Consider the following 57,671-nt stretch of genomic DNA (forward strand, 5'->3'; position numbering starts at 1 on the left):
TACTTCCTACTTCGGAATGAAGCCTCCAATTGTGGACTGAATTTAAAGACCCACCTTTGAATAGTTGCATGGTCTACTTTCACTCCTCTTATGGCCATCAACTCTTCAATTTCCCTATAGCTAAGCCCAAATCTGAACTTGAAATAAATAGCTTGCATAATTACTGACTTGGGAAATGTGTGACCTTTGAACATTGTTTTTGTCTTAAAAATACAAAAATTCTATTTTTACTAATTTAGATGCGACAGAACCATTTTTTTTAGCTATAACGTAAAACCTTAAAATCTCAATTGCTCAAAATTGATTATTATTTTATGAAATGGTGTAAAACTAATAAATTCTAATTTATAATAAATATTCTCTATAAATTACACATAATTATTTAGTTGAACTTATTTCAATCAAACCAACCCTGAATAATATTATAATTCAATTTCCTTTTATTATGATATACAAACTCATTTTTAAGAACATCATAAGTATAGGACATACTCAAACTCTCAATATTTTCTACTATGTCTTTAATTGCTTCGCATACATACTCTATTTCCCTATTAGTCATGGTAGGATGAAACGACATTCTAATCCATCCTGGTCTATCCACGAAGCATCCCTCTACTATTTTTTGTTCAATGGATTTAGATGTGCTTTTATCAACATTCAATAGATAATGTCCATAGGTTCCAGCACAAGAACACCCTCCTCGTGTTTGAATTCCGTAAAGGTCATTCAATAATTTTACTATCAAATTATAATGTGAATCATTAATATGAAATGAAAATATACTTAAACGATCTTTGTGCTCTTTGGCAAGAATGTTCAGGCCTTTAATTTCTGAAAGCATTTTAAAAACATAGTTGTTAATTTCATGTTCTCTAGCAAGTATATTATCAATACCCATTTTCTCTTTTAATTGAATGGCTAATGCTATTTTAATTGTTTGAAGAAAACCAGGTGTACCACCTTCTTCTCTTATTTCTATATCCTCATAATATTTACGATCTCCCCAAGGATTTGTATATATCACTGTCCCTCCTCCTGGTTGGTCAGGTATTTGGTTTTTGTATAAATGTTTATTAAAAATAAGGACACCTGATGTCCCAGGTCCTCCCAAAAATTTATGAGGCGAAAATACAATGGCATCAAGAAATTCCATTTCATTTTTATGCATATTAATTTCTACATAAGGTGCACTACAAGCATAATCCACAATACATATTGCTCCATTGAGGTGTGCTACCACTGCAATTTTTTGTATTGGGATTATTACTCCTGTAACATTAGAACAAGCTGTTATAGCCACCAAACATTGACGATTTCGGTTTAATTTTAATAATCTATCCAAAGCTTCTATACTTATCAGCCCTTCTTCATTATGGGGGATAATCACAACTTCACAAATGGTTTCCATCCAAGAAGTATGGTTAGAATGATGCTCCATATGAGACACAAAAACAATTGGTCTTCTCTCTTGCGGAATTACAGTGTGTCTTTTTAAATTTTCATTTACCTTGACACCTAAAATACGCTGAAATTTATTGATAGCACCAGTCATACCAGAACCTACGGTAATCAAAACATCATCTTTTGAAGCATTAACGTGTTTTTTTATAATGTTTCTTGCTTCGTGATAAGCCATAGTCATAGTTGAACCTGTTATAGATGTTTCCGTATGTGTATTGGCTACAAAAGGCCCTATCTCATTTATTATTTTCTCTTCAATAGGTCTGAATAATCTGCCACTAGCAGTCCAATCAGCATATATGATTTCCTTTTCTCCATATGGTGATTTAAAATTCTGGTTAATGCCTATGATGTGTTTTCGAAATTGTTCAAAGTAGTTTTCAAGATCATTTCCTTTAGGCCAGACACAATCCTTCCTTTTTTTTAATTGTTCCATATCCTATTAATTTAATTCCACTTGAAAGACTATTTCCTTCAGGTTATTACCAATTATACCGTTACATTCCATATATGTCACCTTACCCTTCACTAATTCTGACTTTGTTAATATTTCAACCTCCTGCACAAAGTCGACCGCTATTGTATAAAAATGTGTAATTGTGGAATACGTTTCTTCATAGGTTTCTTTTACGTTACCTATTTCTCTTGGCCTTCCTATAAAACTTACAAATGGGTTGCCTTCAAATCTAATTATTGTTGGGAAAGGATCATCTTCTGATGAAGCTTGTGCATATAATCTCCAAGGTGATTCTATAAACGCCATCATATGGATATAGTAATTGTTGGTGTTTGCTTTTTTTACAATGAACTTCCAATTGACAGGGTCTGGCAGTAGTCTTGGAGATTTAAATAGATTTTTAATTACTTTAAAATTTTTTAGCATTTAAATTATAGTTTTGATTTTAATATTACATGTTTCTTTTCTGGTTTTAATCTTACTTAAACTTTCAATAAAAATGCATGATATACCATTTATTAATCAGAATACCATGCCTAAATCAAACTAAATTTTTCATGATGATTAATCCAAAAATATATTTTGAATGTAAAGCTTCGTAGTTCGTTATTTTTTAATTATAAATGTTTTGACTATTGTCTATTTTAATAGTCTTAAAGGGAATGATTGTTTTTAACTATTAACTAAGAATAAACAACCAATCAAAATTTATTTTTTAAATTAATAGACAAAAAACTACTATTCATTCCCTCCTTGACATTGCATTATTTTTATATATTTTATGCTTATATATTTCTGCTTACACCAAGTATTACCAAATGCCATAAAAAATTTAATTACATAATTATTTCTATTTATTCAACTATTAATTGAGTTTCAAATAAAATACATCAAACCTAATTTTAAAGCCTTAAAATATTAATAATCCTTGAATTGTATTTTCTTACCAAAGAATTATTAATTCTTTTTAAATTTTAAAATACCGTCGTTTAGCCAATCATAATAAACATCAGAATCTGGTGTATATACAACAGGCTCAGAAAGATTCTCTCCATTGTGATCCATTAACACATAAAAAGGTTGAGAGTTCGCCTTGTACCTTATGGTTTGTAGCTCACTCCATTTTTGACCTATGTATTTTAATTGCTTACCAGGATTTAATTTAGACTCAACTATATCTCCCTCTTCCAACATACGTTTATCATCAACGTACAGTGAAATCAAAACTACTTTATTTTTTAAGATGTCTAATATATCTGATTTTGGCCATACATTTTGTTCCATTTTTCTACAGTTTACACAAGCCCATCCTGTAAAATCCAACATCACTGGCTTGCCCACTTTTTTAGCATAGGCCAATCCTTTATCGTAATCGTTAAATGCTAAAATATCATGTGGTGCCAGTAAATGTGCTCCTTTTGGTAAATCTTCCTTAATTGCTTTTAATTCACTTCCCCCAAGTTTTGAAAACCCAACACCATAAGGTGACTCACTATAGTCTTGAAGTGGTGGAAAAGCACTAATTAAATTTAATGGAGCGCCCCATAAACCAGGAATAATATAAATTGTGAATGACAATACAATAAGACCAAGCCCCAAGCGACCAACCGATATACTTGACAGTGGAGAATCATGAGGCAATTGAATTTTTCCAAACAGATACAGTGCCAATACGCCAAATATGGCAATCCAAATAGCAAGGAAAATTTCACGTTCTAAAAAATGGGCCTGTAATACTAAATCTGCCTGTGATAAGAATTTAAAAGCTAAAGCTAGTTCTAAAAATCCTAGTACAACTTTTACGGTATTCAACCAGCCTCCGGATTTTGGAAGTGAATTTAACCATCCAGGAAAGGCTGCAAATAAGGCAAAAGGTAAGGCAATTGCAAAAGAAAAACCTAGCATGCCTATAATTGGGGCTAATCCTCCTTTTGATGCCGCTTCAACTAATAAAGTTCCTACAATAGGTCCTGTACATGAAAATGATACTATCGCTAAAGCCAACGCCATAAAGAAAATTCCAATGAGTCCGCCTCTATCAGCTTGAGAATCCACTTTATTAGCCCATGAGTTTGGTAGCATGATTTCGAAAGCTCCTAAAAAGGAAATTGCAAAAATGATTAATAATAAAAAGAAAATGATATTAAACCAGACATTGGTAGCCAGTGCATTTAATGCATCAGCTCCAAAAATCCCAGTTACAACAGTTCCTAAAAGCACATAAATTACAATAATACAAACTCCATAAATAATAGCATTTTTAATACCTTGAGTCTTGGTCTTACTCTGCTTGGTGAAAAAGCTTATAGTCATTGGAATCATAGGAAACACACATGGTGTTAACAAGGCTGCAAATCCTGATAAAAAAGCAATAAAAATGATGCCCCAAAGTCCTTTTTTTGGTTCTTTAGATTTAGAAGATGATGCTAAAGTTGCTTCTTTTTTGTTTTGCTTTTCAGCACTAATTGTAACTGCTTTTGATCCCTCTGATAAATTAAACACTAAATCGACTTCTTTTGGTGGCATACACCTTGAATTATCGCAGACCATGAACTCTACGAGTCCATTTATTGTTGTTACGCCTTCATTAATTTCTACTTTTTGTTTGAATGTAGCTGTTTTTTCAAAGAACTTTATTTTCATTTCAAAAACAGGATCATCTATGGTACGGCCATCTTCTTCTAATGTATTTCCGGAAACTTTAAAATATCCCTCGCTGTCATCATAAATGAATGTTGTAGCAATTGGCCCATGTTTTGGAACTGACTGAGAGTACAAATGCCAGCCAGATTCTATGGTCGCTTTCGAAATTAATTCATATTCAGTGTTTGATATTTTTTCTACAGAAGTAGTCCATTTTACAGGCTCAAGTATCTGTGAATACGCAGAAAATGATAAGGCTATTACTGTTAATAAAAGAAAAATCTTTTTCATGTTTTTAGTAGCTTTTAAAAAAGGGCCATTATTTTACCAACAGCCCTTTTATCATCTTTTTGTTTATTGACCAATTAAAAAATAAAATACGAAACTCGCAGTTTAATAAAGATGTTTTTTAATTTGATGGTACACCATTTTCATCAAGTGACCCAGATTTAATAATTACCAACTTATTTAAGTTTATGTATTTCTTGATGACTGAATTCACTTCTTTTAAAGTAACAGCTTCAATATCTTTAGGATATTGGTCTATATAGCTAGGTTCCAAATCCATCTCTATAAAATCTAAAAGTGTCTTAGCTAAACCTGTTGTGCTAGCAAGACCAACCTTAAAACTTCCTGTTAAATTTGTTTTTCTAGTCATCAATTCTTCAATTGTCACCCCCTCGTTCACCCATTTATTAAGTTCAGCCATCGTGGCATTCAATCCTTTTTCAAAAAGACTAGGGTTAAACGTCGCAACGATTTCCCAATAACCTCCTGCATTTTTATGACCTGAATGTTTTGAATTAATACCATAAGTTAAACCATCCCTATCTCTCACGGTTTGCATCAATCTTGCAGAAAAGTCACCACCTAAAATATTGACACCTATATAAAATGGTAAAAAATCCTTGTCCTTTATTTTTATACCTGTGTATTGTCCTATATTCATGACTGCACTTGGCTTTTTAGGGATAGTAATTACTTTTGTTATTGCATTTGCTTTAATTGGTGTTTCGTACTTAGCTAATGTTGTTATACCCCCATACCAACCTCTAAATTCTTTGTTTAACGTACTATACAAATTCTTTGTATTAACATCTCCAACAGCTACTAAATGCATACCTTTTGGCCCAAAATAGGTTTTATGGAAGCCTTTTAAATCTTCTAAAGTCATAGCTTCTATATCCTTAATAGAAGACTCTATGTCTTTTCGATAATTAGGATGCCCTTGGGGATATATGGATTGTGAAAGGGCAATTGAAGCTTGTGTATTTGGATCTTCAAGTCCTCGTTTAAGACCGTTAATATTTTGAGTTTTTAATAATTCAAATTCTTTTGCGTCAAAAAGAGGATACCGTAATTCTTCAGCCAATAGCGAAATAACAATATTCAAATCCTTTGTTAAGCATTTAAAATTGATATTTATATTTTGAGTGTCAGCATTAATATCAATTGTAACACCTAGTTTTTCCAGTTTTTGAGAAAATTGGAACTTATCATTTTTAGAAGTGCCCTTACTTAATATTTGTGTTGTTAAGTCAGGTACAGATTTATTACCTTTTTTATTTAAATAATCTCCTATTGGAAAACTTGCACTAATCGTTACAAAATCTTTAGCCCCGGTTTTTGCTGTTACCACATCTATACCGGCTACTTGTTTTCTATCAAATTGTTTGCTTCTATCTGATAAACCATTAGTTCCGTATACAGAAGAGATCTTGTAACTGGTCCTAGGAGATACATTATCAAAGGTTCTTAATTCAAAACTATTACCATCTCTAACTGGGGTTCTGAAAAAGTATTTACCATCTTTAGCCTTAAAGTTTAGTGCCTCATTTTTGCTTGCTACAATAACGCCATTAACTTGTGGAATAAAATAACCCGTAGTGCTTTGTTCTTCAATTAAATACTTGTTAGCTACACGCTTAACATCGTCAGCCGTTACCTTACCTAATCTTTCTACACTGTTAAAATAGTTCGTCCAATCTCCCCCAGCAATCGCCTCATTGATTTGACCAGCAATATTTCCAGAACCGTCTCTGGACAAAATCGTTTGGGTATTTAATTTAGCTACTATGCGATCTACGTCATCTTGCAACACTCCATTTGCTTTTATTTTTTCCACCATGTTCAACATTTCCATGTTGATGTCTTCATGATTTTTATCAGGCGTAAAACCAAGTGTAATCATAAATAAGCCTACTTCTTTAAAGTTTGAGGGACCTGAAAACCCAAATAATGCTATTCCTGAATCAACAAAGGTTCTATTTATAATTGATGACGTTCCACTCCCTAAAATATTACCTAACACGGTTAAAGCTGACAAATCTTCATGCAACATGCCTGGTATTTTATAACCAATAGAAACAAAACTTTGTTGCCCAGGTTTTTTTATAACAATTCTTCTTGGACCTACTTGCTCAGGCTCTTCCGTATATGGTTGTGGTATATCATGAGGAGCCTTCCCAATTTTTCCAAAGTACTTATCAACTAAACCAAACAAACTGTCTTTTTGGAAATCACCAATAATGGTTAAGGTTGCATTATTTGGCCAATAATAGGTGTTATAGAACTTACGTAATGTTTCTATTGACATGTTCTCAATATCAGAACGCCAACCTATTGTGGAATGATGGTATGGATGCGCTAAATAAGCTGTTGCCCAGATTTCTTTAAATAAAAGATTGATTGGATTATTCTCGCCACGTTCAAATTCATTTCGTACCACAGTCATTTCAGCCTCCTTATCTTTTTTTAACAACAAAGAATTCCGCATTCTATCTGACTCTATATGTAAGGCAGTTTCAATCTTATCACTTGGAATTGTTTCATAATAATTGGTTCTGTCATTCCATGTTGTTGCATTCATTTCAGCACCCATGTCCTGTAATACTTTAAATATAGCATTACCATTTTGTTTGTTAAATGAAGGTGTGCCTTTAAAGTTTAAGTGTTCCAATAAATGAGTAGCACCAGTATTACCCGGCGTTTCGTTTTTTGAACCTACATGATAGACGACTTGTATTGTTACTACTGGCGCTGAATTATCTTGCAATAATAATAAATTCAATCCGTTAGGTTCATATAAATATTCTTCTATCCCTTTTAATTCTTGAATCTTCTTAAATTTAATTAGGCCTTCTTGTGCAAAAAGTCTTTTCATAGGAATTAATGCTAAAAGAAAGAAAATAGCTATTCCGATTTTTGTTTGTATTTTCATAATACCTTTATGTTTAAATTGTTTTATGTATAATAGACATTCTATTGAAATCTATACTTAATAATGCTTTTAAAATTATTAAGACACAGACACCTATTCAAGTAAAAGAAAGTGTTTTCTGTTTACTAAATATTTAAGCCATTAAACAAATCAATTAATTTATTATCTGATGGTTTAGGTGCATTTGAAGACACAATATTTCCTTGTGGATCTATCAATATGAATTGTGGTATTCCGCTAATCTTATAAGCCTTTATAAAGTCAGAATTATATGCTCTATCAGCGAATAACTGAGTTCCTGACATCTGTTTCTCGTCGACCATTTTTTTCCAATTATTATAATCTTTTTTATTATCAATAGAAATACTAACAAACTCAATATTTTTTCCACGATATTTTTTTTCTATCTCTTGCAAAAAAGGAATTTCACGTATACAAGGTTTGCACCAGGTTGCCCAAACATCTATATATACATAGGTCCCCCTTAGGCTTTCAAGGGACATAGTTCCGCCAGAATAATTTTCATAATTCTCAAATAGTGGTGAAGGTTTTCCTGGCTCTAGTCTTAACACATAATTGTAAAGTTCAGTAATTTTATTTTTGGTTTCTGTGTTTGAAGTTATCTTTATAAAATTATCATAAACAACTTTTTTATCCTTTACCTCAGGAAGTGTCCCTCTAACATAATCAAATATCACCAAATCTCTCAAAGTCACATTTTCTAATTGTAGAACCGATTTATTATACGCGGAAAGAAAATTATTTGATGAATCTTCCTCGTATATCTGATATGCTTTAGGGTCAATAATTAATACGTTTATCAAATAACTATAAGCACTTGAGTATTGGTAATCCTCAGGTCTATCAACAGGAATTTCTTTCAAATCTTTCATGAAATTTTCAGAAGCTACGTAGTCTTCTTTTCCTGCAAATTTGCTATGGTAAAAAGTTTTGTACATATATTTTTTTTCTAAATAATTATATACTAAATGCCTTTTTTCTTTTACCTTAATTTCATGAGGAACATATGATACTAATTCAAATTTATCTTCAAGCAATTTTTTATCAGATAAAATTAAGTTTACAAATTCATTTTCTTCCTTTTCACAATACTCTTTAATTCCATGTCTGAATTTATAATCTACCCTACTTCTTTCAGCATAATAATTGTTCAATTCGGAATAATCACCTGAAAATGCTAAAGATTCTATAAAATTCGTTTCATCAGCCGTGATATTTATTAAAGATCCTTTTTCAATGTATAGTCCAGATCCTACTTTTCCATAACGGATGATATAATAACCATCTGCAATATCCAAGGTGTCAGCTAATGAGCCATCATCTCTTATTCTGACAGCCCTTTTAAATCCTGAGGAAGATTGAATGGTCAATTCACCTCCTTTTGTGTTAGTAAATTTTCCAGTTATAATAGCATATTCAAATTTTTGTTCTTTTTCCATACAGGACAAAACTGTTAAAACCACCATAAAAATTGCGTATTTAATTATTTTCATTTAGTAAAATATTTATATTGTTAGTTACTTAAGCTTAGCTCTATGTTGGAGATTTCTATTTTTATCATCCCAAGAACAATATTTTAATTGTTCATACTCAACATAATTTTTAATTATAAAAAACCTTTACTTTCAACAGAAAAGTAATATTTATCAATTCAAAATGATTTTAATTATTAATTATTTCTTGATAATTACATTGATATACTTCTACGATAGCAAAAGGTTTAAATTTGTTTTGTTTTTTATTTGATTATTGATTCAAAAATCATTTATTTCTTAGTCATCCTTACGTTTTTAATAATTGGCACAATACATTATACGAATTCATAATTTTCACATGATTCATTAATAGACAATAATTATAAAACGTTATTCTTATTAAAGAAACTTTTTTATGTCTTCAATAAAGTATGTCTTTTTATGATCTTTAACAATTATAAGTTTCTATTTTAAGGTCAAAAATGTTCATAGTTATCCAACCAAGAGTACTTTTTCATCTTTTTGGAATTTAAATTCTTGCTTACTAATAAGACGACCCTTCTGAAGAAATTAAAAGGGTCATCCTATCATTGATCATTCGTAAGAAGGGTTTTGAACCGTAACACCACCGCTGGCCTCAACCGATTTTATTGGAATTGGTAAAATGAATTTTTCTGGATTGGTCGCCGATGGTTTTACATCCGATACTTGGAATCCTGTTCCAAATCCATCAATGAAGTCATATCGAACCAAATCGAACCAAGATTCGCCCGTTTCAAGATATAATTCAATTTGTTTTTCAATGCGAACAGCCTTTAAAAATTGGTCTAACGAAATACTGGCAGGATAAGTCTCAAACCCATCTGTCCCAGTAGTGGTAGCTCCAGCACGGGTTCTAACAGCATTTAGAGCATTTAAGGCAACCGTGGTTACAGCATTATTTGCTCTAGCATCAGCTTCTGCTAAAATTAAATAAACTTCAGCCATGCGAAGCTGAATCCACATTTCATGAGTTTCAGTAGATAAATTGGTGCTATATTTTCTAGGAACATAAATAGACGACGGGGTAAAAAGAGTTTCAAACCTATTTCCGTCAAAATTAATTGATTGTCCATTTACATCCATAGAACCATTGACAGCGGTTAGAACGTTGTAAGGATCCCACCCAAAAAAACCGCCTTCTATGTTAGGCCCTATATAAAGGCTACTCTTAGCATCTGGAGTACCCATAATACCAAATAATATTTCGGGATGGATAAATAATGCTTGTGAGTTTTTAGGAAAGAATATACCGTCGTGTGTTGGATTTAAAGCAAAATTGCTTCCGCCAGTATTAATTAAATCTGTTGCTATACTAGCGGCTTCACTATAATCACCCATGTAAAGTAGTATTTTAGCTTTTAATCCTTTACCAAACGACTTATTCACATAGCCTTTAACCCCTCCTCTTAAATCTGGTGCCATGGCAATTCCATCATTTATGTCCTGAAGAATTGCTGCATAGGTTTCGGCCACTGTCTTTCTTGGTAAAGCCTTATCACTTATAGCAGGTTCAAATCTAACATCTATACCAAATGTCGAACTCATATCATAAAACTGGCCAAATGATTGTAACAATTTAAAATGAGTATTTGCCCTAAGCAGTTTTGCCTCACCAATTATTTCGTCTTTACGTTCTGGAGTTGAAAACTCACTAGCATCTAGTTTTGCAATTTCTTGGAGCAACCAATTACAATTATTGATTGAACTATACATCGAGGAATAATCATTCAAGGTAAATCTATCTACATTAGAGGGAGGATTGTTAAGAGACCATCCTTCAATTTCAGGAAATCGGTTATAATAACCACCTACGATTATATCACCAGACATTAACCCTCTTGATATCGTAGAAAATGCTATTTGACTATATTTTGCGTATGCTCCGTTTAAGGCATTTTCAGCACTTGTTTCATCTACAATAGCATTTTCAGCTTCTAAAGAATAAAGGGGCTTAAAATCATCTATGTCTTCAGTTAATTGGCAAGAGAACACTGTGCTTAACATAATAACACAAAGGCCAAATAATTTTCTTTTAAAATTTTTCATATTCTTAATGTCTTTAATTATTACTAAAATGTTATATTTAATCCTAATGTAAAAGTTCTAGTGTTTGGGTATGAACTACCATCATCACCTGATTGTCTTGCCGTATGACCAGACGTTGAAAAAATATCTCTTGCCGCATCTTCAGGATCCAAACCAACATAATCGGTTATTGTAATAAGATTATTTCCACTAAATGAAATATGCGCACTTGAAATGCCCAAATGTTTTATCAAATTTGTTGGTAAATTATAACCTATAGAGGCATATCGCAACTTGATATATGATGCATCCATTACCGATCTGCTATTTGCGAAGAAATTTGATCTTGAACCAAATCTGGCATACTTGGCGCCTGTGTTTTCTGGGGTCCAAGATTCTTTTATAGCTAGTTTGTCAACATTGACATCCCATGAATTAAAAGGCCAACCAAAAGAGATAACTTCATAATCCTTTTTAATACCACTGGCAAAGGTCCAGTTCATTCCAAAATCCCAGTTTTTGTATGTAATTCTGTTGTTCCATCCACCAAAATAATTAGGATTAATATCGCCCAATACTTTACGGTCATCGGTAGTTATTCTACCATCTCCATCAAGATCTTTAAAGATATAATCGCCCGGTAACTTTAAGTTAGAATCATATACTCCGGTAGGTGAAGCGGCATTCAAATCATCTATTTCTGCTTGGGTTTGAGCAATACTAACGACAACAGGGCCTTCGATGCTACCAATTGGATGTCCTTCAAAAATTCCAATATTTGAACCTCCGTTGGTCGAGCCACCGTTTAGTCTATCAACATTGTTTTTTATGTACGAAATGTTTATTGATGAGTTCCAATTAAAATCTTTTGTCCTTAAAACATCTCCTCCTAAAACAATTTCCCAGCCCTTATTTGTTACATCAGCCACATTGCTATCCCAAAATCCACTTCCAGTTTCAGCAGGAACAGGGACTTTTAAAATTATATCTGAAGTGTTTTTCTCAAAATAAACGACTTCCCCATTTAAGCGGCTATTAAATAGCCCAAATTCTAAGCCAATATCGAACTGATTAGTTCCTTCCCATCTAATATTAGCATTTGGAATTTTATCAACAGTTATGCCAGCTTCTCCTGCATAAAATGTTCCGGTATTATAATAAGCTAAATAAGAAAATGAATCTAAATTATCTGATCCGGTTTTGCCTAAACTGGTTCTAATTTTAAGTAAATCTATAATATTTTGGTTTTTAAAAAATTCTTCATTGTGTACATTCCAAGCTAATGCTCCAGAAGGGAAAAAACCTGATCGATTTCCTGGACCAAATTTAGTGGAGGTATCCCTACGAGCTGTGAATGTAACTAGATATTTATCATTATATATGTAGTTAACTCTGGAAAACATTGAATTTAATCCACTCTGTTCATGTGCGCTCGAAGGAAATTCTACAAATTGCGCTGAACCAGTATTAATCAAATTTGTGTCGTCAGGAAAACCTCTGTAAGTTACACCATTATATTCTACTTTAGATTGGTCCCAAGAAACACCTACTACAGCATCAATTCTGTGATTATAAATCTTTTTATTAAAATTTATTGTGTTAACAAAGGATGCTGACCAAGTATTGTTATTTTGGATATATAAGGTTGCTCCAGGTCTTCCATAAGCATTAGCATTATAACCATTGTTGTATGACGGAACAAAAGACTCTGTGTCATCATCATTTGAACTCAAGTTAATTTGTGATTTAAACTTAAAGTCATTTACAATTTTTAATTCACCATACAATGACCCGAACATGTTTTTTCCAATAGTCTTTTTTCTGTTTCGTCCAAGTCCTCCCAATGGATTAAAATCATTGGAATAGAATCCAGTTATAAACGTAAATTCACCAGTTTCATCATAAATCGGAAAATCTGGACGGAAGCCTGCATCATTTAAATTTAAAATTCCTGAAGTTTTATTTACCGAATAATTATAGTTTACAGATCCTCCAATTTTTATATTTTCTTTTACTTGGGCATCAATGCTCGCAGCAAAATTGTAACGTGTAAACTTATTTTTAATCAATACGCCTTCTTGTTCATTTATTGAAGTAGAAAGCGCATAAGTCACTTTATCTCCTCCTCCATTGATGCTTAAGCGGTATTGATTCCAAATAGCGCTGTCGTTGATAATTGAATCTTCCCAATCTGTATTGGCATTTCCAAAATAATTAGCCGGGTCATTTACAATGTTATATTGACTACTTAATATATCAGGAATTAAGAAATCAGGCAATGTTGTGGTATCCAAATCATACTGAGCCAGGGTTGTCATAAAACCTTTCCATTCTGATGCGGATGCCCAATCTCTTGTATTAGAAGGCGTTTGTAAAGTTGTATTTACGGAAAAGGACATTCTTGGCGCTTGCCCTGTTTTGCCTCTTTTAGTGGTGATAAGAACGACCCCATTTGCCGCTCTAGATCCATAGATCGCTGCAGCAGAAGCATCTTTAAGTACATCAACGCGCTCAATGTTATTAGGATCAATACTTAATAATGGGTTTTGTCGTGTTCCTGAAAAAGTTATAGGAAATTCGCCTCCAACAGTAGTTACCCTAGGGTTTACAACAATAGGAACCCCATCTACTACATACAAGGGTTGATTGTCCCCAAGAATTTGACTTAAACCGCGAATAATAACAGTACCTCCTGAACCAGGCTCGCCAGTACCGGGAGAAACAAACACTCCAGAAATTTGTCCGGCCAATGAGTTTTCAATGGACTGTGTTTTTATTTTTTGGATATCTTCAGCTTTTACCGATCCTACAGAGCCTGTTAAATCTTTTTTTACTGTTGTACCATATCCTACTACGAGAACCTCTTCAAGACTACTTGTATTTTCGTTTAAAGTAATACTGTATACTTTTTGATTTTCATTAATTTTTTGTGAAAAAGTTTTATATCCCAAGCCAGATATTACCAAATAATTATCAACCTCAACTTTTAAAGAAAATTTACCATCAAAATCGGTTGCAGTGCCTCTAATAAGAAAGTCTGGATTGATATTGCTATCATTAAAATCGGGTTCTCTGTTAGTAGTATAAACAGTAATTCCATACAAAGGTAAACCGTCTTTATCCTTTACTGTTCCAGAAATAGAAATTTCTTGTTGTTGTTTTTCGGATTCAGTTTTTTCTCTAATAATTAGAGTATTATTATTTGTTAAATCAAAATTGAAATCCCCAGTAGATAATGATTTGTTTAAAAGGTCATTCGTGTAAATAACACCTCTCGATAGCTTCACCTTTGGGAGGTTTTTAAACAATCCTTGTTCATAAATAAAATTGTATTCTGTTTGCTTCATGATAAGTTCAAAAACTTCATCAACAGTCATTATTGTATCATAGTCGACAATAATTTTTGAATTTTGAGATAAAACATTATTTGGTCCTAAACCAAATGCAGAAATACATAATAAGAAGATAAAAGTTCTCACAATGAATAGTAATAGTTTTTTTCTAAAAAAGAAAAGAACATTAATCAATTTAATTTTCATAAATTTGCTTGTTATTAGTTAGTTAAACATTTAATTAATTATTAATTCACAAAAGGGGATTAAGCTATAGACATTCGACCGTTATTATGCTTGTTCCCTTTATCTTATTTAATGATTACTGTTTTATCATTAATTTCATACGAGCTTATTTGGCTTGATTTGATCATAGATGATAAAATTTCATCAATACTTAGTTCTTTTCTTATAACACCCACAAAAGCGATATTTTGAAGGTTTGGGTTTTCAATTACAAACTCAACATCATACCATCGTGATAAAACCTTACACATTTGTCTTAAAGACATCCCCTTAAAGTTGAAAACACCATTTTTCCATGATATTGCCGAGTATACCTCTACCTTTTTTATAATTATATTCGAATTGGTTTTTCCTATTATAGATTGTTGGTTAGGCTTTAAAATTTCACTCTTTTCCTTATTGCTTATTTCGATTTTACCTTCGACTAAAGTTGTATAAATATTATCTTCATCTTTGTAGGCTTTAATGTTAAATTCAGTTCCTAAAACCTCAACTTCTTGACCACCAGTATGCACTTTAAATTTTGTTCCATGATGTTTTGAACTTGGAGACACATTAAAATATGCTTCGCCATAAATTAATTCTATTTGTCTGGTTTTTTCTTCTGAAAAAGTCACGGGGTATTTTAATTGAGACTCTGAGTTTAGCCATATTTCTGTGCTATCAGATAATATCAAATGAAATTGACCTCCTCTAGGAATCGTTAAATAGTTGTACGCAATTTCCTTTGTATGTCCTTTTCCTGCTTCATAAACAATTTCTTCTCCATTACTATTGGCATTCTTCATTTGATAAGTATTTCCTTTTTCCAAAGCTATGATAGAACCATCTTCTAAGGTTAATGTAGCTTTGTCTGTTCCCGGTTCAATAGTATTGTTTACAATTGTTGGACTAGAATCTTTAATGTTGTATAAAACATCTCTTAAGAAATAAGCAGCAGCTAATACACCTATCAGTGCAGCAGCTATTGCGTATTTCAAGAAATAGGAGCTCAATTTAATCGGTTTTAATTGCACTTTTTGACTATTATTTAAAATTTTATTACTTATTCGATTTGCTGAAGCTTCTTCCATGTCCGGATACTTATCTAGTAGAAAGACCACTTCTTCGATTGTTGGAACACCAGAAAAGTCTTTTGAGTTTTGAAAATAGGAAACAATTTGTTTAATCTCTTCTTCAGAGCAATCTCGGTTTATAAATTTAATAAATAAATCTTTCATTTTAGTTCGTCTTACTTTTATCCAGGTATCTATATATAATACTCTTGAAACTAAAAATAGTACCATTCATATTTAATCTTTTTTTTGCCTAATAGATAAAATACATTAAAGATGATCTCTATAAAAATGATTTTGTTCAGTTATAACAATGGATTGTATTGTTTTCGCGATTTAAAAAAACTGAATTTGAAAATAAACAAGGCTATTTATGATTTTATAACCAATTTTTATAAAAAAGAAATAGTAAAAGAGGCATATCCTTGTTATTTAACAAGAAATCACGAAGTGTTTCTAGAGCCATACTAATTTGATTTCTTACTGTATTTGTAGAAATCCTTAATTCTTTTGCTATTTCTTCATAGCTTTTTCCTTCATTACGGGACATTTCGAAAATTAAGCGTCTTCTAGGAGGCAATAAGTCCAAAGCTTCCTTTTTAATGTCTTCAACATCAGCCTCTATCAAATGTAAATCTGCAGCATTTGCATACTTTTGACTATTATAAAAAATTTCTTCTCTAATTTTTTCGTTTTTGGCTACTCTTTTAAGGAAAGAAATAATATTGTTTCTAGTAATGGTAAACAAAAATGATTTGAAAGATAGGTCAGGATTTAAGGTCTCTCTTTTGAGCCAAACCTTTAAAAAAACGTCCTGAACTATTTCTTCCGAATAAGGCTTTGAACACAACATACTATAGCTGTATTTATATAAAATATTATGATAATTATCAAAGAGCTTCTGAAATGCTTTTTCATTACCAGTTATTAACTCCTGAACCAGTAACTTTTCATTATATGTTTCTATTTGCGACATGAACAATATTAACCATGTAAAACATTTTCATAAATCAATTCAAAATAAATTTACCCTATAAACGATTCTAACTCCGATTAAAAAAACTGTTCAATATTAACAAATTTTATTAACTCATAATCATTTGCAGATTTCAGGGTATTTCAATTGATTAATTAAAGATAAAAATATTTTGTTTATAACATTTTTTTTTGTCTAATTTATGAAGGTTATTTGATAAAAATATCATTAATCTCTAAATTATCAGAATTACCATTTTAATCAATGGCCTTAGCTTAAATTTACGTAATGGAAATCTTATAATAATTTGTTAATTTTGACTAGTTTCAGTAGTTGATTTAATTTTCAAAGTAAGTTATAGATAGCTCAACACCTGTTAAAATCAATAAAACTAACACTAATTTATAAGATTTTGTTTAAATGGATTTAGCTATTTACACAATTAAGTTCATTATTATTTCCATAAAACAAATTGGAATACAACGGACGTTAAACAAGTAAAAAAGTCATTTATAAGATTTGTTGGTTTTGCTATTTAATTAATTCTTTTACCGCTGTTGCTGTTATTTTTATTTTACCACCATACGGTATAGCTTCTACTTGATACATTGTTCTCGTAGGTCGTTTGTTTTCAGGAAATAATTCTTCAAATAGCTTAATTATTTCAGATAAGCCTTTTAAATTATCACAAGCAATATCAATAAAAACAATATCTTCCCTTTCAAATTCAGCATTTTCTATAGCAGAAAAAAAATCAGAGAATGCTAAATTTCCTTCTTCCAGTATTATACCAGACATATATTTTTCTTCAATATTTACAGATAATTGTTTAACCTTTAGAAAACTGAAATCTAATTTTCAATTCATTATATTTCCCAAAATTATATTAAGGTTCTGCCCGTAAGGACCTCATCTAATATAGGCTATGGTTTTTGAATCTAGAAAATTTTGATCTTGGAGTGACAACAATACGTATTCTCACACAAGATGATTCCACTATATTGGACTAAATAACGATATTTTTTATTAGCATAATCCAAAATAAAATCCTACTGTGTTTTTAAAGAGCTGGTTATATAGTAGATAAACATTTAGACCTCCTTAAATTAACTATACGAATTACAAAAAACCATTTTTGAGAGAATTTAGTCTTCTAAAAAGCAGGTTAACATGTATCAGATTGTTCGTATAATAAGATCATTTATATAGTGATGCAGTGCAATTTTAAAAAATTGATTACGACTACCACAGTTCAAATTTTTCACACAAATTATAAACATGATTTATAAGGGAACAACCAATGAATATTTACTAATTGAAACCATTGATTATACAAATAATAATATATTAAAGGAAAATATTGAGAGTGGCTTAACACTCATATGGTGTTTTGATGACCGTACAATTTTAAAGATTGACAATAAAGAAATCCATTTTAACAAAAAACGAAATTGTCTGCTTGACAGAATTCCATACTATTGAAATCGTTTCAGAAGGTATCCTTCAGTTCATCCGCTTTAATCGTTCTTTTTATTGTATTCTTAAACATGATAACCAAATTAGTTGTAAAAGTATTCTTTTTTTTGGAGCCTCACAACTTCCAGTTATTAGTCTTACCGAAAAAAAAACTGTAATATTTAAAAATCTTATAAATGTGTTTAAAAATGAAATGGTTTCCAAAGATAAATTGCAATTGGAAATGCTTCAGATTTTATTAAAACGATTTCTTATTCTATGCACCAGAATTTATAAAAATCAAAACAATTACGATATGCTTGACGATGTAAATGTAAATATTGTTAGAGAATTTAACTTTTTGGTGGAAAAATATTTTAACACAAAACATTTAGTGTCAGATTATGCAGAAATCTTAAATAAATCTCCAAAAACGATTTATAATCTATTTTCAAAATTGGATACAAAAACACCATTACACTATATTCAAGAAAGAATTATGTTGGAGGCTAGAAGACTATTAAGATATACAGATAATTCTATCAAAGAAATTGCTTATGAAATTGGCTTCGAAGATATTCAATCCTTTAGCAGGCTTTTTAAAAAAAAGGAAGGTGTTTTTCCTTCAGAATTCAAAAAAAACATCACCAGTAGGACATATTGTCAACTCATCGGGAGTAATTGATTAAAACTTTACTTTCCTTTAATCGCATCTTTGCACCATCATCACTCCATTATGAACTACCTCAATAAAAAAGATAGAACGTTATATGATTAATACTATTAAACAAAATATTAAAAACAGAAATCATGATTAAATTTAATGTACCAACAAAAAGCGAAGTATCAGAAAGCAACCAATATTATCTCAAAGCAATTATTTTTTGTTATGTGGCTACCTTCTATAATAAAAATTAAAATAAAAAAAATGGGACAAATCAAAACATAGAGAATTGTCCCATCAAAATAAATTAGTTAACCTTTGATTCTCAAATCCATTTCAATTTCTAAAGGGTGTTAGATATTCATAAAACCAAGGATATTGCCAAATTATATATTGCTTACCACTGTCTTATTTTAACTTCCAAATCTATAGGTTCATTAATCAAGGTCCAGAATTTCTATATTTAGATTCCAAATGAAATCCCTAAAGTAAAAATACCTCCGTCATAAATATTTTTGCGCTTTACCAATAGGTCCGTATAATCGGCATATCCAGTAAGCACACTAAGATGCCTGCCCAATTTATAAATGGCATTAAGTCCTAAGGATGTAAAAGTGGTTCCTTCTCCATACAAAAAGGATCCATTTTGATTTTCATTACCTGAATCCAATTTTTCTTGTATCCTAAGTTTTCCTATCAAATAGAGCCTTTTAAAGAAGAGATGACCAACCTCAGCGCCTGCATGAAATTGATTACTGAACGAATTGGTCCTAAAATTGATACCTGTATAGATACTCCCATAGGTTTTTCCATCTGGAAAAGACTTTGATGCAATTAAATTTGCCCACACATTAAACTCGCCATCCGAAGTGGGCAGGTTAATCTCATCAAACGTTCCCAGTTCATTGGCTTTTTTAGCTCTGGCTAAGTTAATCCCATTATTAGTGGGTATTTCAAAAATGGCCTGAAATGCAATAGGAGCTTTTTTAAAAAGCTTGTATTTCAATCCTAAATTAACACTACCAACACCGCCTACAGTTTCAGTTGAGCTAAAACTATTCAACATTATTACAGGCAAGTCCAGACTTGCTGTAATTCGATCGGTTACCCCATATTCGCCATAGAAAAGAAGAGCGCTACTGTTAAACCGGGAGCCTGTGTTAGAGAGATTACCTTCGGTTGTATAATAATCCTTTGAAGAATAATAGGATAATGAACTAAGCAAATAATAGCTTTTTGCTTTTCTTGTCCACCCACTTTGAGCACTTACTTGAAAAACCATTAAAATAAAAATGATACAGGTTAAAATATATTGTCTCATAATTTTGAATTTTGTTTTTGTTAAAAAAAATCCCTCAGGAAGAAAGTAGAGAAAAAATATAAGTTTTACTTATCCTCTACTTCTTCTGAAGGTGTTTAATAAACTCTTTAAAAAGTTTACTGTAATTCCGCGTTTCCAAAAGGAATATTAGCCGTGTCGCACCACAAAATAACATGGGTGAATTTAGCTGCAGGCGCTCCGTTTAATTTAATGTATCTTTCGCCATTGCTCGTTACGCTGCCTATCAATTTTAAATCTGGGTTACCATTACCAGGATCTGCTGTATACACTTCAGAAGTTGATAAATAAATTGCAACAGTACCAGTGGCTGTTTCTGTCTTAAAATTACTTGCAAAATGCAAAAAATACGTATTATTAGTATCCGTGCCCAATTCTACTGTACCCTCTGTAGGAGTTCCACTTTCTGCAGTCAAAGTTCCCTGTTTTGCTACAGTAAAAGCTCCAATAGGTAAAGACGAATCAACTTCAACAGTAATTGTTTCTGAATCATTGTTTGAACAACTACTGAATAAAACAACAGTGAATACTAAAATCATACTTGCTAAGGAAAAAAAATTTCTTTTCATAAATAAATGTTTTTTTAAATTATTTTTATATAAACCTAATTGGATTACATCTTTATGTATCAAATCAAGTTTCTTTAGCAAACATAGTCCCAACTTATCACAAAAAACTCACAGAACCTTAACAAAACAATTGCGTTTTATTCATACTTATTATTATATATTAAGGTAATTTCATTCTAAACTATAAATTGACAATCATGATTCACCGATAAAACTCCGACGCGGGTCGGGTCGTGATTTTTGTAAAAAAACTATTAATTTAAACTGCTAGCTGATTTTGTTTAATGACCAATCATATGGGTAAAATTCCACTTCACTGTTAGATGCAATCTTTTCTATTCGGTAACTATTCACGAACCAACCAAAGATTTTCCTTCTTTAGTAAAATCGTTCATGCACCATTCAAAAATTTGGGAAAGAAGCACTTTATTTCCGTTTATTCGTACAAAATCAGGATTGTTCAAAGATAACTTTGTCTGTTGTTGTAATTGAACCTCCAAAGTACTAGGTAAATACGCCCTATCAATAATGGGTGGACATCCCAAGCCTGCACAAACTAATACAAAATGAAACCTAGACTCCTTAGGGAAATTACCTCGAAGTAATTTATTTTCTATTTCATCTAGTGTACGCTCCTCACCTCCAATAATAAAAATTTTCTTATCAAACAAACCTTGTACATCCAAAGGGGATTTTACCGGATAATTTTCCACAATGCCTTTTATTACGCATAAATTATAAGCATTAATCCAAAATGATTGATATATTTTAGGATTTTCTTTTGGTACTCGCAAGTCTTGGGCTAAATCCAATGACTCATTTAAATCTTCAGGATTTTATTTAATATCTTCATAACCTACCCGTCCATTTTTAATATATGCCATAAAAAAAGTGTTAGCATTGTTGAAAAATCTTGAAATATTCTGTCCAATTCCTTGATTTACTGTTATTATCAAAATAATAGCAATGAGCATTTTTGCTGTTTTCATGTTTTTACGTTTTTTTTTAATTAAAGCCCAAGCATATGTTGTCATTTATCATGTCTATCTTATAGGAAACCATATTTTATAGGTTATACCATTTGATTTGATACTTGGTTTGCAAATTAATATAGAAAATGTTTCGTAAAAGTCATAAAATGATAACATTTTCAATCTGTTGATTGTTATAATTAAAAAAAAGAGAAGATAAATTGCAAGGATTTAGTACAAAAGCGGCCTTTGAGGAGTATCTGTTTACTATTAATAACAATTGTGAACATTCCATGATATTTTAACCTTTAATTTGATGTGTTATAAGTAGGTATTGATTGTTACAAATCGTTTTGAATCTATTGGCCTTTTTGAAATCCACATTAAAAGTTTGCAAGTCGTGGAAGGAGTTTTTAAAAGACTATTTTAATTTTAATTCTTAGTTAACATGACCACCAAATCTTTTTTGTGTGCAAATAATGCTACTTATTATCATATGAATAAACTGAAAATAAAATATTGAAAGCAATAACTATTGGATTTTTGTTTCTTTTCATTCTGAGCAAAGATAATTTTCAGAAAGAATACTATCGAGACTATTACCCTAATGGCAATTTAAAATCTAAGGGGTGGAAAAATGGAGCCAACAAAGAAGGTTTTTGGGAATTTTATTTCTCCAATAATAACCTAATGAAAAAGGGACGTTTTCAAAATAATCTAAAAGTTGGTTATTGGTATTTTTATACATCAGACGGTTATTTAAAAATGGAGGGGCATTATTCAAAAGGAGAAAAAGCAATGTGGTGGTTATTCTACGATGAAAATGGGGTAATAAACCACAAATGCCAACTCAAAAAAGGAGTGAAACACGGCTATTGTCTAAAGTATACAAACAAAAAATTGATTTCTGCTGAAAAATATCTTAATGGAAAAAAAATAAAAGAATGGTTTGAATTTGATAGATTTAAAAGGGAAAATAACTTGTCCGATTTAAGATAAAACATAATAGGATATTAAGAAAATTGAATTTTTATCATTTAACAAAGTTTATGTCCTATAAAGATATTCCCATAAACTTATTTTTAATTAAATAATTTGTAATATCTAAAATCCATTAGTTCCATTAACTTGGAACTATATTTTATCAGATTGAAAAGATAAAGATTACAGATTTAACCCACGACATGAATAGGGAGACTAAAACTAAATGAAGTGCCTTCATTAGGTTTACTCAAAACCTTTATACTACAGTCATGTATTTCCATAATTTTTTTAACAATAGCAAGACCTAAACCAACCCCTTTCTTTTTTTGACCCGTATTAGTTTGTTTATAACGCTCAAAAATTAAAATCTGATCTTCTTGTGTGATTCCTGGTCCTGAATCTTGGATAATAACCTCCACACGATTATTTATAGTTTTAATTTTTACGGTGATTTTACCACCGTAAGGAGTAAACTTTAATGCATTATCCATAAGGTTTTGAATTGCGCGTTCTACCAAAGAAATATCAGCAAATACCAAAGGTGTGTTATCTGCCATGGACAATCCTAAATCAATACTCTTATTTTTGGCTAATATAGAATAGTTCCTATATATATCATTAACTAACTCACTAATAAGGAAAGGTTCCTTTTGCGGTTTAATTTGATTTGACTCCAATTTAGAGTACTCAAAAAGTTGGAAAATAAGCTTAGAAAGCCGATCACAACTTTTGGAGATAGTGTTTAGATACATTTCACGTTCCTGAACAGAAAGTTCGGATTCCTTTATATGAAGTGTTTCAATATACCCTTGGATAATAGAAAGAGGTGTTCTTAAATCATGTGATATATTGGCAATGAGTTCTTGCCTCAGCTGTTCTACAGATTTAATTTTTTCAATATTGGATAAAATAGTGTCCGCCATACTGTTGTAAGTATTAGCTACATTTGCTAAATCATTTTTATCGGCATTTTTTATTCGGTAATTCAAATCTCCTTCTTGAAAACGCTTGGCTGCATAAATAATTTTCCTAAGATTACGTGTCAAATGCCAAATGGCTAGAACTCCCAAAAGTGTTGTAAAGATAAGAGTAAGAAAGGATCCTCCAAGACCCAAACGAATAAAATAACTATTAAACAAATCATTTCGAGTAGCTAAAAAGTCTTTTCCAGCCAAAACAATATAAATGTACCCTTCGTGCCCATCTTTGACAAAATGTGAGGCAGAAAAGATTGTATTTTTATTTAAATCTTTAGGATCATTTCCCAACACATAACTATTACCTTTGTTTTTGATGAATTTTTGAATGGGTTCTAAGTTTACCTTACGTTGTTGTGTATTCGGTGCTTCATGATCCAAGACTACAGAATATTGTACAAAGCCGTTATTGTCTAATAGATACACTTCTATAGCTCCATTCACAGCCATCATGTTATGCATAATATCTCCAAAAAGTGCTTTGTTTACAGCCCCTGTAGAATCAAAAGGATGAGTATCTTTAAATTTTTCATCGATTAGATCCTGGGCCAGATTGGCGTTCAAGCGTTGTGTTGTCTCATAAAAATATTGATTGGAAAAATAAATGGATGTAACTGTGTATCCAATGCCTGCAATTAACAAAATAATGAGAAAAGTAAGAATGAGCTTAATGACAAACCTCGTTGTAAGTACTTCGTTTTTCATAATTTGTTATTATTGTTTAACTCTTTACGAGATCCTCGTTGAATTTATATCCAATTCCCCAAGTTGTCAAAATAAACTTTGGATTGCCCATATCAGGTTCAATTTTAGAGCGCAAGCGATTAATATGAGAGTTCACTGTATGTTCGAAACCTTGAAAATCATATCCCCAAATCATGTTCAACAATTTTGTTCTATCATAGCTTTTGCCCGGATTGGAAGACAAAAGAACTAAAAGTTCAAATTCCTTCGGAGACAGTTCCACCTTGTTCCCATCTAAAAATACTTTGCGCAATTCTATGTCAATAGAGAGAATATCAAATTCAATGAGTTTTGTTTTGTTCTTTGGTGAAGACTCCAAAACATCCATTTTTTGTCTTCTAAAAATAGCCTTTACACGTGCAATAAATTCGAGGATACTAAAAGGTTTGGTAAGATAATCGTCCGCCCCTACTTCCAATCCCAAAACCTTGTCAATTTCTTCAGAGCGGGCGGTAAGCATCATAATGGGAGACATAATGTTGTTCGCTCTAATTTTTTGACAGATTTCAATGCCATCCATTCCTGGCAGCATAACATCCAAAATAATAAGGTCAGGAGCCTCTTCAATGGCTTTTTTTAATCCTGTAACTCCCTGAGTAGATGTTATGACCTGGCAACCCAAATCCTTTAGATGTATTTCCAAAAGACAAATGATCTCAAGATCATCTTCAACAATCAACACTTTTTTCATGGTTTTGCGAATTTATTTTTAAATTATCACGAAAAGATCCCCTTTTCTACAAAATCTATAATGACAACTTATTAAAGAAGTCTATCATTCTCCTAAATCTTTACAGAATCAGTAAAACTTTAACATAATTATTAATACACATAACCGCAATTTTCATTCAACCTGCTAATACTAATATGCCTTGGCATCCATTTAAATGTTAAACTGAATCCATAAAAAAACTTTTAATACCTTATCTGCAACAAAAAGCGAGCTGTCACTAAACTTTGAACACCATATTTTTTTTGCAAAAAACTTGATTTTAATTTAATAATGTTAGGATTGTAAAACAGTTCCGTCTACTGGTAATATGAATTCGGAAAAAATAAATTCCTCAACAACCGCAATCCTTCTTTTTACACAAAGTGAAGAAGCAACAAGTGTTCTAAAACCTATTAATTCAAGTAAAAAAAAAAACAGATTGCTTTGGAAAAAGTTAAATGATCGAGTCTTAAAAACCATTCAAAAGACCAAGCTGCCATATTTTGTTTTAAAAGAAAATAATCAAGTTGGAGCCACTTTTGGAAAAAAAATAACCAGTTGTATTCAAGAAGTATTTGATAAAGGTTTTCAAAAAGTCATTGTTGTTGGAAATGATTGCCTTGCTTTAAACACTAATCATTTGAACAATGCAATTGAACAGTTACAACATAACCATTGTGTTTTGGGTGCTGATTTTAATGGAGGTGCTTATTTGATAGGGTTAACCCAGTCTACATTTAGGTCCAAAGAATTTCAACAAGCAGCCTGGCAAACGGTTACATTATTTAGTAGTTTACAAAAGCTTTTTAATGGGCAACCCATTGGTTATTTACCTCCTTTAGATGATTTTAATTCTATTTTTGATTTTAAACGAGTTGTTTACAAATTGCCATATGATGGTATATTAAGAAGTCTATTTCTGTCTTTTTTAATTGTCCCAAAAATTCAAATTTTACTTACATTTAATTTTATTGTCCATCAATTCATATCCATAAGCTTTAATAAAGGTTCTCCTCTCTATCTAAAAAGCTAATCCCCCTGTTTTAAACTCAATAGAGCCAATTAGAGATGTTATTATTAGGATATCACGGTACTATTGGGTATAAAAACAATGATACCAAGTCAACTTATTTTAATTATTAATATCATCCAAATGAAGCAGCTATATGTTTGGGGCCTGTTATTTATATCAACAATAACAATTGCCCAACAAGATTTAACCGTTTCTGTTATTGATGCAGAAACACAAAACCCAGTAACAAATGCTATTGTCATTTTACAAAACAAAAGCAGAAATATCCAATTAAGCGAACTATCCAATATTCAAGGAAAGGCAATCTTTAGAAATTTAGAGGCCCTTGATGGTTATCAAGTTCTTTATGAGGAAACACCGGAATATGTTAGTGAACGTTCAGAGCTCATTAATATTCGCTCAAATCAAAACCCGAATGTCACATTGATTTTATGGAACAACGCCGCCCAGCAATTGGACGCCGTTATAATCTCGTCCAGTTCAACGTCAAAAATCAATCGTCGTGACGCTGAAGTCTCATCCGAACTTAAGGCTACGGAAATTCAAGAAATACCCGTTGAGGGCCGGGATATTACCCGTATTTTGTACCGGCTACCCAATGTGACCCAGGCCACTGGTTTCTATCCAGAAGCACCCAATGTAAGTATTAATGGCATTAATGGATTATTTACTTCTTATTTAATCGATGGATTGGACAATAACGAACGTTTTCTGGGTGGTCAAAAATTTGCTATCCCTTCTGGGTTTGTAAAAGATATTACGGTCTTAACTAGTAATTTTTCGGCAGAATATGGCTTAACGGGAAGTGGTGTCGTTGATGTTACACCTCGTTCTGGTTCCAATATACTTGTTGGGGAAACCTATTTCATAACAAGGCCAGGACCATCTATTGATGGAAAGTCTTCCTTTGCACAACGCGATTTATCGGGTAACCAAGTCAAAAATGGATTTGCTCGATATCAAGCCGGAGCAGGAATAGGTGGAGCATTTATAAAAGATAAAACATTTTATTACTTCAATTTTGAACATACCACAGACGATAAGGATAATTTATTAAATGTCCCCACTTTAGGGATTAACGAAACGATAAGAGGCCTCAATACCTTTAATTATTTTTCCACTAAAATAGACCAACTTTGGAACACAAACTTTAAAAGTTCGTTGAGGGCCAACATTGGTTTGGTTAATATAGAACGTCAAGGAGGTGGTCTTAATGGCGGAGCTACCTTTCCTTCATCAGCCAATACACAAAAACGAAATAGTATATTGTTGGCCCTAAAAAACACCTACAACTTAGGGAAAATAAGTGCCGAAACCAATTTTCAGTACAGTCGTTTTAACTGGGATTATGCTAATCCATTGAACGCTAGCGACCCACAAGTAACGGTTTTGGGTACCAATGATGAAACATTGGCCATTTTGGGCCATCCAGGGTATTTGTTTCACGCCATAGAAAATACCATCCAAGTCCAACAAAAATTCAAATATTATTTAAACAACCATACCATAAAAGGCGGGCTGAATTACATTAGGGGGAACCACGAGCTAATTGGCGGTGGAAATCCTAATGGCAATTACACGGTTAAACTAACCCAATCTCAAATAGATGTTGTAAAATTGGCTAATTTTGGAAGCCACCTAAGTGTCAATGATATTCCTTCTGATGCCCAAGTGATAAATTATAATGTGGAGTTACGCCCCGCATCATTTGGAACACACCAAGATATTTATTCGGTTTATCTGGAGGACTTATGGTCTATAACCAATAAATTAAATATCACACTCGGATTGCGTTATGATTATGATAATTTATCCAAAGGTGGAGGAACAAAAGGCGATTATAACAATTTAGCACCACGATTTAACTTCAACTATAAGGTAACCAATAACAGCAGTATTCGCGGTGGTTACGGTATTGCTTATGACAAAATCAATTACGCCATTTATAGTGATGCCTTGCAACAAAACACAAATTCTGCCGATTATAGGGCACAATTACAAGAATTCATTGATTTAGGGATATTACCAGCCAATACCAATTTGGATGACATTACCTTCAACGGAAACATTTCAGCTAATTTATCTAATGTTACATACTTACAGGGGCCTTCTGGCGACCAGTTGCAAGGACAACGTGAGGAAGCCTTTTCCAATGAAAGACGTGTCCTAAATCCCAAAGGGTATAATAATCCCTATTCACATCAATTCTCTCTTGGGTATCAGTTACAAGTAAATGAAAATACTTTGTTCTATATAGATGTAGTTCACAACCGGGGTGAAAATTTGTTTCGTTTAAGAAACCTAAATGCCGCTGAAGAATATCCTATAGACCCCAATAACGTTGTGATTAGAACTCCAGAAGAAGCCGATTCTACGCGACCTATCCCCATTGCGAATAACGCTGCTTTCATCAATGGGCAAACTGTTAGCGGTGTTGCTAGAAATGTTGTGATTAGTGAAACAGAAGGCATATCCAGGTATTATGCCTTGAGTTTAAATTATCAAAAAAGCAAGGGCAATTACAACTATTCCTATCGATTGAATTACACCTTATCCTCACTTAAAAACAACACCGAGGACATTAACTTTAGAGCCATGGATGGTAATAACTATGCAAGGGAATGGGGGTCATCAATCAATGACAGAACCCATATTATTAACGGCATTTACAGTTATTATCCATTTAATGGGACGACGTTAACATTGGCAGGCCTACTTCAAAGTGGTCAGCCCATAAATAGGATCCCTTTAGGGTATGGTACGACTGACCTGAATGGTGATGGATCCGGATTTAGTGATGCCTACCAAGGAAATAGTGACCGCTTTCCTGGGGAAAGTAGAAATAGTGACCGCCTACCTTGGAGTACAACTTTTGATATGGGATTGCAACATCAATTTAAGGTCTCTGAAAATTCAAAATTAGAATTAAGAGCAGATGTTTTCAATGTTTTCAATGCTGAGAATTTAAGTGGATATAGCAATAATGCCACCCAAAGCAATCAAATCCAAGGTGGTTCCTCGGCCAGTGGTTTGTTTACCAAACGGAATGCCTCTCCACCCAGACAGGTTCAGTTTGGTGTTCGGTATTTATTTTAAACAGCTTTCAATCCAGTAAAGTTGTTACTATTTTGCTGGATTTTGATTGAATTATCAATAGAATTAAAAACCAGAAATACAATTGTTTTTATGAAAGCTATAAAAGAAAAAATAGAACCTTAGCCTCCTTTTATGGAGCTAGTTAAATTAAACAATCCAGTTATGTTTGTACTTAATAACAAAGAGCCAAATAAATTAGCTCATTTTTTAATAAAAAGGCACTGGTTGGCTAACGGTGAAATTATAACATCCATGTCAAAACCGGGTGAAGGGAATATGAATTATGTATTGCGAATAACTACAAGTAGCACATCCTTCATTTTAAAACAATCTAGGGCCTATGTTGAGAAATATCCTCAAATAGCAGCACCCGAAAAAAGGGTAGTAACTGAAGCAAAATTTTATACTAAAATTAGTGAAAACCCTTCAATTCAGAAGCGAATGCCCAAAATATTGGGTTTGGATATTGCTAATAATATAATGCTTCTGGAAGATTTAGGAATGGCCAATGATTATACCACTCTATATGCTTTAGATAAAAAAATTTCTGACGATGACATCCATGTTCTCATAATCTATTTAAATGATTTGCACCATGGCTTTAAGAAATCAAAAGTTGATGATGAATTATCTAATTTGGAATTAAGAAAACTAAACTATGAACACATTTTTCACTATCCATTTTTGGAATGTAATGGCTTTGATTTAAATATGGTTCAAGCGGGGTTACAAGAATTGGCCCAACCCTACAAAAGAGATACTTTTTTAAAACAAAAGATAGAACACTTAGGGGAACTCTATATGTCTAAAGGAGCCTATTTGCTGCATGGTGATTATTACCCAGGAAGCTGGTTATCAACCGAAAATGGCATTAAGATTATAGATCCAGAATTTTGTTTCTATGGCCAACGTGAATTTGATTTGGGCGTTTTAATCGCTCATTTAATTTTAACAAAACACGAACAATCCATAATAGATAAGGCAATTGAAAATTATAAAACTTTCCGTGAACTGAATATGGACATGTTGAATGGATTTATTGGTGTTGAAATTATGCGGAGATTGATAGGGTTAGCCCAATTGCCTTTACAGATGGCTCTAATTGAAAAAGAAAAACTAATGGGATTAGCATATCACTTAATAACACAAAAACGATGAAAATTTATAAACTGTGGCTATTTTTATTGATTACGAACTCAATTACAGCCCAAACCAAAGTTTGGTTCGATACAGATATTATGATAGGCATGCCGGATAAAGTGGCACGTGAGGTTGATGACGGTATTACCTTGATTATGGCTCTAAAGCAGCCCCAAATCCAAATTGTTGGCATCAGTAATATTACCTATGTGGATTATGGCTATACTGTGATTCATAAAATTTTAAACTGGCATAACAAGGGTGCCGCCATTCCAGTTTATAAAGGTTCAACCTTCGCCAATGATCTAGGAACGGAAAATAATGCGACAAGCGCTCTGTATCTAGCATTAAAGATGGACAAACTGACTATTTTAGCGCTTGGTCCATTGACCAATATAGCAACCTTGGTTAAAAACCATCCAGATATTATTCCTCAAATAGAACGTGTTGTGATGTGTGCTTCCCGGACTCCTAACTTACCTTTTAATCCTGGTAATGGAAAATTAAATGTATTTGATTATAACTATGAATTTGATACCGCTTCAATGGATGTTTTATTGAACTCTCCCATCCCCTTGGAGTTTGCGGGATATGAACCGAGTTCATATACACACATTGGCAACATTGATTTGGCTAGTTTGGACTTAAATAATGAAGCTGATAAATGGTTATATGAAATTGTACAACCATGGATGTCATTAAACGAAAGCTTATTTGGGGTTCGTGGTTTTATTCCTTTTGATTGTTCTACTTTGGGTATTGTAACACATCCTGAATATTTTACATATTATGAAGATATCCCCATAAAAGTAATTTATAAGAAAAATGATGCCGTGGAAATTCAACCAGATAAGCTTTTTAAAAATTTTCTAGAAGTGTCTTATGAGTTTAAAACCAAAAAGAAAGTAAAATATGCTCGAAGGGCCTTACAAGGTTTTGAAGAAAAGATTTTGGAAACATTGAGTGCTTCAAGATAGTCGATATTTATATTTAATGAAATAAAAAGTCGTTAAAGTTAACACTCATTCCATATACTTTGTTTCTTATAATGAAAATGTAGTCTTAAATAAAGCAGATAGAAAGTTAAACTATGGAATTGATGCCAATTTTAATATAACCTCATCTTTAAAATTAAACACAACAATTAATCCAGACTTCTCCCAAGTTGAAATTGATGACCAAATCACAAACTTAACAAGATTCAATATTAGTTTCCTTGAAAGAAGAAGTGGATCAATTAAAAGCTCTTAATATTATCGGTTGAAAAACAGAAACCGATTTTCTTTTTGGCAAATTTAAATCATATAATGAAAGAACTACGGGAACAGGGTTTCATTTAGCTAATATTGATGACGCCATAAATTTTAATAATTTTCACGAAGCCATTCATTTAGGGTTTATGATTGGCATTAAAAAGTTTGTTTAGTTAAAAGCGAATTATTATATGTTTTAAAAAATAAGGTAAGGCAATTTAACAAGCTATTATAACAAAAAGAAACTTTTAAGTGTCTAATAATGATTAGAACTTTTGATATTTATCAAGTAGACGTTTTTACTGAAAATAAATTTCAAGGAACCCCACATAAACTGTAGTTTGGAATGCCGGTGGTTTTTCAAATGCAGAAATGCAAAAAATAGCTAGACAACTAATCAATTCTGAAACAGTTTTTATTCATTTAAAAAATAAGTGCTGCCCATCGTTAAGATATTATCCAACCTAAGAAATAGATAGCTCGGGTCATGCAACAATTGCAGTAGCACATATTTTTACAAATAAAAAGGATATCAAAACCTAATTCGTTTCAAAACCAATTTAGGGAATTTGGAAGTTGAAAACGATTGTAGTACGCTATCATATAGTGCACGTGCATGCCGATTTGAAAATATTTTAAATGAAAAACAGAAAGATGAATTGATTGAGATACTTGGTTTAAACTCTATTGACGTATATCCTGGTTTGTCATTTCACGTAATAAATGGAGCAAGTAACAAACTGATAACACCCTTAAATCCAAACAAGCAATTTTAAAATCAAATCCAGATATTCAACAACTTTAGAAATACTGTAAAGAGAATACGGCCCCAGGTATTTTTCTTAGCTCTATTGCCAAACAATCAGAAAGGTTTGTTATCTATGGTAGAATGTTTGTTCCACTATTGGGCATAAATGAAGATCCTGTTAAGGGCAACTCTTGCACTCCTATGATTACTTATATCAATAAGTATAAAATAGTAAATTGGGGTTTTTTAAAAAGAGATATACAATGTTATCAAGGAGATTCGGTTGACAGAGAGAGGACGGTCCTTATTAAATTTGAATTTGCCAACAACAATATAAAAAAATAAGTATTGGCGGTAAAGCAATAATTGCATTTAAAACACTAGTTACTATAAAAACAAAATGACAGGAATATTTCAGATAGATGAGCCAATAATCAAACTACTAGAATATTTTTTAATCGGGTTGGTAGCAAGCTTTTATGGTAGCATAACTGGTGTTCCCTTTATGCTTTCTATTCCTGCCCTAATTTTTATGGGAATTCCGGCCGAAACCGTATTTGTTACTAACAAACTAGGCGATTTAGGTCGTTTTTCTTTATCAACATTTAGGTTTGTAAAATCTGGAAAGGCAATTTGGAAATATGCAGTTCCTTTTATTCCTCTTGCAATTACAGGAGGCTTATTGGGTGCAAAACTTCCAACAATTTATAAATAAGGAAAAATTATATCTAATCGTTGGTATTGTCATATTGACCATGATTCCTTTAATATTATTAAATAAAAACATTCGGTTTAAACAATCATACCCAAACCTGACTAAAACAATATTTGGATATGTAATATATTTTTTCTTGTCAATATAAGGAATGCTCAGAATCTCAACATTATTTATCCAATAATATTTTTAATACAAAAAATCATAGAATTATCTGCAACACAATGGTACTGGCAAAACCGATTTCAAGTTAATAAAGAGGAGTATCAAATTATTTTTTTAACTAAAGATGGTATTGATCAAGATTATACCTACAGTTTATTGGTAAACATTTAATGCATCTTGTTGAACTAAAGTTTTAAAATCAATACAAAATACTTATTTGTATTTAAGAAGAGAGAGGAGAATTTAAAAATAATATAAATTTTACTTTTAAATTCTCCGTTTTTAATATTCTATTAAAAGACAATCTTAAGACTATCTTTTTTCTTTTTAAATAATAGTTTGTCAATTGAATAGTTTCCCCCACCCATAACAATGAGAACTAAAATCATAGCTATCCATAATAAGAAATATTCGTAACCCTCTCCAGCTTTATTACCATACCAATTCATAAAAAAACCGTGTTCAAAATGTACTGTAAACATTATGGTTAATGCGAGAAAAAAGAAGGATATGGCCAAAATTCTAGTTGCAAAACCAAATAAAAGAGCTACAACTCCAAAAGTCTCTAAGATTATTGCCATGAAGCCTAAAACCCATGGTATTCCCAATGTTTCAGTGAAGTAGTTCATAGTTCCTGTAAACCCGTAGCCTCCAAATAAACCAAAGAGTTTTTGAGCGCCATGGGGGAATACAACAATACTCATCAACACTCTTAATATCAGTGGACTCCATGATGAGTTAGTCCTGAATAATAACACTTGAATGTTTCTCATCACGAATTGTAATAAAATTTTTCATTGATAATCATTCCATCCTTCCATAATTGAACCGATATTTGATTATAAATTCGTTTACCCCAGTCTTTATGGATGTAATTGTAATGCCACTCCACCATTGAAACATTCTTACCAACGGCAACTTTTTTGGGAATACAGGCTTTGAAATCAATTATAGATGCAAAAAATTCCTCTTCTCTTTTGCGATTTTCATCTTTACCAACAGTAGGTTCATTTTCGTTCTCCTGCATACTAACATCTTGGTGGTAATACATTTCAAAGGCCTCTAGGGCTCTTCCCTTGATTACTAAATCATTTAGACCATTAATCTTTTCTTCGATTGTTTTCATAAGTCATAATTAAATTAAACAAAGCACAAATTTCAAGTTAAACGAAACCATTGACATTGAACTAGTTTAAAAAATTATATTATTCTAGATTAATTTTTGGATCAAGAATTGATATTTGATCTAATTTTGCTTAAAAATTCTTTACTCATTCCTAGGTAAGAAGCAACTAAATATTGAGGAATCCTTTGTTCAAGGTCAGGATAATTAATCACAAAATTCTTATATCGTTCTTTGGCAGAAAGTGAATTATTAAGGATAATTCTTTTCTGAGAAGCTATAAAAGCTTTTTGAATTATCAATCGAAAGAAACGTTCCAATTTTGGTAAATGATTATATAGATAATTTAGCTTCTCCAGGGAAATCTGAAATAATTCTGTATCCTCTAAGCATTGTATATTATAATCAGCTTTAGTCTTATTAATTAAGCTTCCTAAATCAGACACCCACCATCCTTCAACAGCTAGCATGACAACATGCTGATTTCCAAATTGATCAACGTAAAACACTTTTACCGAACCTGAAATTAAAAAATTTTCGTGCCGACAAATATCTCCTTGCTGCAATATATATTGACCTTTTAGAAATCTTCTTGTCTCTATATTTGAAAGAATTAAGTTCTTTTCTTTATCGTCTAGCTTTATGTAACGGTTAAGATATTCTAAAAAAAACTGTTCTTTCATAATGGATATTAAATTTTGTTATAATAATGATACAGATAGGGTTTAATTATTCAGAAAATTAGAAAACATCTTAAGTTAATAATTATTTACAAAATTAATCATATTTATATAATGTCATGATTGAAAACAACAGAATTGCAGGAGTTGATAATGTCAAATTTTATCAAAAGTTAGGAAAATAACATATTTTTAGCTTTTATGTTTCCAAGAGACCATTAAAAGTAGAAAATGATAATCCTTACTTAATTCCAAACCCTTTCTCTCCTCCGATCACTAATAATACATGTAAGTAAGTTTTATTCTATGGGAAACCGTAGTCCAAAATGTAGTCTTGAACAAAAATTAATATAGATCCAGGGATTTCTTTAAAATTAAGTCCGAAAACCAAGAGTATGCACTTTTAATACTAGCATTAAAGTATTAAGAAACATGGCGCTATCAAGGATAGTAGGTCAACAATATGATTTCGGAATTTACAGAGACAAATGAATAAAAAGCCTTTTGGGAAAATTTATTTCTAAACCATGTTTTATATAGTAAAAGCATTAACAGATAATTTTTTAGTGCATTTGAAACCTAAGCCTAAAAAGACTATTACTTTACCAAACTTAAGTTTTATCTAAAAATTTGTTTACCGAATGTTCAGTAATAAAATATTTTTATATACTAGCACAATGAGACCACAAAAAATACTACATAAAGAAATCGTAAAAGGTTTAGCTAAAGTGTTTCGCTCTAAAGGTCATGAAGCGGCTAGTTTAATAGAACTATCTGAAGTTACTGGACTTAAAAGAACATGTTTATACCATAGTTTCCCTAATGGAAAACAAGAAATGGCAGAATCTGTTTTAAATCATATAGCTAAATGGGTTCAGGAAAATGTATTCTCTACCTTGAATAATGAAAACCTCTCACCAGAAGTAAGACTTAAAAATGGATTACTCCAGATTAGAACGTTATACAATGGTGGTAGAGAAGCCTGCGTTTTTAGAGCATTTTCAATGCAAACAGGGTGCACTTTTTCGAACAAAATATTAAAAATGGTATTAATGAGTGGATTGATAACTTTACAGAGATAGGGATTTCTTTGCAGTTTTCTCCTAAAGCTGCCAAAGAAAATACTATTAAAACATTAATAGAAATACAAGGTAGTCTAATCGTATCAAAAGGATTGAATGATGTCAATTTCTTTGAAAAAAACAATTGAAAATATAGAATGTAGGTATATAAGCCGAAAATAAGAATTAATACTATCCTCTAACATTCCCAAAAAAAAATGTTAATATGAAATTACCTGAATTCAGCATTCATACTAGAACAGCCCCCAGCAGATTTAATTATGTAGAAAGTGGTAAAATAGATTGGTAATTAAAAACCCATAAATCAAAAAAATCAATAACATTTATTGTATAAAACAAATAAAAAAATTAATTCCATTCCGTTTAATCTTATCAATTATATTAACTGGATGTCATGATACGAAAAATATTAACCCCACAAATAGTACTGTAAAAATGATTAAAACCCAAAACAAAATTAAAACGCATATCACAAAATTTAAAAAAATTAAAGTTAACGGTATCAATATAGCATATCGTGAAGCTGGAAACCCAGAGAATCCAACAATTGTCTTATTACACGGTTTCCCGGCCTCCTCACACCAATACAGAAAAGTACTTAATCAATTATCGGATAATTTTCACTTAATTGCACCAGATTATCCCGTGTTTGGAAATAGCGAATTTCCGCTACCTGAACAGTACAATTATACATTTGATAATATCGCAAAAAACCATAGATTCTTTCTTAGAATTAAAAGGGATAAATTCATATGCGCTAATGATAACAAGACTACGGTGCGCCGATTGGCTTTAGAATTGCTACATCACATCCAGAGCGGATTACAGCCATTATCAATCAAAACGGTAATGCATATGAGGAAGGTTTAGGTGATGCTTGGAAAGGGATAAAAGCGCTTTGGAAAAATAGAAATGAAGACACTGAAAAGGCTCTATTACCGGCATTTTCATTAGAAGGACTTAAATGGCAATATACCCACGGATCCAGAAACATAGAAACTATTAATCCTGATTCTTGGAATCTTGATTATTTGAGATTATCAAGACCAAATGCTCGTAAAGTAAACCTTGATCTATTCTATGACTATCAAAATAATGTGAAACTTTATCCTAAATGGCAAGAATATTTAAGGGAAAATCAACCTCCCTATTAATTGTTTGGGGTAAAAATGACGAATTTTTTCCAGAGAATGGTGCTCAAGCATTCAAAAGAGATGTTAAAAACTATAGATTTTAATATTTATGACACTGGTCATTTTGCTTTGGAAGAAGATGGAGATTTAATCATACAAAAAATTAAATTGTTTATGCAAAAAATAAAGAAATATCGGTAACAAACTACAAACTCATGCATTAAAAAGAATCCATTACAGTTTAGAAATTTCTATTGTATTAAAAACCATGTTTTGAAATCTTCTTGTATTCGTGTTTGTAAGGATGCTAATTAAGTGTCGACAGAATCTATGACTTACAAATATTAGTAAATATGAAACTTCCAAAACTCGTGACTTTTTTGTTTTTTTTAGGATTAAATTCTTGCATCCAAGACGATATTATAGCAGATTTTGTTCCAGAGGAAGTTAGGATTATTAGTAACGTGAATACTTTAACAGTAGGAGATGTTCTAAAATTGGAAGCCTCATACTTTAATAAAGTTGGACAAAAAGAAAACAAAACAATCGTTTGGGAAAGTTCTAATTTAAAAGTATTATCAATAGATGAAGCAAATACTATTAGCGCCGAATCTGAAGGAGATGCCACAATTTCAGCAAAAACAACTGGAGATTCTGGAGAGTTAACAGACAGCAAATTTATAATGGTTGTTAAAAAAGGAGATGTTGTAATGCCATCGGAAAGCATTAAAAAAGGAACCTTCACACCTACGTCCTCATATGAATCAGCAGGTGATTTTGAAATTAAAAAAAATTCAACTGGTATACAAATAGAACTTTCTAGTAACTATATAGGAGATGATAGTTTACCAGGCTTTGCTTTGTTTTTAACTAACAATCCAAATTCTTTAGTCAACGCATTACAAATTGACGCATATGATGACTCCGATGGAGTACATTACAAAGGAGCTTTTATATATAATATAGAAGGAGTTGGATTAAATGATTATAAATATTTAGTACAATGGTGTAGACCATTTTCTATACTTGTAGGACAAGCGTTAATCATGGATAAGTAAATTTTATGAAATATTTAAAACTAATTTTAGCCATTTGTATTTTGTTAACTTTTCAACATAGCTATTCTCAATGGAACAAAGGAAAAGGAAATGGATACTATAAATTATCTGCTTGGTCTTTAGTAGCGGACCAACATTACACCAATTCTGGTAAAATAGATTCCAATGCGACTAGAGGTAATTTTACGTTGAGTTTCTATGGTGAATATGGGGTTACAAATAAGTTAGATATAATTGCCTATATTCCTTTTATAACTAGAATTTATCAAAACACTCAAGTCTCGGGAACTAACGGAAGTGTGATTCAAGCAGGAGAAGCTGTAAATTCGACTGGAGATATAGATGTAGGGTTAAGATATGTTATGTTCAAAAAGAATCATATAGCCTTGTCTGCCTCTTTAAAATTAGGATTGCCTACCGGAAAAGAGAAAGGAGGGAGCGATGGTAGTTACCAAACAGGTGATGGAGAATTTAATCAGCTATTAACAATAGATGTCGGATCGGCGTTTCAATTGTTCTACAAACCTGCATATGCAAAAGCATTTATAGGTTTTAATAATAGGACTCAAGGCTTTTCTGATGAATTTCATTACGGAATTGAATCGGGGATTAAGGTATACAACAAGTTTTGGATGTTGGCTAGGATAAAAAGTATTGAATCACTCAAAAATGGAAGTAGTTCAACTCAAATTTCTCAAGGAAGTATATTTGCCAATAATATAGAATACTTTAGTATTGGCGCAGAAATTGCTTATTATATCGATTCTAAACTAGGAATTTCCCTAAATTACACAGAGGCCATTTCTGGTAGAATTATATATGCAAAGCCTTCTATTAGTGCTGGGGTATTTTTGGATGTTCGGTAACATAAACTAGAAGGAATATGGAAGAATAACCCTATTTTATTTTACATAATGACGAAAAATTTCAATGGGAAATTATTCGTAATAAATATGAGATAAAACTCCTGACTATGAATTAATAACCTTAATTTTTGGATTATTATTAATTTTAATAATAAATGCAAATTGCCACAATCTTTTGTTTACTGCAATTTCCTTTTTTTCTTCTTGATGAATCCTTTAGCAGATATGTCAATCGAAATATGTTTCAATACTTTCAGATTCAACTCATTATCTCCTAAACAAATTTCTTTATAACCAACTGAAGGAAGATTTTAAAATAATTAAGTGAAATTGAATACATTTTTTTAGAATTAGAAGTAAAATTTAAAAAAAATTATTTTAATGTACTTCTATTTAATCTATATTTAAAGAATCTTACATTACCCACGCTTAATTCACTATCCTCTTTGAATCCTAAAGAGAATACACCTTTAATTCTTGTTCTTGTCGGAGGAAGAAGTATCGTTATTGATTCCAAATCCATATCCTCAAAAGCTATATTCATAATTTTTTTGAATAAGGTTTTCCCTAAGCCCCAATAATTTGGGTGCAAAACCAATGCTAAATCTGCTTCTCCATTCTCAGGTTGCAATCCGCCCCACCCCGCAAATTTTCCGTTAACCAAAAACGCCCATGGCCCAAATCCATGATTTTTCCAAAGTAATTCTTTATTATAAATAAACTCATCACAATCACATTCACTGAATTCTCCTATCAATAAAGGCAACTGTCTTCTTACTAATTGATTGTTCATCAATCCAATAATTTCAGACTTTGCAATATTACTTAATCTTTTGAATTGAATATTCATTTTATACACTTCATTAATTCATGATATTCTTTTAAATTTTCTTGAATATTTTCTTTGGATGAAGAATCATTAAATAACCAAAAGCTAATGTCAATATGCCGTAAATTACCGCTGTAGCAAATAACAGTTGAAAATGATTGCTTGTGATTGGTAAAATTTTAAATAATGCAAAAAAAGACACAAGAAAATGTATTAAATTACCTATTGTCAATGGCTTACCATATATCCCTCCAATTATTGTGTTCCTTGACATCCAATTTAATGTAGCAAAACCTAAATAAAGTGATCCAACAATTTGCGAAAAAAGAATTATTAATATATCTGTTTCAAAGTCTAGAACCTTGGATATTTCTTGTAAAAAAAATGTAAGCCCAATTCCAACTACACCTAAAAATATGGAGCTAGATACCATTATTAATTTTGTATTCATAATACTTATATGTTATTTTTATGTTTGTATCGATTATCTTGGTTTAATTAACATTTATTTTAATTGTTCGGCTCCAGATTAGGCTTGTCTTTAGGTCTTTTTAAAATTCAAAACTTTAATTAACCTTTTCAACTCAGGCAGAACGTCAGACTCAAACCATGGGTTTTTAGTCATCCAAATATTATTTCTGGGTGATGGATGAGGTAAAACAAAATATTTGGGTAAATAATCTCTAAAATTTAAAACTGTATCTGTTAGTGTTTTTTGTTTTTTATCATTTAAATAATAATCCTGAGCGTATTTCCCAATTAATAAAATAAGTTCTGCTTGTTCTATTTTATATAATACTTTTTGATGCCACAAAGGGGCACACTCTTTACGCGGTGGCAAATCACCCGATTTCCCTTTACCAGGATAACAAAACCCCATTGGCAAAATAGAAATTTTTGTTGAATTGTAAAACATATCAGAATCAATTCCCATCCACTGTCTTAAATTTTCTCCGCTTTTGTCATTCCATGGAATTCCAGTTTCATGAACAATTTTACCAGGAGCTTGTCCAATAATTACCACTTTGCTTTTAGGGTATGCACTTAATATTGGCCTAGGCCCTAAAGGCAAATGAGCAGCACATTCGTTGCAATTCTGTATATTATTTAATAATTGTTTCACCGGACTTATAGTACTAAATTAAAACACCTTACTTATTATATACCACAATAAGTAAGGTGCATGCAATTGCTATTAAATCAATTCTACTTCTGGAAAATCTATTGGAACCTTGACAATTTCGTTTAGATAATTTGTAAACGTAATATCAGTAATAACTAAGATTAGATCTACCAAAGCTTTTTCAGTATAGCCTATATCAAAAAATGCTTCTATTAATTCTTTAGTGGCTCTACCTCTATTTGTTGTAATGTTGGCCGCTAATTTCGTAAGTATATTAAGTTTGTCGTCACTGCTTGTTAATTGTCTAAATGACAAAGCATCTTCATCAGTAAACCCATTCATTTTTGCAATGGCTGTATGAGCAGACAAGCAATAATGGCATCCATTAACTTGTGATACAGCTAATTTAATGGCTTCTAATTCTTTATTGGTAAAACTACCCTTTCCTGCTTTATTAGTCATATTAATATGTAATGCCAAACTTTCGGAAGAATAACCTGTCACTGCATATACATTTGGAAGCATCCCAATTTGTTTTTTAATAGATTCAAAAATTTGTTTTGAATCATTATCTACTTGATCTATTGTTGGAACTGTTATCATTTTCATTTTTTTATTTCAAAATTTAAACATCTGTAAACCCACCACAATAATTTAGGTTTAAGGTTAACAGATGTTTATTGTTTTTTTAAATTAATTATAGGTTTTGCTTAATTTTTCCCAGTTATTGTTTGCAACTGAAAGCAATTTATTGTGGTTGTTCTCTGCTAGCCATAATTGCTGTGCATCTAACTCTAAATTGTACAAGTACAAGAAGTATTTACCATCTTTAACAATAAACTTGTTTGGATCTGGTCTAAATTTAGCCCCAGCATAAATGCCAAAAGCACAGAATCCACCAAATTGAGGTAAATATTTACTTGGGTTTTTATCAAATGATGCTTTTTGTTCAGCAGACGTAAAATAATATACCACCTTCTTATGTTCTGATTTGTATTGTTTTAAACCTCTTTGGGCAATACCTAAATCTAGATACGAAACTGGACTATAACCTTGTAAAGCAATATTGCTATTATCGATGTTGTTTGCCTTGTTGTCTTGCGCAAAAGTTGCTGTAGCAACCAAAATTGCCAATATTAAAACTGATGATTTTATTAATTTTTTCATTTTTTTTAAACTTTAATTGTTTTACTTGTTTTTACTTTTTTAATAATCGTTTTCGCTTAATGATACTACTGTAAAAACAACAGCAGCATTAAACAGGTAGTAGTTGGCTTCTATTCCACTAAACCTTAAGGCGAATGGAATAATCATAAAAGCTATAGCAACTACTAAATCTATAGCTAAATGTCCTTGAAAAGGAATTGTTCTGAATGCTCCCAATTTATAATCTGTTAAAAGACTTACTACTAAAACTGCAATTCCTGTAATGATGGAAATCCAAAGTGATGCTGGATTTGTGTTACCTAAGCCTAAAAGAAAAGGAACAGTAATAAGTCCTAAACCAGCTGAATAATCGGCTACACCGTGAAGTGTTGGTGATATAAATCGAAACTTCATTTTAATTAGCTTTAAAATATTCTTCTCGAATTACTTTGCCTTCATCATTCCAAACACGAAGAATAATTTCATGCCAGTAGATTTTAGTTTCATCCCTCATGTCAAAATCGAATGTGAATTCTGATGCTGAAACATTACCGTCAAAAAGCGTATGATATTTAGTAATACCATTTACTTTAGCTATTGCTCCTGCGAACCCTTCCATTTTTTCTACCATTTGTGCTTTATTGGACGTTTGTACATTGTTATAATCCGACGTCTTAGCATCCTCTGCGAAAAATTGTTTTACAGCATCCACAATCGCCCCTTGTGCAACGATACTGTCCATTTCTTCTGTTAATGATTTAATATTCATAATTAATAATTTTAATGTTAAACAAATTTTATTTTGTAATTACACTGCAAATATCAGAATGAAAACTAAATCGGTGTTTGCAAAAAAAAAACAAATTATTGTACTTTTTGATGTCTGAATTGAGAAGGAGTTGATCCAGTTTGGTGACTAAAGAAGTTTGAGAAATGACTCACTTCTTCAAATCCTAGCTGAAATGAAATATCTTGAACACCATATCCTTGATCTAATAAACTTTTTGAAGAAGTTATTAATTCGTGTCTTATTAGTTTACCAAGAGAAATGTGCATGTCATCCTTGACTTTTTTAGACAAAGTTTTTACAGATAAATTCATTTTTTGGGCATAAAAACCCAATTGATGTTCTTGTCTATGATGCATTCGAACCAGTTCAATAACATCTTGAATAAAAGAATTGTTGCCTTCAAAATCAAAGTTTAATCGAAATTTATTAGGACTCTGCCCCACTTGGTATGTAAATACACGATTAAAATATGCAGGGTCTTTAAAACCTAATTTAAAAGACACCTCTTTAATACTTTTATCTGTAAAGGCTATTTGCTTTTTACTTTCTAAAATCCTTTTACTTTCTATTAATTTCTTTAATGAAAAACCAATCTTGTTCTTTAATAAATGTTGAACATTATATCCGTTTTTATCAATTAAGTTAACCAAATCTTTGCTTAATAAATTGTTGGCATATTCTTGATCAATAATATCTTTAGTATCAAAAATGATTTGGTACTCTTCTTTATTAGCTTGAAATGGATTTTGCCAGTACCATTGTTTTGCAGAGACATCAACGATGTTGTAGTTACCATTTTCAAAAACAGTATTTTCTAGATATTGTTGACACTCTGAACACTCCTTAAAATTGATATATCCTAAAGCTATTAAATGTTTGAATAGTACACGGACATCTTTAGACTTAAACAAAATTTCATCGGGAAATTCTATTAATCGAACTTGGAAATCATCAGACAAAAATTTAATATACTGTCCTTTAGAAAGATAAATAGCTTTATCTTCCCAATCCATATAATTTTTAAAATCTACTTCTATACTGCCTGTACCTGAAAGAATATGAACCAACGTATATTTATTTATGAAGTAAACCTTATTAATTTCGGCGTCAAGTTTATTAACCATATTAAACCAATTAGTTTAATAAAAGTCGTACCTAGTATTGAAAACTGACAAAATTAAACAGTCTTGTCGTTGATATGCCTGTCAATAAATTAAATTAATTAATGTATCATATTTTGTGGTTTTGTGGCATCTGTTGAAGTTATAATAGACAATTTTATATTTTACATTCAAAAATCATATTAAAAATCATTCACTCTCAAAGTCACTAATTATACAAGCAAGGAATCTACTTTAAATTCAGGTTTGATTAAACTACAAAAAGATGTAGAAATTTCACCAATCTGGGTTGTTAAGTTAGACCATACCACTATTAAAAGATGGCCCTTCAAGTTTATTCCATTGCTTGAAAAATCAATTAAAAAATGAAATAAAATCGTTGGGAAAAGATGAAGAATGGATGAGACCCACCTAAAGGTTAATGGTCGGTGGAGATATTTATACAGAGTGGTCCATAACGCTTGTATGATTAAAAGAACCAAATAAAAAACAAAAAGTAATTCTATTCATAGAACATTTTACCCCTTGGTTGTTTAGAATAAACTTTTATTAACAATTTTAAAATATTATTAATTTATCAGATAAGACAGATTCGATTGCTGTCATAATATAAAAATAAAGCCAATACTATAAATGAAACAGAAACTTTATATGAACCCCGAAATGACTTAAATCATATCTATTATAATTCACAATATTAAAATTTTACTAAATGAGGCTTCTTTAATAAGTTTAATTACTCGATACGATAATTATAACTTTTTTAGAAGGGCTAGTTATATATAAGATTTATTAACAAGTCAATTATCAATCAACCTGTTAAAAAGCAGAAAGGCAAATTTTGAACTTAATTGAAAATATCTAATTTATAATTATTGAATTGGTTGCAACTATAAAATTAGTTTGTAGAATAACTTTGATCTGATTGAAAAATTGAATGGAAAAATTGATATACTGGTTGACATAAAAACATTACACAACATACAGTATGCAAAAAATTGCTACTTTTAGCTTAACCAATGTGAATTGCTTTGTTTGCTTGCATCCAATTTTCCTTCGGAAAATCCTCGCACTCAACACGCAACTATTCATATAAATAAAAATTGTCAGTCATTGCGACAAAAGGAATTTAACAGACAGAATAACAAAAATCAATGAATATAAAAACGTTTATAATTGACGCTTTTAATAACTAAACATTTAAAGGAAAACCAGCAGTGGTTTGCTTATTAGAAAATAGCATTGATAATCACTTAATGCTTTCAATAGCAAAAGAATTGGTAAAACAAAAATGAAATCGTTGCGATGCTCTGAAAGAAGTGGAAATATGGAAGTTGAATTACCTGATGAAAAAAACTTAACGATTAAAAGTAATGCAAAAATTGTATTTAAAGGAGAAATCAAAATTTAGAAAATGATAATAGATACATTAAAAACACTTTTCAAAAGAGACTTAGAAAAACTGATGACCGAAATAGAACTTTATAACAATGAAGGAAATATTTGGCTTACTGATCAATCAATTTCAAATTCAGCAGGAAATTTATGCTTGCATATTATTGGAAACCTTAATGCCTATATTGGTGTTGGATTAGTAAAAATAAAATATGCAAGGCAACGAGACCTTGAATTTTCATTGAAAAATGTACCTAGAACAACAATATTAAGTCAAATTGTAGATACAATTAAAATTGTGGAAAATGGATTAAATAACTTAACCTTAAATCAAATGACCGATGATTTTCCTGTTGTAGTCTGGGAAAAACCAACCGAAATGGAATACACCTTGATTCACTTAACAACTCATTTAAATTATCATCTTGGGCAAATAAATTATCACAGAAGATTACTTGACAATTGAAACGTAAAAACAACAAACCAATAAGTCGTATATAAAAAATTGCTTGTTTTATCTTAACCCATATCAGTTGCTTTGTTTTCTTGCAACTTTCCATATACATAAACGTAAGCTGTAATTAGATAAATGAAAATATTAAAACGCCTTTTGAAAATTGTCTTTGCTCTTATAGGAGTGCTAGTAATAATTACTATTATTATACTTCGGGTTGATTCACACAGAATTAGCTACTTAAGTATTAATAAGAATGAACTAACATTTAATGATTCTTATCTTATTACTAATGTTAATGTAATACCCATGAATCAAGACACTATTTTAGTTGATAAAATGGTATACATAAATAAGGGTATAATTGAAAAGATTGCTGACACCATTCAGGCTTTGGGAGTTGAAATTCTTGATGCAAAAAACAAATACTTAACACCGGGTCTTATCGATATGCACGTTCATGTGTGGGACAGATATGAACTTGGTCTTTACCTATCAAATGGTGTAACTGCGGTTAGAAATTTATGGGGTATGCCGATGCACTTAAGAATTAAGGAAGATGTGAATGACGACGAAATTATTTCACCAATATTTATGACAACAGGACCAAAACTAACTGGTCGTGAATTCATTGGTGATGATAATTTAAACCTAACGAATCCTAATGAAGCAAAAATAAAAGTGATTTCATATAAGAATAGAGGTTACAATTTTATAAAAACTTATTACGGTTTAGACAAAGATATATTTGAAGCTGTGGTTGAGCAAGCTGCTATTTCGAAAATAGATATCGTAGCTCATCCATCACAAAAAGTACCTTTTTTATATCATTTAAAACCACAAATCAAATCTATTGAACATGCTGAAGAAATTGTGCAACAGTCATTACAGTTTGATTTAGATACTATCAAACTTCAACCTATCATTGATTCAATATCGCTTTCCAAGCATACTAGTTATTGTCCAACAATCACTGCATTTAATAATATCTACCAAATGATGATCAATGACTCTATTTTAGATTCAGAATCATTGGAATATATGAATCCACTCATTAAAAAATTTGACAGCAAAAAACAATTTGAGCGCTGGTTTAATACTAAACAAAATGACCCAGAAGCAATTGATCGGATAAAAGAGCAACATGATTTTCACATTACAATTGTTAAAAAGCTACACGAAGCTGGTGTGAATATAATTTGCGGAACTGATGCAGGCATAGGTGTTACCCTTCCAGGGTTTTCAATTCACCAAGAACTGGTGTTTTATAAAGAGGCTGGTCTTTCTAACTACGAAGTTTTGAAAACAGCTACTATAAATGCATCTAAAACACATACAATTATGAACCAACTCGGTACAATTGAAGTAGGTAAGATTGCTAACTTATTAATAGTAGATAATAATCCTTTAATAGAATTATCAACACTTAAAAATCCTTCATTTGTTATTGTTAAGGGAAGAAAATTAAATAGAAGTACTCTCAATTCATTTGAAGAAAAGGCAAAGAGTCGTAAGAATCTAATTGCTTCCGCTCTTAGGTATTTAGAAAATTTAATTTTTGAAAAATAAACTACTACTAACAATGGCTATTAGATATAAAACCGAGAGTTATGTCAATGAAAATGATGGCTTTAATTGATAAAGTAAAATTGACGACAAAACTAGAACTTGTAACTCAAATTAAAACACTCGGTTATAATTTTAGGTTCATTGGAATTTTAATCTTTTTGGCAAGTTTGTTAGAGATTGTGAATTAGACCAACAAATAAGTTTAATTTAAAAATAATATTATGGCATAACCTATTAAAGAAATACCCTTTCTTTCTGGTAAAGATGCTTAAAAGTTGTTAAAGAAAACAAAGACATTGTGAAAGTACTTAAGGAAGAAAAGGAAAAATTGAGCAAGTTATGAAGCGCTAAAAAAGAATCGCGTAATTTGTTATTTAATGAATTATTATTAATCAGATTAAATTCTGATACAAATATTTTGCCGTTCGATTGTGAAACATAGATTTGAACTGCTTTTTTTTGAAGATTCTAAAATTATGTGAATCAATTATTAACTACTATTTTTATTATCCAAACAGAAACAGAAACAGAAACTGTTGTATATTTCAATTATCTTAGCAACAAGATATCTCAAGTTGAAATAGGAAACAAATATACTTTTCAGTATAGAATTTCTTCCTTAGTACCAAAAGGTAAAGATGGATAAATAAATTATGTAGAAATTGGTAGATTTGCTGCATCTGATAATTTCAAAGGAAATGGATACGATAGAGAAACCCTAATCTTCACAAAAGCTTTGTTTATAGGCAATAATAGGACAGGTTGTAAAATTATTACTATTAATGTATATAGAGAATCATTAGGTTTTTACTTAAAAAACGTATTTAAATATTTATTCAGTTTAGAAAAAATCTGATACTTGATTAATGTATTTTAACCTAGGTTAATTAAGCTATTCTGATTTCACTTCCTAATTTCAGTAATCTTGCCTTAACTCGTAAAAAATAAAATTCTCATTAAGTCAATAAATTTGTAAACTTAATAAAAAACTTTGTTTTCAAAAATGTGTAAAAACCTTACTTCGGAATTTTCTTTCGAAAAAAAAATTTTTACAACTTAATTCTTTCTTTTTTTTCATTTGTTTTTCTTAATTTTCCATAAGGTATTTTTTAAATGAGACCCTTGTATGGGATAATCTAACAGAACGGAAATATAAGAATCATTATACTAATATACTAAGCCTAACATACTTTAAAAGAATAATATATATCATACATGACTAGACTAATATTGATTCCGTTATTATGTGCTTTTATTTCTATGGATGCACAAGAAAGAATAATTATTAATGATGATCAACAATTCATCGCCTTCCTTGAAAACTCTTTGGAGAATGGTGTTGCTAATTCTGAAATCACACAAATGTTTTACCAACGCACATGGGATTATTGGAGGAAACATATGATAGATTATAATCAGAATCCAGAAAAATATAGCAAGGTATTATCACTTTACTATCAAAATCAACAGAAATATAAAAGGAATGATTCAATAAAAATTGACAGATTTGAAAATCAGATAGAAAGTTTTCGTCGATTTGACAATCGAAATACACTTGCTAAAAATCCTGTTCTATTCATTGGCAGTTCAAGTATTGTTTTTTGGGAGACAGCAAAATCATTTCCCGATTTACCAATAATTAACCGAGGATTTGGAGGAGCAAGTCTTCAAGAGATAATTCATTATTACGATGATATTGTTAAAAGGCATTCGCCATCTATTTTAGTCGTTTATTGTGATATAGATATAGAGCGCGGAAAATCTCCTAACGTAGCCTTTAGTGCATTTAAAGAATTAGTAAACAAGGTTAGAAAAGACTTTCCTCTAACCCAGATATTTCTTCTATCCATGAAACCAACACTAGTTGATGACTTTATTCAAAAAGATGTTAGCATAAATAAGGTAGCAACCAATAGAATGCTAAGTAAATATTGTGATGATGAAAGAAATCTACATTACATAGATATCACAAATATGATGATAAAGTCAGATGGACGCGTGCGTTCAGATATCTTTCTTACTGATGGAATGCATCTAAATCAGTTAGGGTATGGACTTTGGGATCCGATAATAAGAAGCAAAATAATGAGTTTAACAAAATAGAACACGAAATACATAGACAAAAAACATAGTGTATTTGACAGGTATAATGTCAAAAAAATTTGCAAACTATGGACCACCTTAGCTGATAACTATAACATGGGAAAAACCTATGATTTTAAATATCGGATGAACAAACCGTTAGGTCACAATGAGCTAAAAATGAGTAGTGTTGCTACTTGTTTGGCACTCTAACTCCACAAGTGAAATGTGCTCTAACAATCTGCTAAACCAAATTGCACAAGGCTTTTTTTATAAACTTCAGCTCCAAATGTCAGGCTCAAGCCTTTATCCTGCCATAACAGTTGTTAAAACAATTTGTATATGTTTCTTGATCTCCCAATCTAATAAATTTAACAACTAACGGCAGCTGTGCTTACTAGTCTACAAACAATGATTAGGTACCCAATTGCAAACATCGGTCAGATTCTCAAATCTTTGTTGCTTAATTTTATTATTTTTCCAACTGCAAAACAGAACTGCGTTTAGCAGAGAGTTGTGCATAAGCTAAAAAATAATGCAGAAGAAAACAAAAGACAGGATTGTTGGTTCTGTCTCATTTGTGAAATTATAATCTAAAAATTCTTGGTTAACCAGACTCATACTGCTAAACTGTAAAATGCCTTGTAGGCAGATAAACTATTGCTGTCCATCTGTCCTTTCTATATCATATGCACTAACTCTATGCACGTTATACTCCTCCTAGCAATCCCAAAGTCCCTGTAACCCTGTCCTACACGCTTCTTTATAAACCTATGGTCCTGTTCAACTATGTTGTTCAAATACTTGCACTGCCGTATCCGTATCTTAACAAAAGAACGTCTTCCATAAACCTTAACCGCCCCTTGTTGGAACCACTTTTGTCAATGTTTATCAGTTCGATGTGACCATTGTTGTTTATGGCCTTGTTCAAAAAGGATTGGGAGGACATGCGCTGTCCCCTCTTGGTAAATAGAAAGTCTATTGTATTCCCCTCTTTATCTTCAGCTCTGTAAAGTACCTCCATTCCCCTTTTGTTTTGATGAATGTCCCATCTATCCTCCTGCGTTTACCTACCACATACTTCCTACTTCGAAATGAAGCCTCCATTTGTGGACTGAATTTATAGCCCACCTTTGAATGGTTGCATGGCCTACTTTCACTCCTCGTATGGCCATCAACTCCTCAATCTCTCTGTAGCTCAATACAACCCTGAACTTGAAATAGATAGCTTGCATAATAACTGACTTGGGAAAAGTGTGGCCTTTGAACATTGTTTTTGTTTTAAAAATACAACATTCCATTTTTATTAATTTAGATGCGACAGAACCAACAAATTGGTACATAGAATGTTTGCTATGGTTAAAGATCAAAAATTATACGATTTTAATTTGCAAATGTCATAGATATCATTGCTTCGGATTTTTATACCGAAAAATCCTGCTCTTTTACTATCTTCGATTTACGGCGGAAAATCCTCGCGGATTTTCACACAACGAAACCATACACGTTATCCAATGATAAAGTTTTATATAAAAATTAGACAAAATTGTTGACTAAAAATAAAATAGGCTATTACCTTTTTCAAGCAATTGTATTAATAAATAGATCACATGCTAGCTAATGTTGTTGATGGATTTCTCTCATTGCCCAACTCTTTTAACCTTCGAAAGTGAGAGGCGAGTGCACTAAAGACGTTTAGTTTCAAATTATAAGTGAATCCATATTCTTCAGAAGTTTTTTTAACAATATCAGCAATCGCAGGATAATGCACATGGCATATATTTTGAAAAAGGTGGTGCTCAATCTGATAATCCAGCCCACCAATATACCAACTGAATAGACCATTCTTTCTTCCAAAATCAGACGTGGTACGAAGTTGGTGTACCAGCCAGTCATTATTAATTTGTTGGTCTTCATCGACAAGAAGTTGATCCGTGCCCTCAACTACATGTGCCATTTGAAATACGGTGCTCATAATCATACCAGCAGTTATATGCATGGCAACAAAGCCAATTAATATTTGCCAAAAAGAAAAATCTGTTAAGTATAAGGGTAGACCAATAATAACAGCAAAGTAGATGACCTTAATGACAATAAGTTTCACCAGTTGCCATATAGGATTAACATTTTGCTCCTTGGTAATACCTTTTTTGTTATACTCCAGTAATACTCCAATTTCACCAAACAATCTTGCAAATGTCATTAGTCCATATAGTGGAAAAGCATAAAAATGTTGGTAACTATGATACTTTTTAAGTGGCCCATATTGACATAAACGAATAATCTTTAGGTTAGAAATATCAGGATCATAATTATAAATATTAGTAAACGAATGATGTTTAATATTATGCTGTATTTTCCAATTAAAAATATTACTACCCAAAAGGAACATGGTAGACGAAGCGAGGTTATTTACCCATTTTTTTGAAGAATAGGCATGATGAACCCCATCATGCATGATTGACATCCCTACGCCTGCTTCCCCTATACCCATGATCACCGCTAAACCCAAAGCTGTCCAAGGTGATACGGATCTAGTGAGCAACATTATAAAAGGCACTAAATAAACACCTAAAATAACAACCGACTTCAGATACATGCTAAAATTACCATAAATGGACTTATTATTATCCTTGAAATAAGAACGTACCCGTTTTCTAACCTCATAGGAAAACTCCCGTTCCTTATTGTTTTGCCTCACAAACTTAACGCTTTCCATTATTCTTGATTAAATTAATTTTATACTTAAAATTTACTTAAAACCGACTATATGAGTAAATGACTTTTGTCAGTTTCAATAAAAAAATTGGAACTCTAGGTTTATTAAAAAGGAATTATAAAAATAACTAAAGGCTAACACCGTATAAAAACAATTGCACAAGGCTTTTTTATAAACTTCTGCTCCAGCTGACAGGATCAAGCCTTTTACGTGCCATAACAGGTGCTAAAAGCAATTTGGATCTGTTTCTTGATCTCCCAATCTAATAAATTTAACAACTAACGGTAGCTGCGCTACCTAGTAGACAAACAATGATTAGAGACCCAATGACAAACATCGGTCAGATTCTCAAATCTTTGTTGCTTAAATTTATTATCTTTTCATTCGCAAAACTGAACTGCGTTTAGCAGGTCGTTAGCAATAAGCATTCAGCAACACTCAACAATGACAGTATGAACATAGAATATAGTTATGACAAACGACCAACAGCAGACCAAATAATTGAACTTTATAACAGTTCAGGTTTGCCACGACCAACAAATGATAGAGAACGAATACAAAAAATGTATGACAGTTCAAATTTAATAGTCACTGCTTGGGACAATGACATTTTGATTGGAGTTTCTCGTTCAATTACAGATTGGGTTTGGAGCTGTTACCTTGCAGACCTTGCTGTCCATCCAGATTATAAAAAAGGGGGAATAGGTAAAAAGCTTGTTCAATTGACAAAAGAAAAACTTGGCGACCAGTCAATGATACTTTTGCTTTCAGTTCCAACGGCAATGGAATATTACCCAAAAATTGGAATGACAAAAGAAGATAGGGCATTTACAATACTTCGTACAAAATAAAGTTTCTAATGACAGAAAAGTGATTAACAGAGTAGTATCGCAATCAACCACAAACAATGACAGGAAAACTGTTGAAGAATGAAAATTGAACAAAATATGCCTACCGCTAACATCGTATTGGCAATAGTGGGGCTGACAGTTGTAAACTCAACATTTGTAATTCTATTGGGCATTTGAACAAATGTTGGACTGATGTTATTCAAATGCCCCACCATCGCCAATACGTAAACCGTTAGCGGTCATTAAATAAACACTCTACCACAATTCATAAATAAAGAAATAATACAATTAAGAAAAGATATGGAAATCATAGTTGATGAGAACATAAAACTTGAGTTGACATCTGAAAAGTATGCAACATCATTATACAACGTAATAGATAATAATAGAGAACATCTATCTGAATTTTTGCCTTGGATAGAAAATATGCAATGTGTGGAAGACTTTAGAAATTATCTACAAAATTGTGAGCACCTATACAAAGAAAACAAAGAAGTGAGTTTTATAATATTACTAAATGAAAATCCAGTTGGCAGAATTGGGCTCCATCATTTGAATCTACAAAACAAAATAGGCTCGATTGGATATTGGATTGATAAAAATTCAGAAGGACAAGGAATAATTACAAAGTCTTGCATTGAATTAATTAATTATGGATTCCAAAAAATAAATTTAAACAGAATTGAAATAAAGGCATCTGTTAGAAATATTAAAAGTCAAGCTATTCCTATAAAATTGAAATTCAAAAAAGAAGGTGTATTAAGACAAGCTGAATTTGTAAATAACGAATTTATTGACCTGTTCATTTATTCAATGTTAAAGAATGAATGGTTAACGAATAACGACCGGTAACCATATATAAAAATAGCAGTTAAGAGCTAAACTTAAAGTTTAATTCGCTTCTGCTATCTTTCTATCTTTGTTTTAAACTGAAAAATAGCACATATAAATCTTTTACTATTCATATACAAAGCATTGTACATCAACTGAAAAAAAATGAAGAAAAAAATTCACAGTTTACAATTTGACCTGTCTAATATATTGTAGTCAAAATTCATTGACAACATAAATACAGAAAAAATGGGTAAAATCAAAAATCATGATGTTCAAAGTGTGAACATACAAACCTCGACAAGTAAAGCTTTTGAGTACATTGCAAATCCTTCAAACCTTTCGAAGTGGACAGGTGCGTTTAAAGACGCTGATTACAAATCAGCTACTCTGGTAACTCCAAATGGTGAACTTAAAATTGGTTTAGAAACTAAGACCAATAAAGAAATGGGAACAATTGACTGGTATATGACAATGCCAGACGGAAGTATTGGAGTTGCTTATTCAAGAGTGGTAACTGGACCAGACAATAACGCTATTTACTCTTTTGTTTTAATTGCACCACCAGTACCATTGGAACAAATTGAAGGAACATTATCTGAACAAATTGGACAATTAAAAGATGAATTACAAAAGCTTCAAACTATTTTAGCAGAATCGTAAAAGTTTAAATTGGTTGGGCAAAGCCCAACCAATTAATTAAAAAATGGAAGAAAAAGAACTTATAAAATCTTGTTTAGAAGGCAACAAACAAAGTTTGGAAAAACTTATCGGTTCCATTCAAAGTTTGGTATTTAATTTATCGCTTCGGTTTTTATGGAACAGAATGGATGCAGAAGATGCAACACAAGAAATTTTAATAAAAGTAATTACAAATTTAAGTAAGTACGACGGACGAAGTAAGTTTTCTACTTGGACATACCGGGTTGCATCAAATTATTTAATCAATCTAAAACATACAGCGCTTGAAAAGACTTTCACTTCGTTTGACATTTTTTCTACTGACCTATATTCAACAAAAGAACCTGTAAGTTATGAGCAACCAGATAAGAACCTTTTAGAAAAAGAAATGAAAACTGGTTGCACATTAGCAATGCTTCAATGTTTGGATAGAGATTTGAGAATGGCCTTTATTCTTGGAAGTGTTTTGAAAATAAAAAGTAATGTAGCTTCAAATATTGTAGAAACAACACCTGAAAATTTCAGAAAGCGACTCGAATTGTCAAGGAAATTAATTGGTAGATTTTTGAATTCTCATTGTGGTGTTTATAATCCAAAAAATAATTGCCGATGCAACAAAAGAATAAATTCGGCAATTTCTTGTGGACGAATTACAAGAAGCAATCTATTTTTTGCAGACAAAATAGAAGCTTATAACGACGAAATGGAAGAACTAAATTCAATGACAGGAATTTATCAAAATCACGGAAAATTTATTAGTCAATCGGATTTTTTTGAGCAATTAAACGAAATACTAACGACTAAAAAAATATTAAATCCAAATTAAAAAAGCCGAACTCACAAGACGTGTATAATTAATGGCTAGTTCTCGCCTACTTACGAAAATCCTCGCGGATTTTCTATTCGGTTTTTATTTGCTAAATTAGGTGCTTAAACACGCCACTAATCATACACAATTACGTTACCTGCAACCCTAAAAAACCACCTTGGACTCATCAAACCAATTTACTAATCCATTTTTGCAATAGCTTATTTTGTACATTTGCACCAATGAAAACACTTTGTTTAATTTTGGCTTTATATTCTTTTTGCCTATCAACAATTCCTTGCTGTTCGGACGATAACTGCAATGACGAAATACAAACAGAGCAAGCAGACAATCATTCGGGAAAAGAAAAAGACCATCATGATGGCGATTGCTCTATTTGTTCTCCGTTTTTAACCTGTGGAACATGTTCAGGATTTGTTTATTCAAAGGTGCACTTTTACTTCAAGAATGTTCCTTTCAGTAAAAGTAAATTCATGGCGGTTTACGTATCTCGATTTGCTGATGATTTTTTTGCCAAAATCTGGCAACCTCCCAAAAAAAAGTTAATGATATAAAAGTGGGTAATCCACTACCAATTGTTAGCGGTGAGAAACACCTCTAACCCAACTATTTTATCATTAATTAAAAAATATTAGACAAATGAAAAATTTCATCTTGCTTTTGTTGGTAATTCTATATACATCTTTGGCCTTTGGACAAAATACATTTAAAGCCATTGTAAAAGACATCGAGAGCCAAGAAACACTTATAGGTGCAACCGCAATTTTGCACGGTACAACCATTGGTGCCAGTACAGACCAAAACGGTTACTTACAGATCAATAATATTCCAAATGGAACCCAAACCATCATTTTCAGATATATCGGGTACAATGAGACAAAAATAGTTTTCAACTTTCCTTTATCAGAAACAGAGCCCGTTGAGATTTTACTTTCCAAAAGTGAAGGGGAAGAACTGGATGAAGTGGTCATTGTTTCCACGCGCTCCAAAAGAACTATCTACAACACACCAACAAGGATTGAAGCCATTTCAGGAGAGGAACTCGAGGAAAAGGGAAACATGAAACCTGGTGACATCCGTATGATGCTGAACGAGAGCACAGGCATACAAACGCAACAAACCTCCGCAACTTCCTACAATTCAAGCATCCGAATCCAAGGGCTTGACGGGAAATACACTCAAATATTAAGAGATGGCTTTCCGTTGTATGCGGGGTTTTCAGGCGGTTTAAGTTTGATGCAAATAACACCACTTGATTTAAAACAAGTGGAAGTGATCAAGGGGGCTTCTTCAACCCTTTATGGAGGTGGTGCCATTGCGGGCTTGGTAAATCTTGTATCAAAAATGCCCAAAGAAGAAGGGGAACTAAGCTTTATGTTGAACGGCACCTCTGCTTTAGGCTTGGATGTCAGCGGATTTTACTCCCAAAAATTCAATAATAAAGTTGGTACCACCATTTTTGCTTCCTATAATTTAGGCACCCCTTATGACCCTGCAGATATAGGGCTTACAGCCATTCCTGAATTCAGGCGTTATACCCTAAACCCAAAGTTTTTTTGGGATTTTGATGACAAAACCTCACTCAACATTGGTTTCAATAGCATAGTGGAAAACCGCATAGGTGGTGATATTAAATTCATTGAAGGAGACAGTAATGCCACAAACTCATTTTTTGAAAAAAACAATACCAATCGCTTCAGCACCCAATTAGGAATGGACCACCAATTAAACGATAAAGCAAGACTATCATTCAAAAATAGCGTGAGTTATTATGACCGAAGAATTGAA

55 protein-coding genes and 1 pseudogene (1 of these 56 running past the window's edge) are annotated in these 57,671 nt (G+C 31.6%); 26 read left to right on the forward strand and 30 right to left on the reverse strand.

Features of this window, described 5'->3' with window-relative positions; translation table 11 throughout:
* The 11 genes and pseudogenes from V8G69_RS15365 to V8G69_RS15415 form a co-directional block, all read right to left on the reverse strand.
* A pseudogene (locus V8G69_RS15365) lies at positions 1-194 on the reverse strand (IS6 family transposase); the annotation flags it as partial.
* 203 nt (positions 195-397) lie between these two features.
* Positions 398-1,900, reverse strand: coding sequence for an aminotransferase class V-fold PLP-dependent enzyme (locus V8G69_RS15370; RefSeq protein WP_394882999.1), 1,503 nt, complete (start codon positions 1,898-1,900; stop codon positions 398-400).
* Between the two features lie 6 nt (positions 1,901-1,906).
* Positions 1,907-2,347 carry a hypothetical protein gene (locus V8G69_RS15375; protein ID WP_394883001.1) on the reverse strand — a complete coding sequence of 147 codons (441 nt, stop codon included), beginning with the start codon at positions 2,345-2,347 and terminating at the stop codon, positions 1,907-1,909.
* A 531-nt stretch (positions 2,348-2,878) separates the two neighbouring features.
* The gene (locus V8G69_RS15380; RefSeq protein ID WP_394883003.1) at positions 2,879-4,855 is read right to left on the reverse strand and encodes a protein-disulfide reductase DsbD family protein; all 1,977 of its coding nucleotides are present in this window, start codon (positions 4,853-4,855) and stop codon (positions 2,879-2,881) included.
* 118 nt (positions 4,856-4,973) lie between these two features.
* Entirely contained in the window at positions 4,974-7,784 is a 2,811-nt protein-coding gene (locus V8G69_RS15385; RefSeq protein ID WP_394883004.1) for a M16 family metallopeptidase, read from the reverse strand.
* 125 nt (positions 7,785-7,909) lie between these two features.
* Positions 7,910-9,298 (reverse strand): TlpA family protein disulfide reductase, encoded by a 1,389-nt coding sequence (locus tag V8G69_RS15390; protein WP_394883006.1) that lies wholly within the window; start codon positions 9,296-9,298, stop codon positions 7,910-7,912.
* Between the two features lie 576 nt (positions 9,299-9,874).
* Positions 9,875-11,368, reverse strand: coding sequence for a RagB/SusD family nutrient uptake outer membrane protein (locus V8G69_RS15395; RefSeq protein WP_394883008.1), 1,494 nt, complete (start codon positions 11,366-11,368; stop codon positions 9,875-9,877).
* 23 nt (positions 11,369-11,391) lie between these two features.
* A complete protein-coding gene (locus V8G69_RS15400) occupies positions 11,392-14,886 on the reverse strand; it encodes a SusC/RagA family TonB-linked outer membrane protein (protein WP_394883009.1) in 3,495 nt (1,164 codons plus the stop codon).
* Between the two features lie 104 nt (positions 14,887-14,990).
* On the reverse strand, positions 14,991-16,211 hold the full coding sequence (locus V8G69_RS15405) for a FecR family protein (RefSeq protein ID WP_394883010.1): 1,221 nt from the start codon (positions 16,209-16,211) through the stop codon (positions 14,991-14,993).
* A 148-nt stretch (positions 16,212-16,359) separates the two neighbouring features.
* A complete protein-coding gene (locus V8G69_RS15410; protein WP_394883011.1) occupies positions 16,360-16,956 on the reverse strand; it encodes an RNA polymerase sigma factor in 597 nt (198 codons plus the stop codon).
* A 531-nt stretch (positions 16,957-17,487) separates the two neighbouring features.
* Positions 17,488-17,754 (reverse strand): Rid family hydrolase, encoded by a 267-nt coding sequence (locus tag V8G69_RS15415; protein ID WP_394883012.1) that lies wholly within the window; start codon positions 17,752-17,754, stop codon positions 17,488-17,490.
* Between the two features lie 661 nt (positions 17,755-18,415).
* Here V8G69_RS15415 and V8G69_RS15420 point away from each other — a divergent pair.
* The gene (locus tag V8G69_RS15420) at positions 18,416-19,096 is read left to right on the forward strand and encodes a helix-turn-helix domain-containing protein (protein WP_394883013.1); all 681 of its coding nucleotides are present in this window, start codon (positions 18,416-18,418) and stop codon (positions 19,094-19,096) included.
* A 442-nt stretch (positions 19,097-19,538) separates the two neighbouring features.
* Here V8G69_RS15420 and V8G69_RS15425 read toward each other — a convergent pair whose 3' ends face one another.
* The 4 genes from V8G69_RS15425 to V8G69_RS15440 form a co-directional block, all read right to left on the reverse strand.
* Positions 19,539-20,396: a hypothetical protein gene (locus V8G69_RS15425; RefSeq protein WP_394883014.1), complete on the reverse strand. Its 858-nt coding sequence runs from the start codon at positions 20,394-20,396 to the stop codon at positions 19,539-19,541.
* Positions 20,397-20,512: 116 nt separating this feature from the next.
* Positions 20,513-20,983 carry a DM13 domain-containing protein gene (locus tag V8G69_RS15430; RefSeq protein WP_394883016.1) on the reverse strand — a complete coding sequence of 157 codons (471 nt, stop codon included), beginning with the start codon at positions 20,981-20,983 and terminating at the stop codon, positions 20,513-20,515.
* Between the two features lie 350 nt (positions 20,984-21,333).
* On the reverse strand, positions 21,334-21,795 hold the full coding sequence (locus tag V8G69_RS15435; protein WP_394883017.1) for a DUF547 domain-containing protein: 462 nt from the start codon (positions 21,793-21,795) through the stop codon (positions 21,334-21,336).
* A gap of 24 nt (positions 21,796-21,819) precedes the next feature.
* On the reverse strand, positions 21,820-21,972 hold the full coding sequence (locus tag V8G69_RS15440; protein ID WP_394883019.1) for a hypothetical protein: 153 nt from the start codon (positions 21,970-21,972) through the stop codon (positions 21,820-21,822).
* A gap of 501 nt (positions 21,973-22,473) precedes the next feature.
* On the opposite strand from V8G69_RS15440, the gene V8G69_RS15445 reads away from it, so the two are divergent.
* Entirely contained in the window at positions 22,474-22,953 is a 480-nt protein-coding gene (locus tag V8G69_RS15445) for a toxin-antitoxin system YwqK family antitoxin (RefSeq protein ID WP_394883021.1), read from the forward strand.
* A 173-nt stretch (positions 22,954-23,126) separates the two neighbouring features.
* Here V8G69_RS15445 and V8G69_RS15450 read toward each other — a convergent pair whose 3' ends face one another.
* Together V8G69_RS15450 and V8G69_RS15455 are read right to left on the reverse strand one after the other, a co-directional pair.
* A complete protein-coding gene (locus tag V8G69_RS15450; RefSeq protein WP_394883022.1) occupies positions 23,127-24,620 on the reverse strand; it encodes an ATP-binding protein in 1,494 nt (497 codons plus the stop codon).
* A 16-nt stretch (positions 24,621-24,636) separates the two neighbouring features.
* Positions 24,637-25,350, reverse strand: coding sequence for a response regulator transcription factor (locus tag V8G69_RS15455; protein ID WP_394883024.1), 714 nt, complete (start codon positions 25,348-25,350; stop codon positions 24,637-24,639).
* 349 nt (positions 25,351-25,699) lie between these two features.
* On the opposite strand from V8G69_RS15455, the gene V8G69_RS15460 reads away from it, so the two are divergent.
* The 8 genes from V8G69_RS15460 (at position 25,700) to V8G69_RS15495 (ending at position 33,356) form a co-directional block, all read left to right on the forward strand.
* On the forward strand, positions 25,700-26,404 hold the full coding sequence (locus tag V8G69_RS15460; protein ID WP_394883026.1) for a DUF2064 domain-containing protein: 705 nt from the start codon (positions 25,700-25,702) through the stop codon (positions 26,402-26,404).
* Between the two features lie 120 nt (positions 26,405-26,524).
* The gene (locus V8G69_RS15465) at positions 26,525-29,500 is read left to right on the forward strand and encodes a TonB-dependent receptor plug domain-containing protein (RefSeq protein ID WP_394883028.1); all 2,976 of its coding nucleotides are present in this window, start codon (positions 26,525-26,527) and stop codon (positions 29,498-29,500) included.
* Positions 29,501-29,632: 132 nt separating this feature from the next.
* On the forward strand, positions 29,633-30,658 hold the full coding sequence (locus V8G69_RS15470) for a phosphotransferase (RefSeq protein ID WP_394883030.1): 1,026 nt from the start codon (positions 29,633-29,635) through the stop codon (positions 30,656-30,658).
* Between the two features lie 26 nt (positions 30,659-30,684).
* Entirely contained in the window at positions 30,685-31,617 is a 933-nt protein-coding gene (locus V8G69_RS15475; protein ID WP_394883032.1) for a nucleoside hydrolase, read from the forward strand.
* Between the two features lie 52 nt (positions 31,618-31,669).
* A complete protein-coding gene (locus V8G69_RS15480) occupies positions 31,670-31,891 on the forward strand; it encodes a DUF5916 domain-containing protein (protein ID WP_394883108.1) in 222 nt (73 codons plus the stop codon).
* Positions 31,892-32,462: 571 nt separating this feature from the next.
* A complete protein-coding gene (locus V8G69_RS15485; protein WP_394883034.1) occupies positions 32,463-32,669 on the forward strand; it encodes a hypothetical protein in 207 nt (68 codons plus the stop codon).
* Between the two features lie 59 nt (positions 32,670-32,728).
* Positions 32,729-32,986, forward strand: a complete 258-nt coding sequence (locus tag V8G69_RS15490; protein ID WP_394883110.1) for a PhzF family phenazine biosynthesis protein — start codon at positions 32,729-32,731, stop codon at positions 32,984-32,986.
* A 55-nt stretch (positions 32,987-33,041) separates the two neighbouring features.
* Complete coding sequence (locus V8G69_RS15495) at positions 33,042-33,356, forward strand: TSUP family transporter (RefSeq protein ID WP_394883036.1); 315 nt, start codon at positions 33,042-33,044, stop codon at positions 33,354-33,356.
* A 458-nt stretch (positions 33,357-33,814) separates the two neighbouring features.
* Here V8G69_RS15495 and V8G69_RS15500 read toward each other — a convergent pair whose 3' ends face one another.
* The 3 genes from V8G69_RS15500 to V8G69_RS15510 form a co-directional block, all read right to left on the reverse strand.
* On the reverse strand, positions 33,815-34,294 hold the full coding sequence (locus V8G69_RS15500; RefSeq protein ID WP_394883038.1) for a DoxX family protein: 480 nt from the start codon (positions 34,292-34,294) through the stop codon (positions 33,815-33,817).
* On the reverse strand, positions 34,294-34,647 hold the full coding sequence (locus V8G69_RS15505; RefSeq protein ID WP_394883040.1) for a SnoaL-like domain-containing protein: 354 nt from the start codon (positions 34,645-34,647) through the stop codon (positions 34,294-34,296). Before V8G69_RS15505 ends, V8G69_RS15500 begins: the two co-directional genes overlap by 1 nt.
* Positions 34,648-34,748: 101 nt before the next feature.
* Entirely contained in the window at positions 34,749-35,327 is a 579-nt protein-coding gene (locus V8G69_RS15510) for a Crp/Fnr family transcriptional regulator (protein ID WP_394883042.1), read from the reverse strand.
* Between the two features lie 674 nt (positions 35,328-36,001).
* On the opposite strand from V8G69_RS15510, the gene V8G69_RS15515 reads away from it, so the two are divergent.
* The 5 genes from V8G69_RS15515 (at position 36,002) to V8G69_RS15535 (ending at position 39,463) form a co-directional block, all read left to right on the forward strand.
* Positions 36,002-36,406: a TetR/AcrR family transcriptional regulator gene (locus tag V8G69_RS15515; RefSeq protein ID WP_394883044.1), complete on the forward strand. Its 405-nt coding sequence runs from the start codon at positions 36,002-36,004 to the stop codon at positions 36,404-36,406.
* Positions 36,407-36,841: 435 nt separating this feature from the next.
* Complete coding sequence (locus V8G69_RS15520; RefSeq protein ID WP_394883046.1) at positions 36,842-37,276, forward strand: alpha/beta fold hydrolase; 435 nt, start codon at positions 36,842-36,844, stop codon at positions 37,274-37,276.
* A gap of 244 nt (positions 37,277-37,520) precedes the next feature.
* Positions 37,521-37,643, forward strand: a complete 123-nt coding sequence (locus V8G69_RS15525; RefSeq protein ID WP_394883048.1) for a hypothetical protein — start codon at positions 37,521-37,523, stop codon at positions 37,641-37,643.
* A gap of 249 nt (positions 37,644-37,892) precedes the next feature.
* Positions 37,893-38,597 carry a hypothetical protein gene (locus tag V8G69_RS15530; protein WP_394883050.1) on the forward strand — a complete coding sequence of 235 codons (705 nt, stop codon included), beginning with the start codon at positions 37,893-37,895 and terminating at the stop codon, positions 38,595-38,597.
* 5 nt (positions 38,598-38,602) lie between these two features.
* Positions 38,603-39,463, forward strand: a complete 861-nt coding sequence (locus V8G69_RS15535; protein WP_394883052.1) for a hypothetical protein — start codon at positions 38,603-38,605, stop codon at positions 39,461-39,463.
* Between the two features lie 373 nt (positions 39,464-39,836).
* Here the strand turns inward: V8G69_RS15535 and V8G69_RS15540 are convergent, their stop codons facing one another.
* The 8 genes from V8G69_RS15540 to V8G69_RS15575 all read right to left on the reverse strand — a co-directional run bounded on the left by V8G69_RS15540 (position 39,837) and on the right by V8G69_RS15575 (position 44,475).
* Positions 39,837-40,313: a GNAT family N-acetyltransferase gene (locus V8G69_RS15540; RefSeq protein WP_394883054.1), complete on the reverse strand. Its 477-nt coding sequence runs from the start codon at positions 40,311-40,313 to the stop codon at positions 39,837-39,839.
* Between the two features lie 31 nt (positions 40,314-40,344).
* Positions 40,345-40,743 carry a hypothetical protein gene (locus V8G69_RS15545; protein ID WP_394883055.1) on the reverse strand — a complete coding sequence of 133 codons (399 nt, stop codon included), beginning with the start codon at positions 40,741-40,743 and terminating at the stop codon, positions 40,345-40,347.
* 90 nt (positions 40,744-40,833) lie between these two features.
* The gene (locus tag V8G69_RS15550) at positions 40,834-41,415 is read right to left on the reverse strand and encodes a uracil-DNA glycosylase family protein (RefSeq protein ID WP_394883057.1); all 582 of its coding nucleotides are present in this window, start codon (positions 41,413-41,415) and stop codon (positions 40,834-40,836) included.
* A gap of 72 nt (positions 41,416-41,487) precedes the next feature.
* A complete protein-coding gene (locus tag V8G69_RS15555) occupies positions 41,488-42,018 on the reverse strand; it encodes a carboxymuconolactone decarboxylase family protein (protein ID WP_394883058.1) in 531 nt (176 codons plus the stop codon).
* Positions 42,019-42,108: 90 nt separating this feature from the next.
* A complete protein-coding gene (locus V8G69_RS15560) occupies positions 42,109-42,582 on the reverse strand; it encodes a YHS domain-containing (seleno)protein (protein ID WP_394883059.1) in 474 nt (157 codons plus the stop codon).
* A gap of 39 nt (positions 42,583-42,621) precedes the next feature.
* On the reverse strand, positions 42,622-42,975 hold the full coding sequence (locus tag V8G69_RS15565; protein WP_394883060.1) for a hypothetical protein: 354 nt from the start codon (positions 42,973-42,975) through the stop codon (positions 42,622-42,624).
* Position 42,976: 1 nt separating this feature from the next.
* Positions 42,977-43,303, reverse strand: a complete 327-nt coding sequence (locus V8G69_RS15570) for a hypothetical protein (RefSeq protein ID WP_394883062.1) — start codon at positions 43,301-43,303, stop codon at positions 42,977-42,979.
* Between the two features lie 122 nt (positions 43,304-43,425).
* Positions 43,426-44,475 carry a helix-turn-helix domain-containing protein gene (locus tag V8G69_RS15575; RefSeq protein ID WP_394883063.1) on the reverse strand — a complete coding sequence of 350 codons (1,050 nt, stop codon included), beginning with the start codon at positions 44,473-44,475 and terminating at the stop codon, positions 43,426-43,428.
* Positions 44,476-44,868: 393 nt separating this feature from the next.
* Between V8G69_RS15575 and V8G69_RS15580 the strand changes: the two genes are divergently transcribed.
* From V8G69_RS15580 to V8G69_RS15600, 5 genes are all read left to right on the forward strand, one after another.
* Positions 44,869-44,958, forward strand: coding sequence for a DDE-type integrase/transposase/recombinase (locus V8G69_RS15580; RefSeq protein WP_394883064.1), 90 nt, complete (start codon positions 44,869-44,871; stop codon positions 44,956-44,958).
* A 928-nt stretch (positions 44,959-45,886) separates the two neighbouring features.
* Positions 45,887-46,333 carry a DUF1572 family protein gene (locus V8G69_RS15585; protein WP_394883066.1) on the forward strand — a complete coding sequence of 149 codons (447 nt, stop codon included), beginning with the start codon at positions 45,887-45,889 and terminating at the stop codon, positions 46,331-46,333.
* Between the two features lie 123 nt (positions 46,334-46,456).
* Positions 46,457-47,890 carry an amidohydrolase family protein gene (locus V8G69_RS15590; RefSeq protein WP_394883068.1) on the forward strand — a complete coding sequence of 478 codons (1,434 nt, stop codon included), beginning with the start codon at positions 46,457-46,459 and terminating at the stop codon, positions 47,888-47,890.
* Between the two features lie 478 nt (positions 47,891-48,368).
* Positions 48,369-48,536, forward strand: a complete 168-nt coding sequence (locus V8G69_RS15595) for a hypothetical protein (protein WP_394883071.1) — start codon at positions 48,369-48,371, stop codon at positions 48,534-48,536.
* A 569-nt stretch (positions 48,537-49,105) separates the two neighbouring features.
* Positions 49,106-49,993: a GDSL-type esterase/lipase family protein gene (locus V8G69_RS15600; protein WP_394883073.1), complete on the forward strand. Its 888-nt coding sequence runs from the start codon at positions 49,106-49,108 to the stop codon at positions 49,991-49,993.
* Between the two features lie 775 nt (positions 49,994-50,768).
* Here the strand turns inward: V8G69_RS15600 and V8G69_RS15605 are convergent.
* Complete coding sequence (locus V8G69_RS15605; protein ID WP_394883075.1) at positions 50,769-50,996, reverse strand: DDE-type integrase/transposase/recombinase; 228 nt, start codon at positions 50,994-50,996, stop codon at positions 50,769-50,771.
* A 582-nt stretch (positions 50,997-51,578) separates the two neighbouring features.
* On the reverse strand, positions 51,579-52,691 hold the full coding sequence (locus V8G69_RS15610; protein ID WP_394883077.1) for a fatty acid desaturase family protein: 1,113 nt from the start codon (positions 52,689-52,691) through the stop codon (positions 51,579-51,581).
* A gap of 452 nt (positions 52,692-53,143) precedes the next feature.
* On the opposite strand from V8G69_RS15610, the gene V8G69_RS15615 reads away from it, so the two are divergent.
* The 6 genes from V8G69_RS15615 to V8G69_RS15640 all read left to right on the forward strand — a co-directional run.
* A complete protein-coding gene (locus V8G69_RS15615) occupies positions 53,144-53,542 on the forward strand; it encodes a GNAT family N-acetyltransferase (protein WP_394883078.1) in 399 nt (132 codons plus the stop codon).
* A gap of 300 nt (positions 53,543-53,842) precedes the next feature.
* Positions 53,843-54,394: a GNAT family N-acetyltransferase gene (locus V8G69_RS15620; protein ID WP_394883079.1), complete on the forward strand. Its 552-nt coding sequence runs from the start codon at positions 53,843-53,845 to the stop codon at positions 54,392-54,394.
* A 228-nt stretch (positions 54,395-54,622) separates the two neighbouring features.
* Positions 54,623-55,036 carry a hypothetical protein gene (locus tag V8G69_RS15625; protein WP_394883080.1) on the forward strand — a complete coding sequence of 138 codons (414 nt, stop codon included), beginning with the start codon at positions 54,623-54,625 and terminating at the stop codon, positions 55,034-55,036.
* Between the two features lie 43 nt (positions 55,037-55,079).
* Complete coding sequence (locus V8G69_RS15630) at positions 55,080-55,880, forward strand: RNA polymerase sigma factor (RefSeq protein WP_394883081.1); 801 nt, start codon at positions 55,080-55,082, stop codon at positions 55,878-55,880.
* A 224-nt stretch (positions 55,881-56,104) separates the two neighbouring features.
* The gene (locus V8G69_RS15635) at positions 56,105-56,437 is read left to right on the forward strand and encodes a DUF6660 family protein (protein WP_394883083.1); all 333 of its coding nucleotides are present in this window, start codon (positions 56,105-56,107) and stop codon (positions 56,435-56,437) included.
* Positions 56,438-56,522: 85 nt separating this feature from the next.
* Positions 56,523-57,671, forward strand: the 5' portion of a protein-coding gene (locus V8G69_RS15640; RefSeq protein WP_394883084.1) for a TonB-dependent receptor plug domain-containing protein. Its footprint extends 1,029 nt past the window's final position; the window shows 1,149 of its 2,178 coding nt (coding positions 1-1,149); its start codon is at positions 56,523-56,525; its stop codon lies off the right edge, out of view.

The organism is Gaetbulibacter sp. M235 (genome assembly GCF_043876835.1).
Classification (GTDB): domain Bacteria; phylum Bacteroidota; class Bacteroidia; order Flavobacteriales; family Flavobacteriaceae; genus Yeosuana.

What these genes read in the sequence shown, in the direction of transcription:
- V8G69_RS15370 (WP_394882999.1), bottom strand. Translation starts at nt 1,900, where the DNA reads ATGGAACAATTAAAAAAAAGGAAGGATTGTGTCTGGCCTAAAGGAAAT.
- V8G69_RS15375 (WP_394883001.1), bottom strand. Translation starts at nt 2,347, where the DNA reads ATGCTAAAAAATTTTAAAGTAATTAAAAATCTATTTAAATCTCCAAGA.
- V8G69_RS15380 (WP_394883003.1), bottom strand. Translation starts at nt 4,855, where the DNA reads ATGAAAAAGATTTTTCTTTTATTAACAGTAATAGCCTTATCATTTTCT.
- V8G69_RS15385 (WP_394883004.1), bottom strand. Translation starts at nt 7,784, where the DNA reads ATGAAAATACAAACAAAAATCGGAATAGCTATTTTCTTTCTTTTAGCA.
- V8G69_RS15390 (WP_394883006.1), bottom strand. Translation starts at nt 9,298, where the DNA reads ATGAAAATAATTAAATACGCAATTTTTATGGTGGTTTTAACAGTTTTG.
- V8G69_RS15395 (WP_394883008.1), bottom strand. Translation starts at nt 11,368, where the DNA reads ATGAAAAATTTTAAAAGAAAATTATTTGGCCTTTGTGTTATTATGTTA.
- V8G69_RS15400 (WP_394883009.1), bottom strand. Translation starts at nt 14,886, where the DNA reads ATGAAAATTAAATTGATTAATGTTCTTTTCTTTTTTAGAAAAAAACTA.
- V8G69_RS15405 (WP_394883010.1), bottom strand. Translation starts at nt 16,211, where the DNA reads ATGGTACTATTTTTAGTTTCAAGAGTATTATATATAGATACCTGGATA.
- V8G69_RS15410 (WP_394883011.1), bottom strand. Translation starts at nt 16,956, where the DNA reads ATGTCGCAAATAGAAACATATAATGAAAAGTTACTGGTTCAGGAGTTA.
- V8G69_RS15415 (WP_394883012.1), bottom strand. Translation starts at nt 17,754, where the DNA reads ATGTCTGGTATAATACTGGAAGAAGGAAATTTAGCATTCTCTGATTTT.
- V8G69_RS15425 (WP_394883014.1), bottom strand. Translation starts at nt 20,396, where the DNA reads ATGAGACAATATATTTTAACCTGTATCATTTTTATTTTAATGGTTTTT.
- V8G69_RS15430 (WP_394883016.1), bottom strand. Translation starts at nt 20,983, where the DNA reads ATGAAAAGAAATTTTTTTTCCTTAGCAAGTATGATTTTAGTATTCACT.
- V8G69_RS15440 (WP_394883019.1), bottom strand. Translation starts at nt 21,972, where the DNA reads ATGAAAACAGCAAAAATGCTCATTGCTATTATTTTGATAATAACAGTA.
- V8G69_RS15450 (WP_394883022.1), bottom strand. Translation starts at nt 24,620, where the DNA reads ATGAAAAACGAAGTACTTACAACGAGGTTTGTCATTAAGCTCATTCTT.
- V8G69_RS15455 (WP_394883024.1), bottom strand. Translation starts at nt 25,350, where the DNA reads ATGAAAAAAGTGTTGATTGTTGAAGATGATCTTGAGATCATTTGTCTT.
- V8G69_RS15460 (WP_394883026.1), top strand. Translation starts at nt 25,700, where the DNA reads ATGAATTCGGAAAAAATAAATTCCTCAACAACCGCAATCCTTCTTTTT.
- V8G69_RS15465 (WP_394883028.1), top strand. Translation starts at nt 26,525, where the DNA reads ATGAAGCAGCTATATGTTTGGGGCCTGTTATTTATATCAACAATAACA.
- V8G69_RS15470 (WP_394883030.1), top strand. Translation starts at nt 29,633, where the DNA reads ATGGAGCTAGTTAAATTAAACAATCCAGTTATGTTTGTACTTAATAAC.
- V8G69_RS15495 (WP_394883036.1), top strand. Translation starts at nt 33,042, where the DNA reads ATGACAGGAATATTTCAGATAGATGAGCCAATAATCAAACTACTAGAA.
- V8G69_RS15500 (WP_394883038.1), bottom strand. Translation starts at nt 34,294, where the DNA reads ATGAGAAACATTCAAGTGTTATTATTCAGGACTAACTCATCATGGAGT.
- V8G69_RS15505 (WP_394883040.1), bottom strand. Translation starts at nt 34,647, where the DNA reads ATGAAAACAATCGAAGAAAAGATTAATGGTCTAAATGATTTAGTAATC.
- V8G69_RS15510 (WP_394883042.1), bottom strand. Translation starts at nt 35,327, where the DNA reads ATGAAAGAACAGTTTTTTTTAGAATATCTTAACCGTTACATAAAGCTA.
- V8G69_RS15515 (WP_394883044.1), top strand. Translation starts at nt 36,002, where the DNA reads ATGAGACCACAAAAAATACTACATAAAGAAATCGTAAAAGGTTTAGCT.
- V8G69_RS15520 (WP_394883046.1), top strand. Translation starts at nt 36,842, where the DNA reads ATGATTAAAACCCAAAACAAAATTAAAACGCATATCACAAAATTTAAA.
- V8G69_RS15525 (WP_394883048.1), top strand. Translation starts at nt 37,521, where the DNA reads ATGGCAAGAATATTTAAGGGAAAATCAACCTCCCTATTAATTGTTTGG.
- V8G69_RS15530 (WP_394883050.1), top strand. Translation starts at nt 37,893, where the DNA reads ATGAAACTTCCAAAACTCGTGACTTTTTTGTTTTTTTTAGGATTAAAT.
- V8G69_RS15535 (WP_394883052.1), top strand. Translation starts at nt 38,603, where the DNA reads ATGAAATATTTAAAACTAATTTTAGCCATTTGTATTTTGTTAACTTTT.
- V8G69_RS15540 (WP_394883054.1), bottom strand. Translation starts at nt 40,313, where the DNA reads ATGAATATTCAATTCAAAAGATTAAGTAATATTGCAAAGTCTGAAATT.
- V8G69_RS15545 (WP_394883055.1), bottom strand. Translation starts at nt 40,743, where the DNA reads ATGAATACAAAATTAATAATGGTATCTAGCTCCATATTTTTAGGTGTA.
- V8G69_RS15555 (WP_394883058.1), bottom strand. Translation starts at nt 42,018, where the DNA reads ATGATAACAGTTCCAACAATAGATCAAGTAGATAATGATTCAAAACAA.
- V8G69_RS15560 (WP_394883059.1), bottom strand. Translation starts at nt 42,582, where the DNA reads ATGAAAAAATTAATAAAATCATCAGTTTTAATATTGGCAATTTTGGTT.
- V8G69_RS15565 (WP_394883060.1), bottom strand. Translation starts at nt 42,975, where the DNA reads ATGAAGTTTCGATTTATATCACCAACACTTCACGGTGTAGCCGATTAT.
- V8G69_RS15570 (WP_394883062.1), bottom strand. Translation starts at nt 43,303, where the DNA reads ATGGACAGTATCGTTGCACAAGGGGCGATTGTGGATGCTGTAAAACAA.
- V8G69_RS15575 (WP_394883063.1), bottom strand. Translation starts at nt 44,475, where the DNA reads ATGGTTAATAAACTTGACGCCGAAATTAATAAGGTTTACTTCATAAAT.
- V8G69_RS15580 (WP_394883064.1), top strand. Translation starts at nt 44,869, where the DNA reads ATGGATGAGACCCACCTAAAGGTTAATGGTCGGTGGAGATATTTATAC.
- V8G69_RS15585 (WP_394883066.1), top strand. Translation starts at nt 45,887, where the DNA reads ATGATAATAGATACATTAAAAACACTTTTCAAAAGAGACTTAGAAAAA.
- V8G69_RS15590 (WP_394883068.1), top strand. Translation starts at nt 46,457, where the DNA reads ATGAAAATATTAAAACGCCTTTTGAAAATTGTCTTTGCTCTTATAGGA.
- V8G69_RS15600 (WP_394883073.1), top strand. Translation starts at nt 49,106, where the DNA reads ATGACTAGACTAATATTGATTCCGTTATTATGTGCTTTTATTTCTATG.
- V8G69_RS15605 (WP_394883075.1), bottom strand. Translation starts at nt 50,996, where the DNA reads ATGGAGGTACTTTACAGAGCTGAAGATAAAGAGGGGAATACAATAGAC.
- V8G69_RS15610 (WP_394883077.1), bottom strand. Translation starts at nt 52,691, where the DNA reads ATGGAAAGCGTTAAGTTTGTGAGGCAAAACAATAAGGAACGGGAGTTT.
- V8G69_RS15615 (WP_394883078.1), top strand. Translation starts at nt 53,144, where the DNA reads ATGAACATAGAATATAGTTATGACAAACGACCAACAGCAGACCAAATA.
- V8G69_RS15620 (WP_394883079.1), top strand. Translation starts at nt 53,843, where the DNA reads ATGGAAATCATAGTTGATGAGAACATAAAACTTGAGTTGACATCTGAA.
- V8G69_RS15625 (WP_394883080.1), top strand. Translation starts at nt 54,623, where the DNA reads ATGGGTAAAATCAAAAATCATGATGTTCAAAGTGTGAACATACAAACC.
- V8G69_RS15630 (WP_394883081.1), top strand. Translation starts at nt 55,080, where the DNA reads ATGGAAGAAAAAGAACTTATAAAATCTTGTTTAGAAGGCAACAAACAA.
- V8G69_RS15635 (WP_394883083.1), top strand. Translation starts at nt 56,105, where the DNA reads ATGAAAACACTTTGTTTAATTTTGGCTTTATATTCTTTTTGCCTATCA.